Source organism: Chelatococcus composti, from assembly GCF_014201415.1.
In the GTDB taxonomy this organism is placed as follows: domain Bacteria; phylum Pseudomonadota; class Alphaproteobacteria; order Rhizobiales; family Beijerinckiaceae; genus Chelatococcus_A; species Chelatococcus_A composti.
In genome coordinates this window covers 111,469-164,262 of sequence record NZ_JACHEH010000002.1, presented here as the reverse complement: position 1 = coordinate 164,262, position 52,794 = coordinate 111,469, and the positions used below count along the sequence as shown (strand labels likewise).

60 protein-coding genes, 1 pseudogene and 1 riboswitch (2 of these 62 cut by a window edge) are annotated in these 52,794 nt (G+C 68.4%); of the genes and pseudogenes, 32 read left to right on the top strand and 29 right to left on the bottom strand.

Annotation, left to right across the window (positions count from 1 at the left end; genetic code table 11):
- The 5 genes from deoA to HNQ73_RS04030 all read right to left on the bottom strand — a co-directional run.
- Positions 1-577 carry the 5' end (the start) of a thymidine phosphorylase gene (gene deoA, locus HNQ73_RS04050; RefSeq protein ID WP_244649867.1) on the bottom strand. It extends 749 nt beyond the left edge of the window, so 577 of the gene's 1,326 nt are visible here — the first part of the coding sequence; the start codon lies at positions 575-577; its stop codon lies off the left edge, out of view.
- A 91-nt stretch (positions 578-668) separates the two neighbouring features.
- The gene (gene dapE / locus HNQ73_RS04045) at positions 669-1,832 is read right to left on the bottom strand and encodes a succinyl-diaminopimelate desuccinylase (RefSeq protein WP_183332531.1); all 1,164 of its coding nucleotides are present in this window, start codon (positions 1,830-1,832) and stop codon (positions 669-671) included.
- Positions 1,833-1,949: 117 nt separating this feature from the next.
- Complete coding sequence (gene dapD / locus HNQ73_RS04040; protein ID WP_183332529.1) at positions 1,950-2,792, bottom strand: 2,3,4,5-tetrahydropyridine-2,6-dicarboxylate N-succinyltransferase; 843 nt, start codon at positions 2,790-2,792, stop codon at positions 1,950-1,952.
- A 108-nt stretch (positions 2,793-2,900) separates the two neighbouring features.
- Positions 2,901-4,727 carry a phosphomethylpyrimidine synthase ThiC gene (gene thiC, locus HNQ73_RS04035; protein WP_183332527.1) on the bottom strand — a complete coding sequence of 609 codons (1,827 nt, stop codon included), beginning with the start codon at positions 4,725-4,727 and terminating at the stop codon, positions 2,901-2,903.
- A 61-nt stretch (positions 4,728-4,788) separates the two neighbouring features.
- Positions 4,789-4,920, bottom strand: a riboswitch (TPP riboswitch).
- Between the two features lie 113 nt (positions 4,921-5,033).
- Positions 5,034-6,266 carry an argininosuccinate synthase gene (locus tag HNQ73_RS04030; protein WP_183332525.1) on the bottom strand — a complete coding sequence of 411 codons (1,233 nt, stop codon included), beginning with the start codon at positions 6,264-6,266 and terminating at the stop codon, positions 5,034-5,036.
- 206 nt (positions 6,267-6,472) lie between these two features.
- Between HNQ73_RS04030 and HNQ73_RS04025 the strand changes: the two genes are divergently transcribed.
- From HNQ73_RS04025 to pnp, 9 genes are all read left to right on the top strand, one after another.
- Positions 6,473-7,096: a 2-hydroxychromene-2-carboxylate isomerase gene (locus HNQ73_RS04025; protein ID WP_183332523.1), complete on the top strand. Its 624-nt coding sequence runs from the start codon at positions 6,473-6,475 to the stop codon at positions 7,094-7,096.
- Positions 7,097-7,297: 201 nt separating this feature from the next.
- The gene (rimP, locus tag HNQ73_RS04020; protein WP_183332521.1) at positions 7,298-7,894 is read left to right on the top strand and encodes a ribosome maturation factor RimP; all 597 of its coding nucleotides are present in this window, start codon (positions 7,298-7,300) and stop codon (positions 7,892-7,894) included.
- An 84-nt stretch (positions 7,895-7,978) separates the two neighbouring features.
- Positions 7,979-9,583 (top strand): transcription termination factor NusA, encoded by a 1,605-nt coding sequence (gene nusA / locus HNQ73_RS04015; protein ID WP_183333302.1) that lies wholly within the window; start codon positions 7,979-7,981, stop codon positions 9,581-9,583.
- Between the two features lie 39 nt (positions 9,584-9,622).
- Positions 9,623-10,321 (top strand): RNA-binding protein, encoded by a 699-nt coding sequence (locus tag HNQ73_RS04010; protein ID WP_183332520.1) that lies wholly within the window; start codon positions 9,623-9,625, stop codon positions 10,319-10,321.
- Positions 10,314-12,989, top strand: coding sequence for a translation initiation factor IF-2 (gene infB, locus HNQ73_RS04005; RefSeq protein WP_183332518.1), 2,676 nt, complete (start codon positions 10,314-10,316; stop codon positions 12,987-12,989). Before HNQ73_RS04010 ends, infB begins: the two co-directional genes overlap by 8 nt.
- A gap of 149 nt (positions 12,990-13,138) precedes the next feature.
- Positions 13,139-13,567, top strand: a complete 429-nt coding sequence (rbfA, locus tag HNQ73_RS04000; protein WP_183332516.1) for a 30S ribosome-binding factor RbfA — start codon at positions 13,139-13,141, stop codon at positions 13,565-13,567.
- A 20-nt stretch (positions 13,568-13,587) separates the two neighbouring features.
- A complete protein-coding gene (gene truB, locus HNQ73_RS03995; RefSeq protein ID WP_183332514.1) occupies positions 13,588-14,604 on the top strand; it encodes a tRNA pseudouridine(55) synthase TruB in 1,017 nt (338 codons plus the stop codon).
- A 177-nt stretch (positions 14,605-14,781) separates the two neighbouring features.
- Positions 14,782-15,051: a 30S ribosomal protein S15 gene (rpsO, locus tag HNQ73_RS03990; protein WP_183332512.1), complete on the top strand. Its 270-nt coding sequence runs from the start codon at positions 14,782-14,784 to the stop codon at positions 15,049-15,051.
- Between the two features lie 310 nt (positions 15,052-15,361).
- A complete protein-coding gene (gene pnp, locus HNQ73_RS03985; protein ID WP_183332509.1) occupies positions 15,362-17,518 on the top strand; it encodes a polyribonucleotide nucleotidyltransferase in 2,157 nt (718 codons plus the stop codon).
- Positions 17,519-17,607: 89 nt separating this feature from the next.
- Here the strand turns inward: pnp and HNQ73_RS03980 are convergent, their stop codons facing one another.
- Positions 17,608-18,237, bottom strand: coding sequence for a S24 family peptidase (locus HNQ73_RS03980; RefSeq protein ID WP_183332507.1), 630 nt, complete (start codon positions 18,235-18,237; stop codon positions 17,608-17,610).
- A 200-nt stretch (positions 18,238-18,437) separates the two neighbouring features.
- On the opposite strand from HNQ73_RS03980, the gene HNQ73_RS03975 reads away from it, so the two are divergent.
- Both HNQ73_RS03975 and HNQ73_RS03970 read left to right on the top strand, forming a co-directional pair.
- Positions 18,438-18,779, top strand: coding sequence for a DUF952 domain-containing protein (locus HNQ73_RS03975; RefSeq protein WP_183332505.1), 342 nt, complete (start codon positions 18,438-18,440; stop codon positions 18,777-18,779).
- Positions 18,779-19,864, top strand: coding sequence for a quinone-dependent dihydroorotate dehydrogenase (locus tag HNQ73_RS03970; RefSeq protein WP_183332503.1), 1,086 nt, complete (start codon positions 18,779-18,781; stop codon positions 19,862-19,864). Before HNQ73_RS03975 ends, HNQ73_RS03970 begins: the two co-directional genes overlap by 1 nt.
- A 4-nt stretch (positions 19,865-19,868) precedes the next feature.
- On the opposite strand, the gene HNQ73_RS03965 is transcribed toward HNQ73_RS03970, so the two are convergent.
- Positions 19,869-21,221, bottom strand: a complete 1,353-nt coding sequence (locus HNQ73_RS03965) for an MATE family efflux transporter (RefSeq protein ID WP_183332501.1) — start codon at positions 21,219-21,221, stop codon at positions 19,869-19,871.
- A gap of 5 nt (positions 21,222-21,226) precedes the next feature.
- Positions 21,227-21,493 (bottom strand): DUF6460 domain-containing protein, encoded by a 267-nt coding sequence (locus HNQ73_RS03960; RefSeq protein ID WP_183332499.1) that lies wholly within the window; start codon positions 21,491-21,493, stop codon positions 21,227-21,229.
- Positions 21,494-21,650: 157 nt separating this feature from the next.
- Here HNQ73_RS03960 and HNQ73_RS03955 point away from each other — a divergent pair, with 157 nt between their 5' ends.
- A complete protein-coding gene (locus tag HNQ73_RS03955; RefSeq protein WP_183333300.1) occupies positions 21,651-22,592 on the top strand; it encodes an alpha/beta hydrolase in 942 nt (313 codons plus the stop codon).
- Between the two features lie 4 nt (positions 22,593-22,596).
- Here HNQ73_RS03955 and HNQ73_RS03950 read toward each other — a convergent pair whose 3' ends face one another.
- A complete protein-coding gene (locus HNQ73_RS03950; RefSeq protein WP_183333298.1) occupies positions 22,597-23,277 on the bottom strand; it encodes a response regulator in 681 nt (226 codons plus the stop codon).
- A gap of 190 nt (positions 23,278-23,467) precedes the next feature.
- Here HNQ73_RS03950 and HNQ73_RS03945 point away from each other — a divergent pair, with 190 nt between their 5' ends.
- Positions 23,468-24,979, top strand: coding sequence for a hypothetical protein (locus HNQ73_RS03945; protein ID WP_183332497.1), 1,512 nt, complete (start codon positions 23,468-23,470; stop codon positions 24,977-24,979).
- Here HNQ73_RS03945 and HNQ73_RS03940 read toward each other — a convergent pair.
- The 3 genes from HNQ73_RS03940 to HNQ73_RS03930 are packed head-to-tail and all read right to left on the bottom strand — an operon-like array spanning position 24,958 to position 28,177.
- On the bottom strand, positions 24,958-25,446 hold the full coding sequence (locus HNQ73_RS03940; RefSeq protein WP_183332495.1) for a secondary thiamine-phosphate synthase enzyme YjbQ: 489 nt from the start codon (positions 25,444-25,446) through the stop codon (positions 24,958-24,960). The genes HNQ73_RS03945 and HNQ73_RS03940 overlap by 22 nt on opposite strands.
- Complete coding sequence (locus HNQ73_RS03935; RefSeq protein ID WP_183332493.1) at positions 25,443-27,131, bottom strand: cisplatin damage response ATP-dependent DNA ligase; 1,689 nt, start codon at positions 27,129-27,131, stop codon at positions 25,443-25,445. The genes HNQ73_RS03940 and HNQ73_RS03935 overlap by 4 nt, the downstream gene beginning before the upstream one ends.
- Positions 27,128-28,177 carry a ligase-associated DNA damage response exonuclease gene (locus tag HNQ73_RS03930; RefSeq protein WP_183332491.1) on the bottom strand — a complete coding sequence of 350 codons (1,050 nt, stop codon included), beginning with the start codon at positions 28,175-28,177 and terminating at the stop codon, positions 27,128-27,130. The genes HNQ73_RS03935 and HNQ73_RS03930 overlap by 4 nt, the downstream gene beginning before the upstream one ends.
- Positions 28,178-28,305: 128 nt before the next feature.
- Between HNQ73_RS03930 and HNQ73_RS03925 the strand changes: the two genes are divergently transcribed.
- The 3 genes from HNQ73_RS03925 to pdeM are packed head-to-tail and all read left to right on the top strand — an operon-like array spanning position 28,306 to position 32,501.
- Positions 28,306-29,253 (top strand): class I SAM-dependent DNA methyltransferase, encoded by a 948-nt coding sequence (locus tag HNQ73_RS03925; protein ID WP_183332489.1) that lies wholly within the window; start codon positions 28,306-28,308, stop codon positions 29,251-29,253.
- A gap of 60 nt (positions 29,254-29,313) precedes the next feature.
- Positions 29,314-31,797 carry a ligase-associated DNA damage response DEXH box helicase gene (locus HNQ73_RS03920; RefSeq protein ID WP_183332487.1) on the top strand — a complete coding sequence of 828 codons (2,484 nt, stop codon included), beginning with the start codon at positions 29,314-29,316 and terminating at the stop codon, positions 31,795-31,797.
- 5 nt (positions 31,798-31,802) lie between these two features.
- On the top strand, positions 31,803-32,501 hold the full coding sequence (pdeM, locus tag HNQ73_RS03915; protein WP_183332485.1) for a ligase-associated DNA damage response endonuclease PdeM: 699 nt from the start codon (positions 31,803-31,805) through the stop codon (positions 32,499-32,501).
- 3 nt (positions 32,502-32,504) lie between these two features.
- Here pdeM and HNQ73_RS03910 read toward each other — a convergent pair whose 3' ends face one another.
- From HNQ73_RS03910 to HNQ73_RS03850, 13 genes are all read right to left on the bottom strand, one after another.
- Positions 32,505-33,305, bottom strand: coding sequence for a TIGR02186 family protein (locus HNQ73_RS03910; RefSeq protein ID WP_183332483.1), 801 nt, complete (start codon positions 33,303-33,305; stop codon positions 32,505-32,507).
- The gene (locus tag HNQ73_RS03905; protein ID WP_183332481.1) at positions 33,302-34,228 is read right to left on the bottom strand and encodes a sulfite exporter TauE/SafE family protein; all 927 of its coding nucleotides are present in this window, start codon (positions 34,226-34,228) and stop codon (positions 33,302-33,304) included. Before HNQ73_RS03905 ends, HNQ73_RS03910 begins: the two co-directional genes overlap by 4 nt.
- A 160-nt stretch (positions 34,229-34,388) precedes the next feature.
- A complete protein-coding gene (locus tag HNQ73_RS03900) occupies positions 34,389-37,448 on the bottom strand; it encodes a tetratricopeptide repeat protein (RefSeq protein WP_183332479.1) in 3,060 nt (1,019 codons plus the stop codon).
- Positions 37,449-37,602: 154 nt separating this feature from the next.
- On the bottom strand, positions 37,603-38,838 hold the full coding sequence (locus HNQ73_RS03895; RefSeq protein ID WP_183332477.1) for a tyrosine-type recombinase/integrase: 1,236 nt from the start codon (positions 38,836-38,838) through the stop codon (positions 37,603-37,605).
- Entirely contained in the window at positions 38,793-39,101 is a 309-nt protein-coding gene (locus tag HNQ73_RS03890) for a hypothetical protein (protein ID WP_183332475.1), read from the bottom strand. The genes HNQ73_RS03895 and HNQ73_RS03890 overlap by 46 nt, the downstream gene beginning before the upstream one ends.
- Complete coding sequence (locus tag HNQ73_RS03885) at positions 39,073-39,384, bottom strand: hypothetical protein (RefSeq protein ID WP_183332473.1); 312 nt, start codon at positions 39,382-39,384, stop codon at positions 39,073-39,075. The genes HNQ73_RS03890 and HNQ73_RS03885 overlap by 29 nt, the downstream gene beginning before the upstream one ends.
- Positions 39,385-39,417: 33 nt before the next feature.
- Entirely contained in the window at positions 39,418-39,885 is a 468-nt protein-coding gene (locus HNQ73_RS03880) for a thermonuclease family protein (RefSeq protein ID WP_183332471.1), read from the bottom strand.
- Positions 39,886-39,984: 99 nt separating this feature from the next.
- Positions 39,985-40,986 carry an AAA family ATPase gene (locus tag HNQ73_RS03875; protein WP_183332469.1) on the bottom strand — a complete coding sequence of 334 codons (1,002 nt, stop codon included), beginning with the start codon at positions 40,984-40,986 and terminating at the stop codon, positions 39,985-39,987.
- Positions 40,986-41,957 carry a PD-(D/E)XK nuclease-like domain-containing protein gene (locus tag HNQ73_RS03870; protein WP_183332467.1) on the bottom strand — a complete coding sequence of 324 codons (972 nt, stop codon included), beginning with the start codon at positions 41,955-41,957 and terminating at the stop codon, positions 40,986-40,988. Before HNQ73_RS03870 ends, HNQ73_RS03875 begins: the two co-directional genes overlap by 1 nt.
- 1 nt (position 41,958) lies before the next feature.
- A complete protein-coding gene (locus HNQ73_RS03865; RefSeq protein WP_183332465.1) occupies positions 41,959-42,201 on the bottom strand; it encodes a hypothetical protein in 243 nt (80 codons plus the stop codon).
- 2 nt (positions 42,202-42,203) lie between these two features.
- Positions 42,204-42,428: a hypothetical protein gene (locus tag HNQ73_RS03860; RefSeq protein WP_183332463.1), complete on the bottom strand. Its 225-nt coding sequence runs from the start codon at positions 42,426-42,428 to the stop codon at positions 42,204-42,206.
- Positions 42,425-42,841, bottom strand: coding sequence for a hypothetical protein (locus tag HNQ73_RS03855; RefSeq protein WP_183332461.1), 417 nt, complete (start codon positions 42,839-42,841; stop codon positions 42,425-42,427). Before HNQ73_RS03855 ends, HNQ73_RS03860 begins: the two co-directional genes overlap by 4 nt.
- The gene (locus HNQ73_RS03850; protein WP_183332459.1) at positions 42,838-43,263 is read right to left on the bottom strand and encodes a hypothetical protein; all 426 of its coding nucleotides are present in this window, start codon (positions 43,261-43,263) and stop codon (positions 42,838-42,840) included. Before HNQ73_RS03850 ends, HNQ73_RS03855 begins: the two co-directional genes overlap by 4 nt.
- Positions 43,264-43,377: 114 nt before the next feature.
- Between HNQ73_RS03850 and HNQ73_RS03845 the strand changes: the two genes are divergently transcribed.
- A complete protein-coding gene (locus HNQ73_RS03845) occupies positions 43,378-43,770 on the top strand; it encodes a hypothetical protein (protein WP_183332457.1) in 393 nt (130 codons plus the stop codon).
- Here the strand turns inward: HNQ73_RS03845 and HNQ73_RS03840 are convergent.
- Entirely contained in the window at positions 43,767-44,432 is a 666-nt protein-coding gene (locus HNQ73_RS03840; RefSeq protein ID WP_244649863.1) for an XRE family transcriptional regulator, read from the bottom strand. The genes HNQ73_RS03845 and HNQ73_RS03840 overlap by 4 nt on opposite strands.
- On the opposite strand from HNQ73_RS03840, the gene HNQ73_RS03835 reads away from it, so the two are divergent.
- Genes HNQ73_RS03835 through HNQ73_RS03825 form a run of 3 tightly spaced genes read left to right on the top strand, consistent with a single transcriptional unit; the run spans position 44,431 to position 45,089 of the window.
- Entirely contained in the window at positions 44,431-44,646 is a 216-nt protein-coding gene (locus HNQ73_RS03835; RefSeq protein ID WP_183332455.1) for a helix-turn-helix domain-containing protein, read from the top strand. The two genes, HNQ73_RS03840 and HNQ73_RS03835, sit on opposite strands and share 2 nt — an antisense overlap.
- Before the next feature lie 11 nt (positions 44,647-44,657).
- Positions 44,658-44,918, top strand: a complete 261-nt coding sequence (locus HNQ73_RS03830) for a hypothetical protein (RefSeq protein ID WP_183332453.1) — start codon at positions 44,658-44,660, stop codon at positions 44,916-44,918.
- 15 nt (positions 44,919-44,933) lie between these two features.
- Entirely contained in the window at positions 44,934-45,089 is a 156-nt protein-coding gene (locus tag HNQ73_RS03825) for a hypothetical protein (protein WP_183332451.1), read from the top strand.
- 89 nt (positions 45,090-45,178) lie between these two features.
- On the opposite strand, the gene HNQ73_RS03820 is transcribed toward HNQ73_RS03825, so the two are convergent.
- Complete coding sequence (locus HNQ73_RS03820) at positions 45,179-45,418, bottom strand: hypothetical protein (protein WP_183332449.1); 240 nt, start codon at positions 45,416-45,418, stop codon at positions 45,179-45,181.
- Between the two features lie 62 nt (positions 45,419-45,480).
- Between HNQ73_RS03820 and HNQ73_RS17885 the strand changes: the two genes are divergently transcribed.
- The 8 genes and pseudogenes from HNQ73_RS17885 (at position 45,481) to HNQ73_RS03780 (ending at position 49,608) form a co-directional block, all read left to right on the top strand.
- The gene (locus tag HNQ73_RS17885) at positions 45,481-45,846 is read left to right on the top strand and encodes a hypothetical protein (protein ID WP_244649861.1); all 366 of its coding nucleotides are present in this window, start codon (positions 45,481-45,483) and stop codon (positions 45,844-45,846) included.
- 96 nt (positions 45,847-45,942) lie between these two features.
- Positions 45,943-46,206: pseudogene (locus tag HNQ73_RS17880) on the top strand (DUF2312 domain-containing protein); the annotation flags it as partial.
- Positions 46,207-46,514: 308 nt separating this feature from the next.
- A complete protein-coding gene (locus tag HNQ73_RS03805; protein ID WP_183332445.1) occupies positions 46,515-46,928 on the top strand; it encodes a RusA family crossover junction endodeoxyribonuclease in 414 nt (137 codons plus the stop codon).
- On the top strand, positions 46,925-47,245 hold the full coding sequence (locus HNQ73_RS03800) for a hypothetical protein (RefSeq protein WP_183332443.1): 321 nt from the start codon (positions 46,925-46,927) through the stop codon (positions 47,243-47,245). The genes HNQ73_RS03805 and HNQ73_RS03800 overlap by 4 nt, the downstream gene beginning before the upstream one ends.
- A 303-nt stretch (positions 47,246-47,548) precedes the next feature.
- A complete protein-coding gene (locus HNQ73_RS03795; protein ID WP_183332441.1) occupies positions 47,549-47,800 on the top strand; it encodes a hypothetical protein in 252 nt (83 codons plus the stop codon).
- On the top strand, positions 47,797-48,534 hold the full coding sequence (locus HNQ73_RS03790; RefSeq protein WP_183332438.1) for a hypothetical protein: 738 nt from the start codon (positions 47,797-47,799) through the stop codon (positions 48,532-48,534). The genes HNQ73_RS03795 and HNQ73_RS03790 overlap by 4 nt, the downstream gene beginning before the upstream one ends.
- Before the next feature lie 70 nt (positions 48,535-48,604).
- Positions 48,605-49,099 carry a hypothetical protein gene (locus HNQ73_RS03785; protein ID WP_183332436.1) on the top strand — a complete coding sequence of 165 codons (495 nt, stop codon included), beginning with the start codon at positions 48,605-48,607 and terminating at the stop codon, positions 49,097-49,099.
- Positions 49,096-49,608 (top strand): helix-turn-helix domain-containing protein, encoded by a 513-nt coding sequence (locus HNQ73_RS03780; RefSeq protein ID WP_183332435.1) that lies wholly within the window; start codon positions 49,096-49,098, stop codon positions 49,606-49,608. The genes HNQ73_RS03785 and HNQ73_RS03780 overlap by 4 nt, the downstream gene beginning before the upstream one ends.
- 105 nt (positions 49,609-49,713) lie before the next feature.
- Here HNQ73_RS03780 and HNQ73_RS03775 read toward each other — a convergent pair whose 3' ends face one another.
- A complete protein-coding gene (locus HNQ73_RS03775) occupies positions 49,714-49,956 on the bottom strand; it encodes a hypothetical protein (RefSeq protein ID WP_183332433.1) in 243 nt (80 codons plus the stop codon).
- Between HNQ73_RS03775 and HNQ73_RS03770 the strand changes: the two genes are divergently transcribed.
- The gene (locus HNQ73_RS03770; protein ID WP_183332431.1) at positions 49,955-50,611 is read left to right on the top strand and encodes an SOS response-associated peptidase; all 657 of its coding nucleotides are present in this window, start codon (positions 49,955-49,957) and stop codon (positions 50,609-50,611) included. The two genes, HNQ73_RS03775 and HNQ73_RS03770, sit on opposite strands and share 2 nt — an antisense overlap.
- Here the strand turns inward: HNQ73_RS03770 and HNQ73_RS03765 are convergent.
- On the bottom strand, positions 50,608-51,582 hold the full coding sequence (locus tag HNQ73_RS03765; protein WP_183332429.1) for a LamG domain-containing protein: 975 nt from the start codon (positions 51,580-51,582) through the stop codon (positions 50,608-50,610). The two genes, HNQ73_RS03770 and HNQ73_RS03765, sit on opposite strands and share 4 nt — an antisense overlap.
- A 399-nt stretch (positions 51,583-51,981) precedes the next feature.
- Between HNQ73_RS03765 and HNQ73_RS03760 the strand changes: the two genes are divergently transcribed.
- The 3 genes in view from HNQ73_RS03760 to HNQ73_RS18220 are tightly spaced (at most 28 nt apart) and all read left to right on the top strand, a layout consistent with a single transcriptional unit that may run on beyond the window.
- A complete protein-coding gene (locus HNQ73_RS03760) occupies positions 51,982-52,203 on the top strand; it encodes a hypothetical protein (RefSeq protein WP_183332427.1) in 222 nt (73 codons plus the stop codon).
- The gene (locus HNQ73_RS03755) at positions 52,187-52,516 is read left to right on the top strand and encodes a hypothetical protein (RefSeq protein WP_183332425.1); all 330 of its coding nucleotides are present in this window, start codon (positions 52,187-52,189) and stop codon (positions 52,514-52,516) included. Before HNQ73_RS03760 ends, HNQ73_RS03755 begins: the two co-directional genes overlap by 17 nt.
- A 28-nt stretch (positions 52,517-52,544) precedes the next feature.
- Positions 52,545-52,794: the 5' end (the start) of an SH3 domain-containing protein gene (locus HNQ73_RS18220; RefSeq protein ID WP_373284849.1), read on the top strand. It continues 410 nt past the right edge of the window; 250 of the gene's 660 nt are visible here — the first part of the coding sequence; it begins with the start codon at positions 52,545-52,547; its stop codon lies off the right edge, out of view.

Genomic DNA, 52,794 nt, shown 5'->3' with positions numbered 1-52,794 from the left:
CGGCGGCGAGCTTCTTCGACAGGATCGAGGCCGTGATGAGCGGGATCGATTCCACTGTTCCGGTGATGTCGCGGATGGCGTAGAGCCGCCTGTCGGCGGGCGCGAGGTCGCCTGTCTGGCCGATGATGGCACAGCCGACGTTGCGCGTGACGGCGCGGAAGGTGTCCGCATCGGGCTGGGACACGTAGCCGGGGATGGAGTCGAGCTTGTCGAGCGTGCCGCCGGTGTGGCCGAGGCCGCGGCCGGAGATCATCGGCACGAAGCCGCCGCAGGCCGCGACAGCGGGCGCAAGCGCGAGGCTCACCGTGTCGCCGACGCCGCCCGTCGAATGCTTGTCGAGCACCGGGCCGGGCAGCTCCCACCGCAGCACGTCGCCGGAGCGCGTCATGGCCTCGGTCAGCGCCACGCGCTCGTCGAGGTTCATGCCGCGGAAGAAGACGGCCATGGCGAAGGCCGCCGCCTGGCCCTCGGTGACGCGCCCTTCCGTCAGGCCCTCGATGAGGAAGAAGATCTCCTCCTCGGTGAGCGCCGCACCGTCGCGCTTCTTGCGGATGATTTCCTGCGGCAGCAAGGCCATGCGCGCCTCGTGGGAATGCGCCAGCCGGCGCTGAATCATGAAGGGGCAGGGTGCCCGCGCCGCACCGGCTTGTCCATGTCGGCTCCGGCCATCACGCCGGCATGAAGTAACGCGCGAGCACCGTCTCGTAGATGGCCGTGAGTGCCTCGAGGTCGCTGACCCGGACGCATTCGTCGACCTGGTGCATGGTCTCGCCCACGAGGCCGTATTCGATCACCGGGCAGTAGTCCTTGATGAAGCGCGCGTCGGACGTGCCGCCCGTGGTCGAGAGCGCCGGCCGCCGGCCGGTATGGGCCTCCACCGCATCCTGCACCAGGGTGACGAAGTCGCCCGGCTCCGTCACGAAGGCGGTCGCGTTGGTCGGCGCGAAGACGACGTCGTAGCGGATGGCGTCGCCGGCCGCCGCGGCAAGGCGGCGTCTGATCTCGGCCGCGAGTGTCTCGGGCTGCCAGGTGTCGTTGAAGCGGATGTTGAACGTCGCCCGCGCCTCGGCCGGGATGACATTGGACGCCGGGTTGCCCACGTCGAGCGTTGTCATCTCGAGGTTCGACGGCGCGAAATGGGCCGTGCCGGCGTCGAGCGGCTCGGCGAGCAGCGCCGAGACGAGGCGCACCATGCCATGGACCGGGTTGTCGGCGAGGTGCGGATAGGCGACGTGCCCCTGCCGGCCGTGCACTGTCAGGTGGCCGGTCAGCGAGCCTCGCCGGCCAATCTTGATCATGTCGCCGAGGTGCTTGGGGTTCGTCGGCTCCCCGAGGATGCAGTGGTCGAAGCGCTCGCCCCGCGCCCTCGCCCATTCGAGCAGCCTGACGGTGCCGTTGACAGCCGGCCCCTCCTCGTCGCCGGTCAGCAGGAAGCCGATGGAGCCGGAGAAGCCGGGATTGGCGCGGACGAAGCGGATCGCCGCCGCGAGCATGGCGGCGACGCCGCCCTTCATGTCGCAGGCGCCCCGCCCGTAGAGGACACCGTTCTCGACGGTGCCGGAGAAGGGGGGATGCCGCCAGCGGCTCTCGTCGCCCGGCGGCACGACGTCGGTGTGGCCGGCGAAGAGGAGGAAGGGCGCCCCCGTGCCGTAGCGCGCATAGAGGTTCTCGACGTCCGGCGTACCGGGTGCCGAGAAGGTGACGCGCTCGGTGGAGAAGCCCGCCTCGGCAAGCACGGCCTCGCAAAAGGCGAGCGCCCCGGCCTCGGCGGGCGTGACCGACGGGCAGCGGATCAGCGTCTGGGCGAGCGCAACAGGGTCGGCGTGGGTCATGGAAGCCTCGCGGGATGGCGCCCGGTGCCGGCCGGGCGGAGCCGGCCTGCCCGCCAGGGACGCGGGATGTCTTGCGCCTGTCCTGCGGCCTTGGCCGGCAGGGCCGCCGGGGCAGCCTCAGTCGCGCAGGAGCTCGTTGATGCTCGTCTTCGCCCTCGTCTGGGCATCGACGCGCTTGACGATGACGGCGCAGTAGAGCGAGGGGCCGGGCGTGCCGTCGGGCAGCGGCTTGCCGGGCAGGGTGCCGGGCACGACGACGGAGTAGGGCGGCACGCGGCCGACGAAGACCTCGCCCGTGGTGCGGTCGATGATCTTGGTCGAGGCACCGATGAAGACGCCCATGGAGAGGACCGAGCCCTCGCCGACGATGACGCCCTCCACCACCTCGGAGCGGGCGCCGATGAAGCAGTTGTCCTCGATGACGACCGGGCCGGCCTGCAGGGGCTCCAGCACGCCGCCGATGCCGGCACCGCCGGACAGGTGCACGTTCTTGCCGATCTGCGCGCAGGAGCCGACCGTCGCCCAGGTGTCGACCATGGTGCCCTCGTCGACATAGGCGCCGAGGTTGACGAAGGAGGGCATCAGCACGACGCCGGGGGCGATGTAGGCGCCGCGGCGCACGGTGCAGTTGGGCACGGCGCGGAAGCCGGCCGCCTTGAACTCGGCCTCACCCCAGCCGTCGAACTTGGAGGGCACCTTGTCCCACCACGTGGCCTTGCCCGGCCCGCCCGGGATGACGGACATGTCGTTGAGGCGGAAGGAGAGGAGCACCGCCTTCTTGAGCCACTGGTTGACCTGCCAGGTGCCGTCCACCTTCTCGGCGACGCGCGCCTTGCCGGAATCGAGCAGGGCAAGCGCCGTCTCCACCGCCTCGCGCACGGGGCCGCGCGTCGCAGGCGAGATGCCGGCCCGCTCCTCCCAGGCGCTGTCGATGGTGGTGGCGAGATCGGCGTGCGTCATGGCTGTTCCTCGGCTCTTTCCTCGGCGGAATTCGTCGAGGGCTTTGTGGCAGCGGCGCTGCCGGTGTCAAGTCGCGGGGCAGCATCGCCGCCCCGCGTTTCGCTCGGGCTATTCGGCCGGGATGTAGATCTCGGCGCCCTTTTCCCGGAATTCCTGCGCCTTCTGCTCGAGGCCCACCATGCGTTCGGCCTCGGCCCGCAGGTCCTGCGTGATTTTCATTGAGCAGAACTTGGGGCCGCACATGGAGCAGAAGTGCGCCACCTTGTGCGCGTCCTTGGGCAGGGTCTCGTCGTGGAAGGCGCGCGCCGTATCCGGGTCGAGCGAGAGGTTGAACTGGTCCTCCCAGCGGAAGTCGAAGCGCGCCCGCGACAGGGCGTCGTCGCGCAGCCTGGCGGACGGGTGGCCCTTGGCGAGATCGGCCGCGTGCGCCGCAATGCGGTAGGTGATCACGCCGGCCTTCACGTCGTCGCGGTTGGGCAGGCCCAGGTGCTCCTTGGGCGTGACGTAGCAGAGCATGGCCGTGCCGAACCAGCCGATCATCGCCGCGCCGATGGCGGAGGTGATGTGGTCGTAGCCGGGGGCGATGTCCGTCGTGAGCGGGCCGAGGGTGTAGAATGGCGCCTCGCCGCAGTGGGCGAGCTGCTTGTCCATGTTGACCTTGATCTTGTGCATCGGCACGTGGCCGGGGCCCTCGATCATCACCTGGCAGCCCTTGTCCCAGGCGACCTTGGTGAGCTCGCCGAGCGTCTCCAGCTCCGCGAACTGGGCCTCGTCGTTGGCGTCGGCGATGCTGCCGGGGCGCAGGCCGTCGCCAAGCGAGAACGAGACATCATAACGACGCATGATGTCGCAGATCTCGTCGAAGCGCTCGTAGAGGAAGCTCTCCTTGTGGTGCGCGAGGCACCAGCGCGCCATGATGGAGCCGCCGCGCGAGACGATGCCGGTGACGCGCCTGGCCGTCAGCGGCACGTAGGCGAGGCGCACGCCCGCGTGGATGGTGAAGTAGTCGACACCCTGCTCGGCCTGCTCGATGAGCGTGTCCTTGAACACTTCCCAGTCGAGCTTCTCGGGCTCGCCGTTCACCTTCTCGAGCGCCTGGTAGATCGGCACCGTGCCGATCGGCACCGGCGCGTTGCGCATGATCCAGGAGCGGATGTTGTGGATGTTGCGGCCGGTGGAAAGGTCCATCACCGTGTCGGCGCCCCAGCGGATGGCCCAGACGAGCTTCTCCACCTCTTCCGCCGCCGAGGAGGTGACGGCCGAGTTGCCGATGTTGGCGTTGATCTTCACCAGGAAGTTGCGGCCGATGATGGTCGGCTCCAGCTCCGGGTGGTTGATGTTGGCCGGGATGATGGCGCGCCCGCGGGCGATCTCCTGGCGGACGAACTCGGGCGTGACGAAGGGCGGGATCTCGGCACCGAAATCCTCGCCGTCGGCCCGGCGCTCCTCGGCGCCGGCGAGCATGGCGGCGCGGCCGAGGTTCTCGCGGTGGGCGACGTAGATCATCTCCTCGGTGATGATGCCGGCGCGAGCGAACTCGAGCTGCGTCACGAGCTGGCCGGGCTTGCCGGCGAGCACGTCGCGCCGGGCCGGGCAGGGCGGCACCAGCTTGTCGGCCGAGACGTTGCCGTTGTCCTCCGGCTTCACGGGGCGCGCCTCGACCTTCGCGAAGCCGCGCCTGGCGATCCACTCGCCGCGCACGGAGGGAAGGCCGGCGGCAAGGTCGATCACCGCCTCGGGATCAGTGTAGGGGCCGGAGGTGTCGTAAATGCGGAACGGCTCCTCGCCCGATGAGGGTGAGAGCGCGATCTCGCGGAAGGGCACGCGGATGTCCGGGCGGCCCTCAGGGCTCGTGTAGACCTTGCGCGAGCCGGCGATGGGGCCGGTCGTGACGGCTGCCGGAGTGGCGGTCTTGGGCTTGGTATGCACTGTCATGTGGATCTCCTCCTCGGTCGACAAGGAGATCCGGGCATCAGCGATTTGTATGGGATTGGCGTCGATCGCGCATTTCCGTCCCTTCGCCGGCATGACCCGGATCAGGTCCTAAGGGTCACCGCGTTGCCTGGGCGCTCATGCGTCCGCGCCGGCGGTATCTCAGCCCCCTAGCGGGGCCCCCCTCGGAACGGGCGCGAGACTCGGCCTTTTGCCCCCCGTTGTCAACGAAAGCCCATGGTGCAGTGCAGCGCCCACGAAAAAGGCCGGGGCATGCCCGGCCTTTTCGTCACGTTTGGGGGGAGGGGCTCAGAGGCCGAGCTTGCGCTTGCGCTGGGCCAGCGTGCGCAGGCGCAGGGCGTTGAGCTTGATGAAGCCGGCGGCGTCGCGGTGGTCGTAGGCCACGGCGCCTTCCTCAAAGGTCACGAGCTCCTGGTCGTAGAGCGAGTAGGGGCTCTCGCGGCCGACGAGGTGCACGCCGCCCTTGTAGAGCTTGAGGCGCACCTGGCCGGTGACGAACTCCTGGCTCTTGTCGATGAGCGCCTGCAGCATCTCGCGCTCGGGCGAGAACCAGAAGCCATTGTAGATGAGCTCGGCATATTTCGGCATCAGCTCGTCCTTGAGGTGCGCCGCACCGCGGTCGAGCGTGATCGACTCGATGCCGCGGTGCGCGACGAGCAGGATCGTGCCGCCGGGCGTCTCGTACATGCCGCGGCTCTTCATGCCGACGAAGCGGTTCTCGACGAGGTCGAGGCGGCCGATGCCGTTGGCGCGGCCGAGCTCGTTGAGCTTGGCAAGCAGCGTTGCCGGCGACATCCTGACGCCGTCGATGGCAACCGGGTCACCCTTCTCGAAGTCGATGGTGATGTAGGTGGGCTTGTCGGGCGCCGCCTCGGGGTCGATGGTGCGCGAATAGACGTAGTCAGGCACCTCCTGCGCCGGGTCCTCGAGCACCTTGCCTTCGGACGAGGAGTGCAGGAGGTTGGCGTCCACGGAGAAGGGCGCCTCGCCGCGCTTGTCCTTGGCGATGGGGATCTGGTTCTGCTCGGCGAACTCGAGCAGCTTGGTACGCGAGGTCAGGTCCCATTCGCGCCAGGGGGCAATGACAGTCACGTCCGGCTTCAGCGCGTAGTAGCTGAGCTCGAAGCGCACCTGGTCGTTGCCCTTGCCCGTGGCGCCGTGGGCCACGGCATCGGCGCCGACCTTCTCGGCAATCTCGATCTGCTTCTTGGCGATGAGCGGGCGGGCGATGGAGGTGCCGAGGAGATACCAGCCCTCGTACTGGGCGTTGGCGCGGAACATCGGGAAGACGTAGTCGCGCACGAATTCCTCGCGCAGGTCCTCGATGAAGATGTTCTCCGGCTTGATGCCGAGGAGCAGGGCCTTCTGGCGCGCGGGCTCCAGCTCTTCCCCCTGGCCAAGATCGGCGGTGAAGGTGACGACCTCGCAGCCATAGGTCGTCTGCAGCCACTTGAGGATGATGGAGGTGTCGAGGCCGCCGGAATAGGCGAGGACGACCTTCTTCACGCGCTTGTCGGACATGATCGGGGACTCGTGAGGCTCGTGGGAGCGGCCGCTGCCGCCATGAAGCAGTGAAAGCGGCCGGACTATAGTGAGGCTGCGGCCGGGTGCAAGCCGTGGATAGTGGGGACTGTCGGATGAGCCGCGCCCCTGCCACGCGAAAGCCGCGATTGTGGGCGAGGGGAAGGCCGCTTTCCGCTTCCCCCCTCCAGCGTTTCGAGTTGTCCGTGCCCCAGCGTCCTGTTCTCGACTTCTGGTACGATTTTGCCTCGCCCTATTCCTATCTCGCCGCCATGCGCATCGAGCCGCTGGCCGAGGCGGCGGGCGTGGAGATCCGGTGGCGGCCCTTCCTGCTCGGGCCCATCTTCGCCGGGCAGGGCTGGGCATCCTCGCCCTTCAACCTCTTTCCGAGCAAGGGGCGCTACATGTGGCGGGACGTGACGCGCGAGGCGGCGCGGCTCGCGCTTCCCCTGAAGCGGCCCGACCCCTTCCCGCAGAACAGCCTCACGGCGGCGCGGCTCGCGCTCGCGCTGCGGGAGAAGGGGCTGGCATCCGCCTTCACGCGCGCTGTCTTCGCGGCCGAGTTCGGCGAGGGGCGCTCGATCTCGGACATCACCGTCATCAGCGACATCCTGCGCGAGCTTGGCGTCGACGTGGCGTCCACCGTGTCCTCGGCGCAGGCTGCTGCGGTGAAGTCCCGCCTGCGGGCCGAGACGGAGGAGGCGCGCACGCGCGGCATCTTCGGCGCGCCGACCTTCCTGTGCGCCGACGGCGAGATGTTCTGGGGCAACGACCGGCTGGAGCAGGCGCTCGCCTGGGCCACGGGTGAGCGGCCGGCGGGCCTGCTCTAGGGGCGGCGGCCTTTTCAGCCGGCGGGACTTGCGCCGGCGCGGCAGCGCGATTATGTTGCGGCCATCCTGACATCCAGAATGGTTCGATGGAACCGTGACGGAGTGGGCCCCGCCGGGTCCGCTCTTTTTCGTTCTGGGCGTCGGCATCATTTGCTGCGCGGCCCCTTACAGGGCGGCGCCATCGGCTGGAGGAGCCGCACCATGGAGCAGGACGAGGCCCGGATCATCGAGGAGACGGGCGTTGCCGCGCGCGTCGCCGCGATCGTCTCGCCCGTGCTCGCGGACCTCGGCTACCGGCTCGTGCGCGTCAAGGTGACGGGGCAGAACGGCTGCACCGTGCAGATCATGGCCGAGCGGCCGGACGGCACGATGACGGTTGACGATTGCGAGATCGTGAGCCGCGGCGTCTCGCCGGTGCTCGACCTCGAGGATCCGATCCAGGGTGCCTACCACCTCGAGATTTCCTCGCCCGGCATCGACCGGCCGCTGGTGCGCGCCTCCGATTTCGAGCGCTGGAGCGGCCACGAGGCCAAGATCGAGACGAGCCTGCCGGTCTGCGGCCGCAAGCGTTTTCGTGGTATCCTTCTGGGGTTGGCCGACGGCAGCGTCAGGCTGAAGCGCGGTGACGCCAAGCCGGATGAAGAGGCTGAGGTGGCGATCGCGCTCGCTGACATCGCCGAGGCACGGCTCGTCCTCACAGACGCCCTGATCACCGAGGCGCTGCGTCGTGCCAAGGCCGCCCGGGTGGGCGAGGATGCCGGCGAGGTGGAAGACGATACCGGGGACGCAATCAACTAGCCGCGGCTGTGCTGCGGCAACGCATTTCATCCTGCTGGCCGGTGCATGCCGGGCGGCGGGGCATCAGGAGGAGGAGTGACGGACATGGCCGTCAGCGCCAACAGGCTCGAGCTTTTGCAGATCGCGGATGCGGTTGCACGCGAAAAGGTGATTGACCGTTCCATCGTGCTTGCGGCGATGGAGGATGCGATCGCCAAGGCGGCGCGCTCGCGCTATGGGGCCGAGACGGACATCCACGCCGAGATCAATCCGCGCACGGGTGAGCTCAGGCTGGCGCGCCACCTCCAGGTGGTTGAGAACGTCGAGGACATGGCGACGCAGATCAGCCTCGAGGATGCCCGTCGTCACAACCCGGCCGCGCAGATCGGCGACGTCATCGCCGACACCCTGCCGCCCTTCGACTTCGGCCGCATCGCCGCCCAGTCGGCCAAGCAGGTCATCGTGCAGAAGGTGCGCGAGGCCGAGCGCGACCGGCAGTACGAGGAGTACAAGGACCGCATCGGCGAGATCGTCAATGGCACGGTCAAGCGCGTCGAATACGGCAACGTCATCGTTGATCTCGGGCGCGGCGAGGCGATCGTGCGCCGTGACGAGCTGATCCCGCGCGAGACGTTCCGCCCCGGCGACCGCATCCGCGCCTATCTCTACGACGTGCGCCGCGAGACGCGCGGCCCGCAGATCTTCCTGTCGCGCACGCACCCGCAGTTCATGGCGAAGCTCTTCGCCCAGGAGGTGCCGGAGATCTACGACGGCATCGTCGAGGTGAAGGCGGTGGCCCGCGATCCGGGCTCGCGTGCCAAGATCGCGGTGATCTCGCGCGACAGTTCCATCGACCCTGTCGGCGCCTGCGTCGGCATGCGCGGCTCGCGCGTCCAGGCCGTGGTGCAGGAGCTGCAGGGCGAGAAGATCGACATCATTCCCTGGTCGCCTGACGCAGCCACCTTCATCGTCAACGCGCTGCAGCCGGCCGAGGTGGTCAAGGTGGTGCTCGACGAGGATTCCGAGCGCATCGAGGTGGTGGTGCCCGACGAGCAGCTGTCGCTTGCCATCGGCCGCCGCGGCCAGAACGTGCGCCTCGCCTCACAGCTCACCGGCTGGGATATCGACATCCTCACCGAGGCCGAGGAGTCGGAGCGCCGTCAGAAGGAGTTTGCCGAGCGCACCAAGCTGTTCATGGAGGCGCTCGACGTCGACGAAGTCGTCGGCCAGCTGCTTGCTTCCGAGGGCTTCAGCTCGGTTGAGGAGATCGCCTACGTCGACCTACCGGAGCTGTCGACCATCGAGGGCTTCGACGAGGAGACGGCGCAGGAGCTCCAGACCCGCGCCCAGGAATATCTCGCCAAGCGCGAGGCCGAGCTTGACGCCCGGCGCCGGCAGCTCGGCGTCTCGGACGAGCTGCGCGAGATCGACGGCGTGACGACGGCGATGCTCGTCGCCTTCGGCGAGAACGGCATCAAGACGATCGAGGATCTGGCCGGCTGCGCGACGGACGAGCTCGCCGGCTGGACCGAGCGCAACGGCTCCGAGACGACGCGCCACAAGGGCATCCTCGACGAGTTCGAGGTCTCGCGCCAGCAGGCCGAGGACATGATCATGTCCGCGCGCGTCAAGGCGGGCTGGATCGAGCCGCAGGACGAGGACGAGGACGAGGACGAAGTTGAGGCTGACGCGCCGGCGCAGGAAGGCTGACGCCGGGCAGGTGCGGGCCGGTCGCTCGAGGAGTGGGACGTGCCGCGTAGGAGGGACGAAGGGCCGCACCGGCGCTGCATCGTGACGCGGGCCGAGCGCGACCCGGACGAGATGATCCGCTTCGTCGCGGCGCCGGACGGCACGATCGTGCCCGATTTGCGCCGTAAGCTGCCCGGGCGTGGCGTTTGGGTCGGCGCCAGCCGTGCACTGGTGGCCGAGGCCGTCCGCCGCAAGGCTTTCGCCCGGGGGCTCAAGGCGCAGGTCACGGTACCCGCGACCCTGGCCGATGACGTGGAGGAGCTTCTGCGGCGCGACAGCGTGCAGGCGCTTGCCCTCGCCAACAAGGCGGGCCTCGTGGTGACCGGCTTCGGCAAGGTGGAAGAGGCGGCGGCAGCCGGGCGCGTCAGGGCCGTCATCCACGCCGCGGAGGCCGCGGCTGACGGGCGGCGCAAGATCGCGCAGGCGCTTTTCCGCGGGTTCGGCGAGCGCGCCGCGGAGGTCGACGTGGTCGAAGTTTTTGCGGGCCACGATTTGGATTTGGCATTGGGGCGCTCACATGTGATACATGCTGCCCTGATCGCCGGGCCGGGCAGCGAGGGATTTCTTGCGCGGTGGCGCCGGCTGGCGCGCTACCGCAATGGAGAAGGCGGCACACCGCCGGGGGACGAGGCCCCGGGCGTGCCGCACGAGCGAGATTTGGACAAACACGTAGGCGCAGGATTCGAGCCGAATGAGTGACACGAAAAACCCGACCGACAAGACGCTGAGCGTGACGCCGTCGAAGACGCTCACGCTGAAGCGCCCCGTCGAACAGGGCGTGGTGCGCCAGAGCTTCTCCCACGGCCGTTCGAAGGCCGTGGTGGTCGAGAAGGTGAAGCGTCGCGTCATCGGGCCCGGTGGCGAGCAGCCGGCTCCGGCGCAGCCGCAGGCCGCGGCGCCCGCCGCGCCGGCTCAGCGGCCGGCTGCGCCCGCGCCGCAGGGTGGCCGTCCGGCGCAGGGCCGTGGGCAGTCTGCGCCGCGTCCGTCCGGCGTCGTCCTGCGCTCGCTCACCGAGGAAGAGCGCGATGCGCGCCTGCAGGCCCTGCAGGATGCAAAGCGCCGCGAGATCGAGGAGCGCAAGCGCGCCGAGGAAGAGGCGCGCCGCCGCGCCGAGCGTGAGGAGCAGGAACGCCGCGAGCGCGAGGCTGCCGAAGCCCGCAAGCGCGAGGAAGAGGAGCGTCGCCGCCTCGACGAGGAGCGCAAGCGCAAGGCCGAGGAAGAGGCGGCTCGCCGCCTGGGGACGGAGGAGCGTCCGGCTGCCGCCGAGGCGTCGGGTGCCGCCGCCGCTGCGCCGCGCGGCGAGATGCGTCCCGCGACCCCGGCCGAGGCGCGCCGTCCCGCCGGTGGGCCGGCGGGCCGTGCCGTTGCGGACGACGACGACGGCCGCGCGCCGCGCCGCTCCCCCGGGGCTGCGCCGCGTCCGGCCGCTGCGCCGGCTCCCAAGCCGAGCCGTGGCGGAGGCGAGGAGCGTCGCCGCGGGCGCCTGACGGTGACTGCTGCCCTGACGGCCGGAGACGAGGAGCGCACCCATTCGGCCGCTGCCTTCCGCCGCCGCCTGCAGCGCATGAAGGGCCACAGCCACAACGAGCCGAAGGAGAAGATCAGCCGCGAGGTCATCCTCCCGGAGACGATCACCATCCAGGAGCTCGCCAACCGCATGTCGGAGCGGGCCGTGGACGTCATCCGCCTGCTGATGAAGCAGGGGCAGATGATGAAGATCACGGATGTGATCGACGCCGATACGGCGCAGCTCATCGCCGAGGAGATGGGCCACACCGTCAAGCGTGTTTCCGAGGCGGACGTCGAGGAGGGGCTGTTCGACGAGCCGGATCCGGAGGGCACGCTCGAGCCGCGCCCGCCGGTCGTGACCATCATGGGTCACGTCGACCACGGCAAGACCTCGCTGCTCGACGCCATCCGCAAGACCAACGTCGTCTCCGGCGAGGCTGGCGGCATCACGCAGCACATCGGTGCCTACCAGGTGACCTCGCCGCTCGGCGGCAAGATCACCTTCATCGACACGCCCGGCCACGCCGCTTTCACGGCCATGCGTGCCCGCGGCGCCAAGGTGACGGACATCGTCGTGCTCGTCGTGGCGGCCGATGACGGCGTCATGCCGCAGACGATCGAGGCCATTAACCACGCCAAGGCCGCCGGCGTGCCGATGATCGTGGCGATCAACAAGATCGATAAGCCCGAGGCCAATCCCCAGCGCGTGCGAACGGAGCTGCTCCAGCACGAGGTGGTGGTGGAATCGATGGGCGGCGAGACGCTCGAGGTTGAGGTGTCGGCCAAGACGGGCGCCAATCTCGACAAGCTGCTCGAGAGCCTGCAGCTCCAGGCCGAGATCCTCGAGCTCAAGGCCAACCCCAACCGCGCCGCCGAAGGCACCGTCATCGAGGCGAAGCTCGACCGCGGCCGTGGTCCGGTCGCCACCGTGCTCGTGCAGCGCGGCACGCTGCGCGTCGGCGACATCGTCGTTGCCGGCTCCGAATGGGGCAAGGTGCGCGCGCTCGTGGCCGACAACGGCGGGCAGCTCAAGGAGGCCGGCCCGTCGGTGCCGGTCGAGGTGCTCGGCTTCAACGGCACGCCCGAGGCGGGCGACCGCGTCGCGGTGGTCGACTCCGAGGCCCGCGCCCGCGAGATCACCGGCTACCGCGAGCGCGTGAAGCGCGATCGTCTGGCGGCCCGCGGCGCCAGCCAGGCCCGCTCGCTCGCCGACATGATGCGCGATCTCAAGGAGGGTGCCGGCCGCAAGGAGTTCCCGCTTGTCGTCAAGGCCGACGTGCAGGGCTCGGTCGAGGCCATCGTCGGTGCGCTCGAGAAGATCGGCAACGACGAGGTGCAGGCGCGTGTCATCCACGCGGGTGTCGGCGGCATTACCGAGAGCGACGTGACGCTGGCGGAAGCCTCCGGCGCGGCCGTGATCGGCTTCAACGTCCGTGCCCACAAGGAGGCGCGCGAGGCCTCCGAGCGACTCGGCATCGAGATCCGCTACTACAACATCATCTACGACCTCGTGGATGACGTGAAGCAGGCGATGTCGGGCATGCTGGCGCCCACGCTGCGCGAGCACATGCTGGGCAATGCGCAGATCCTCGAGATCTTCAACATCACGAAGGTCGGCAAGATCGCGGGCTGCCGCGTCACGGATGGTGTCGTCCAGCGCGGGGCCAACGTGCGCCTCATCCGCGACAACGTCGTCATTCACGAGGGCAAGCTCAGCCAGCTCAAGCGCTTCAAGGACGACGTGAAGGAGGTTGTCGCCGGTCAGGAATGCGGCATGGCCTTCGAGAACTACCAGGACATGCGCGTCGGCGACATCATCGAGTGCTACCGCGTCGAGGAAGTGAAGCGCACGCTCTGAGGGCTGCGTAGGAGGCATGTTTGCAGGCCGGGCCCGTCCCGGCCGGCGCATGCCGGCGCACGCCCCGCGGCCTTCCCGGTCGCGGTGCGGGCGTGTCGTTGCAATCGGCCGCAAGGCCGCAGGACCCGGTCCGATCCCGGGAAGAAGACATGGCCAAATCACGTTTCGACAAGGGCGCCGGGCCGTCCCAGCGCCAGTTGCGTGTCGGCGAGGCGGTGCGTCACGCCCTTGCCGACATCCTCGCCCGCGGCGAGGTGATGGACGAGGTGCTGACCTCGCACGTCATCACCGTGCCGGAAGTGCGCATGAGCCCCGACCTCAGGCTAGCGACGATCTTCGTGATGCCGCTGGGCGGGCAGGACGCCAAGGAGGTGCTGGCCGCGCTCGACCGCAACCGGCGCTTCCTGCGCGGGGAGCTGGCGCGCCGCGTCAACCTCAAGTTCGCGCCCGACGTGCGCTTTCGTCTCGACGAGAGCTTCGACGAGGCGCAGCGGATCGACACGCTCCTGCAGAGCGAGAAGGTCCGCAGGGACCTCGCCCGTCCCGAAGGTGCGGGCGACAATGACGAAGAAGCCTGACGGCAACGGATCACCTCTCGATGAGCCAGGACAAGGAACAGCGTGGCGTCGGCACGGCGCAGGGCGCAGGGGAAGGCAGCCTACAGGCGCGCGAGGGCCAGCGGGGGCCGCGGCCGCCGCGCCCGAAGAAGCGCGACGTTCACGGATGGGTGGTGCTCGACAAGCCCGTCGGCATGACCTCGACCCATGCCGTCGCCGTCATCAAGCGCATCTTCAACGCCAAGAAGGCGGGCCACGCCGGCACGCTCGACCCGCTCGCCTCGGGCATCCTGCCCGTGGCATTGGGCGAGGCGACGAAGACCGTCCCTTTCGTCATGGACGGGCGCAAGGCCTATTCGTTCACCGTGAGCTGGGGTGCCGAGACCGACACCGACGACGCCGAGGGCAACGTGGTGGCCACCAGCGATGTGCGGCCCGACCGGGCGGCCATCGAGGCGCTGCTGCCGCGCTTCACGGGCACCATCATGCAGGTGCCGCCGCGCTTCTCGGCCATCAAGATCGACGGCGAGCGCGCCTATGACCTCGCTCGCGACGGCGAGGTGGTGGAGCTGCAGGCGCGCCCTGTGCAGATCGACCGCCTGAGCCTCGTGTCCCACGACGGTCAGACCAGCGTCTTCGCCGCCGAGTGCGGCAAGGGCACCTATGTTCGGGCCATCGTGCGCGACCTCGGCCGGGCGCTCGGCTGCCTCGGTCATGTGGCGACGCTGCGGCGCACGCGCGTCGGTCCCTTCGAGGAGGCGGACGGTATTTCCATCGAGGCGCTGCGCGAGCTCGAGGAGCTCGACGAGGTGACGCGGGCGCAGAAGGGACTGAAGCCCGTGGCAGTCGGCCTCGCCGCGCTGCCGCAGGTCGCCGTCTCACGCTCGGACGCCGGACGGCTTGTGCGCGGCCAGTCCGTGCTGCTGCGCGGCCGCGATGCGCCGCTCGACGAGGGCTGCGTGGCGGTGTTCGCCCACGGCACGCTCGTGGCGCTCGGAGACATCGAACATGGCGAGCTGCATCCGCGCCGCATCTTCAACCTGCCGCAGGCGCGCTGACGGCCGCTCTGGTGTTGGCGTGACAATCGGTATATAGAGACCGCTTCGCGTGGGGCATGCCCCGCGCGCAGCATGCCGACCCGACCGCGCTGGACGACATCCCGGCCCGGCCGGCGGCAAGCCGCCTCCCGCGTGAGCGGCGGTGGTATCGATAACCTCAAGCGAAAGGACGAACCGATGTCGATCACGGCCGAGCGCAAGCAGGCGCTCCTCAAGGAATATGCCCGCGAACCGAACGATACGGGCTCTCCGGAAGTGCAGATTGCGATCCTCACGGAGCGCATCGTCAACCTGACCGAGCACTTCAAGGTCCACACCAAGGACAACCATTCCCGGCGTGGCCTTCTCAAGCTCGTTTCGCAGCGCCGTTCGCTGCTCGACTACCTGAAGAGGAAGGACGAGGCCCGCTACCGCGCTCTCATCGAGCGTCTCGGCCTTCGTCGCTGAAGGCTCTGCCCGGAGCGTCCGCGCTCCGGGCATTTTGCCGCCGCGTCCTGGGCGACGCGGCCCAAGACCGGTGCGGCGCCCCCGGGGCGCGGCACCTCGAGCCGGGAGGACAGCTGCATGTCGATGCATTCCCCCGGCTCTGCGTCAGGCCCTTCCACGGGGAGGGGCCGCGAACCGGCCAGGCTGACGACCATGGCAGGATCGCCAGACGCTTCCCGCCGTTCGCGCCCCCCAGGGCCGGCGGGCCGGGTAGCTTCTCGCCGTCTTGCTCATGGCGTCGACCACATGGCCCGACCATGAGAGAAAAGACATGTTTGACATCCAACGCGTGGAACTGGACTGGGCCGGCAGGAAGCTCACCCTCGAGACCGGTCGCATCGCCCGCCAGGCGGACGGCGCCGTGCTCGCGACCTATGGCGAGACGACCGTGCTCGCCACCGTGGTGGCGGCGAAGGAGCCGAAGCCCGGCGTCGACTTCATGCCGCTGACCGTGAACTATCAGGAGAAGGCCTACGCGGCCGGCCGCATCCCGGGTGGCTATTTCAAGCGCGAGGGCCGGCCGAGCGAGCGCGAGACGTTGGTCTCCCGCCTCATCGACCGCCCGATCCGCCCGCTGTTCGTCGAGGGTTGGCGTTGCGACACCCAGGTCATTGTCACGGTGGTGAGCCATGACCTCGAGAATGATCCTGACATCGTCTCGATGGTGGCGGCCTCGGCGGCCCTGACCCTGTCGGGTGTGCCCTTCACCGGCCCCATCGGCGCGGCGCGGGTCGGCTACATCGGCGGCGAGTACAAGATCAATCCGACGCTCGCCGAGATGGAGAGCTCGGACCTTGACCTCGTCGTCGCCGGCACGGCCGATGCGGTGCTGATGGTGGAATCGGAGGCCAAGGAGCTGCCGGAAGACGTGATGCTCGGCGCCGTGATGTACGGCCACAAGCACTTCCAGCCGGTCATTGACGCCATCATCAGCCTGGCCGAGAAGGCGGCGAAGGAGCCGCGCCAGCTCGAGATCGCGGACCTTTCCGAGGTGGAGAAGGCGGTCCTCGAGATCGCCGAGGCGGACCTGCGCGACGCCTACAAGATCGTCGAGAAGCAGGAGCGCTATGCCGCGGTGGACGCCGCCAAGGCCAAGGTGCTGGCAGCGCTCTGCCCGGAGGAGGGCGAGGCCCGCTTCGACGCCGAGCAGGTCAAGGCCGTCTTCAAGGACGTCCAGGCCAAGATCGTGCGCTGGAACATCCTCGACACCGGCACGCGCATCGACGGGCGCGACGTCAAGACCGTGCGTCCCATCCAGGCGGAAGTGGGCTTCCTGCCGCGCACGCACGGCTCGGCGCTCTTCACCCGCGGCGAGACGCAGGCGCTGGTCGTCGCGACGCTCGGCACGGGTGACGACGAGCAGTTCGTCGACTCGCTGGAAGGCACCTACAAGGAAACCTTCCTGCTGCACTACAACTTCCCGCCGTATTCGGTGGGCGAGACAGGCCGCATGGGTTCGCCCGGCCGCCGCGAGATCGGCCACGGCAAGCTCGCCTGGCGCGCCATCCACCCGATGCTGCCGCCCCATCACGAGTTCCCCTACACGATCCGCGTGGTTTCCGAGATCACCGAGTCGAACGGTTCCTCGTCGATGGCGACGGTGTGCGGCGCCTCCCTGTCGCTGATGGACGCGGGCGTGCCGCTGCGCCGCCCGGTGGCCGGCATCGCCATGGGCCTCATCCTCGAGGGTGACCGCTATGCGGTGCTGACGGACATCCTCGGCGACGAGGACCATCTTGGCGACATGGACTTCAAGGTCGCGGGCACCGACCAGGGCGTGACCGCGCTGCAGATGGACATCAAGATCGCCGGCATCACCGAGGAGATCATGCGTGTCGCCCTCGAGCAGGCGAAGGCCGGGCGCATGCACATCCTCGGCGAGATGTCGAAGGCCCTCTCCGGCGCCCGCGCCGAGCTCGGCCAGTACGCGCCGCGCATCGAGACCATCAAGATCCCGCAGGACAAGATCCGCGAGGTCATCGGCTCGGGCGGCAAGGTCATCCGCGAGATCGTGGAGAAGACCGGCGCCAAGATCGACATCTCCGACGACGGCACGGTCAAGGTGGCCTCGTCCGACCTCAAGTCGATCACGGCGGCGATCAACTGGATCAAGAGCATCGCGGCCGAGCCGGAAGTCGGCGTGATCTACGAGGGCACGGTGGTGAAGACCACGGACTTCGGCGCCTTCGTCAACTTCTTCGGCTCGCGCGACGGCCTCGTCCACATCTCGCAGCTCGCGGCCCAGCGGGTGCAGAAGGTGACGGATGTCGTCAAGGAAGGCCAGAAGGTCAAGGTCAAGCTGCTCGGCTTCGACGAGCGCGGCAAGGTGCGCCTGTCGATGAAGGCCGTCGACCAGGAGACCGGCGAGGACCTCGAGGCCAAGGCCAAGGCGGACTCGAATTCGGACGCCGAGAAGGTGGCCGAGTAAGGCTGGCCGAAAAACCGGCCGGGTGCTGCCCGGCTGGTCGGACGACAGGGGCCGCCGGAGCAATCCGGCGGCTTTCGCTTGCGTGGTCCCTACTGGCTCGCCCAGATGATGCGCGCCATCCAGGCGATGTCGCTGACGGGGAGGAAGCGGTCCTCGTGCTCGGGGTTGAGCGAGCGCAGCTCCACCGTGCGGGCCGTCCGGCGCTTCAGCTCCTTGGCCATGAACTCGCCGTCAGTGGTCTTGACCACGACCCGGTCCCCGCGCCGCACGCTTGATGTCGGCGAGACGATGATGATGTCGCCGTCGCGATAGAGCGGCATCATCGAGTCGCCGGAGATCTCGAGTGCATAGACCTTCTCGTCGATGCCGTCGGGGAAGGACACCTCGTCCCAGCCTGTGCCGACCGGAAAGCCGCCGTCATCGAAGAAGCCGCCGCGCCCGGCCTGGGCAAAACCGATGAGCGGTATCGTCCGGTGAGGCACCTGCTCCTGCTGGCGGACCACCGACAGGAAGTCGTCGATCGTTGCGCCGGTGGCATCGAGCACCTTGGCGATGGACTCGGTCGAGGGCCAGCGCGGGCGCCCGTCCGCACCAATGCGCTTGGAGCGGTTGAAGGCTGTCGGATCGAGGCCGGCCTTGCGCGCCAGCCCCGAGGCGCTGAGACCATAACGGGACGCCAGAGCGTCGATCGCGTTCCAGATCGATTCGTGCGACAGCATGCCCACCTCCCACTTCGCGGAAATGGTGCATCGCGCAGCGGGGCACTCCGCCGCGTTAGGATGACAGTCTAACTATAGGACTTATTGCCCTCATTGTCTCGTGCGAAATCTTGCCGCAACAACCTTTGAATACCGTTTTGTGCAGATTGATCTTCGCCGCGCGAGCCCCTACAGCGAGACGTGCGCGCAGGAGTTTTGTAGTGGCGTTGGTGTACAAGATTTGTCCGCGGCAGATGTGGGCCGAGGCGGAGGCTGCCGGCGTGTTCGCCGGCGCCCCGGTCGATGTCGCGGATGGCTTCATTCATTTCTCGACGGCCGAGCAGGTCCGCGAGACGGCGGAGAAGCATTTCACCGGCCAGGACGACCTTGTCCTCGTGGCCGTCGAGGCTGCCGCCCTGGGTGAGGCGCTGCGCTGGGAGCCGTCGCGTGGCGGAGCGCTCTTTCCGCACCTTTACGGTCCCCTCGCCCTTTCGGCGGTTCGTTCGGTCGTGCCGCTGCCGCTGGGCGCGGACGGACGCCATCAGTTTCCGGACGGCCTGTGATGTTGTCGTTTCTCGCAACCGTCGCGCGGCCCGCGCTGTTCGCCCTCGATCCCGAAACCAGCCACCGCCTCGCCGTTCGTGTTCTTTCGATGATGCCCGTCGCGGCGCCGGAGACGGATGCGCCCGTCCTCGCCGTCAGGGCCTTCGGCCTCGACTTTCCCAACCCCATCGGCCTTGCTGCGGGTTTCGACAAGAATGCCGAGGCCGTCGACGGGGCTTTCGGCCTCGGTTTCGGTTTCGTCGAGGTGGGGACGATGACGCCGCGCCCGCAGCCCGGAAACCGCCGGCCGCGGCTCTTCCGCCTCGTGCGCGATGAGGCGGTGATCAACCGTTTCGGTTTCAACAACGAGGGGCATGCGGCCGGGGTTGCGCGGCTCGCCCGCCGTGGCAATCGTCCCGGCCTCGTCGGCGTCAACATCGGCGCCAACAAGGATACGAAGGACCGGGTGGCGGACTATGTGGCCGGCATCCGCGCCTTTGCGCCCTATGCCGCCTATTTCACCGTCAACGTTTCCTCGCCCAACACGCCCGGCCTGCGCGACCTGCAGCATGCTGCCGCGCTTGATGAGCTTCTGGCCCGCGTCATCGAGATGCGCGACAGCGTGGCCGAGGCGCACGGGCGCCGGCCGGTGCTCCTCAAGATCGCGCCGGACCTGACGCTGCCGGAGCTCGATGCGCTGGTGGCGGTGACGCGCCGGCGCGGCATCGACGGGCTGATCGTGTCGAACACGACGGTGACGCGCCCGCCCGGTCTCGTGGAGACGGATGTCGGCCAGGAGGCCGGCGGCCTCTCCGGCAAGCCGCTCTTCCCCCTTGCCACGGCGATGCTCGCGGCCACCTACCAGCGGGTGGAGGGCGCCTTCCCGCTCATCGGCGGCGGAGGCATCGATTCGGCCGAGGCGGCCTGGACCAAGATCACCGCCGGGGCCACGCTGCTACAGCTCTACACGGGCCTCGTCTACAAGGGGCCGAACCTGGTGCATGACATCAAGGCGGGGCTGTGCGAGCGGCTCGCGCGCGAGGGGCTCGACAGCCTGCTGCCAGTCGTCGGCCGCAACGCGGCGGACCTTGCCCTCAAGGCCTGAGCCTTCAGCCGGCCGCGGGGGTGAAGGCCGCACGGGCGAGGCGCGGGAAGAAGAGGCCCTGGCCGATGCCGCGCACGGCGAGGAACACGAGGAGCGCCGTCCACAGGCCGGCGTTGCCGAGCGGCAGCAGGGCAAGAAAGGTCGCGAGGAAGATCGCAAACGCGGCGATCATCAGGTTGCGCATCGCCCGCCCCCATGTTGCGCCGATATAGACACCGTCGAAGGTGAAGGCCGCCGCCCCGGCGACGGGCGTGAGGGCGGCGAAGGCGAGGAAATCGCGCGCCATGGCGCGGACCTCGGCATTCGTTGAGACGAAGTCGATGAAGCTGTGGCCGAAGGCGAAGAAGGCGAGCGAGCTGCCGGCGCCGAAAACGAGGCACCAGAACAGGGCGAGCCCTGTCGCCCGCCGGAAGCCGTGCGCGTCTCGGCTGCCGAGCGCCTGGCCGCACAGCTGTTCGGCGGCGGTGGCGAAGCCGTCGAGGAAATAGCCGCCGATCAGGAACATGTTGTAGAGCACGGCGTTCGCCGCCAGCGTCACGTCGCCCTGGCGGGCGCCGTAGGCCGAGAAGATGCCGAAGGCGAGCAGCAGGGCGACGGTGCGCACCACGATGTCGGCGTTGAGGCCGAGCATCGCGAGCAGTTTGTCCCGCTCAAGGAGGTCTGCCCGCGACACCGCGAAGGGGCGGGAGCCGAGCCGCGCCAGCAGCAGGAGGCCAAGTCCTGCTCCCGCCGCCTCAGCCAGCAGCGTCCCGAGGGCAGCGCCCGTGACGCCGAGGCCGAGCCCGACGAAGATGAGCGTGAGGACGATGTTGAGGAGGTTTATGGTCACCTGCAGCAGCAGGCCGAGGTCGGTGCGGCCGCGGCCGATGACGCTGCCGAGGATGCTGAAGTTGGCGAAGGCGAAGGGCGCCGACCAGATACGCACATCATAGTAGGCCCAGGCGGCCTGGGTCACGGCGTCACTCGCCCCCACCAGCGCGAAGGCGGCAAGGCCGATCGGCCATTTGAGGAGCACGAGGATGGCGCCCGCCACGGCCGCGATAGCCAGGGCGCGGGCGAGCACGCGATCGAGCTCCCGGTCGTCGCCCCGTCCATAGGCCTGGGCCGTGAGGCCGGCCGTGCCCATGCGCAGTGCGGCGAAGCTCCAGAACAGGAAATCGAAGATGACGCCGCCGATGGCAACGGCGCCGAGCAGGTGCGCCTCGCCCAGCCGTCCGATCACCGTCGCATCGACGAGGCCGAGCAGCGGCGTCGTCACATGCGACAGCGTCATCGGCAGCGCCAGCAGGACGATGCGCCGATGGGTCGCCTCGATGCGGCGTGGGGCGCCTGCCGGATCGGCGATGGCAGTGGCCATGGCGGCTACCGGCGGCCGAACAGGCGCACGATCAGCCAGACGGGCACGACGATGACGGCACCGTAAAGCAGCCATTGGCCGACCTCGCGCACGGCCTCGAAGCCGCGTCCGATGACGCGACGGATGAAATCGACGATGCCGTCGACGAGGCCGAGCGGTGTGATGCCGAGGAAGGCCATGATGGCGCCGACAAGAATCGACAGGAAGATCAGCTTGACGAGGACGGACAGGGGCGAGCCGCCGAGAAAGCGCTGAAGCGAGCCGTTCGCCATGGTCCGATCCTTCGTCTGCCGTGGCCGTCCTTCGCTCTGGACCAGGCCGGCCTCGCGTGGTTTCCTCGCACCGGCACCTGCCGGCGTTGTGCGTGTGCGGTCATGCCGCCGCGCCTTTCACCACATGGACGATCCCTTCCTCGCGCGCAAGATCCCGATGCTCGATCCTCGCCTCTTCCATCCCGATGCCGTCGACCCAGAGACGGCGGCCCTCAACGCCGACATTCTCGCCCGGCTCACTGGCGCGCCCGACCAGTGGAGCGCCCCACCCGCCGTGGTGCGCGAGAACCGCGCCAAGGGGCTCGGCCCCTTTCCGCCGGCGCCGAAGAGCCCGCGGGCCCGGACCATCACCATCGAGGGGCCGGGCGGGCCGCTCGCCCTGCGCATCATCGCGCCCGAGGAGCCGCGCGGCGTCTTCCTCCACATCCACGGCGGCGGCTGGATGCTGGGCGCTCCCGACGAGCAGGACCCCTTCCTCGAGTTCTTTGCCGAGCGGCTCGGCTTCGCCGCCGTGTCGGTCGATTACCGCCTGGCGCCGGAGCATCCCTATCCGGCCGGACCGGACGACTGCGAGGCGGCGGCGCTGTGGCTGGTGCGCGAGGGGCGCGAGCGTTTCGGCACCGGGCGCTTCATCATCGGCGGCGATTCGGCCGGGGCGCATCTATCGGTGGTGACGCTGCTGCGCCTCAGGGGCCGGCATGGCCTGCTGCCCTTCGCCGGCGCCAATCTCATCGCGGGTGTCTACGATCTTGCGCTGACGCCGAGCGTCCGGCGCTGGGGCGATGAGAAGCTCATCCTCAACACGCGGGACATCTTCCTGTTCGTGCAGGGCTTCCTGCGCCGGGAGGGCGACGTGCGCTCGCCCGACGTCTCGCCGATCCATGCCGATCTCGCGGGCCTGCCGCCGGCGCTGTTCACCATCGGCACGCGCGACCCGCTCCTCGATGATTCGCTCTTCATGGCGGCGCGCTGGGCGGCCGCGGGCAACCGCAGCGAGCTCGCGGTCTGGCCGGGCGGCTGCCACGTCTTCACGCGTTTCGACATCGGCCTGACGCAGCAGGCGCTGGCGCGCATGGAGGCGTTCGTCGCCTCGCTCTAGGCTGTCAGGCGGCGCTCGGCGTGGGCACCTGCCCCGCCGCGACGATCCTCGCGGCGGCGATCACGGCCTGCGTGCGGCTCTCGACGCCGAGCTTCTGCAGGATGGCCGAGACGTGGGCCTTCACGGTGGCCTCGGAGACGGACAGCTCGTAGGCGATCTGCTTGTTGAGCAAGCCCTCGGACAGCATCATCAGCACGCGCACCTGCTGCGGCGTGAGACTGGCAAGCCGCTTGACGAGTTCGCTCGTCTCCCGGTCCACGGGCGCGGAGAGGTCGATGTCGGCCGGTGTCCAGTGGTCGCCGGCGAGCACGGTGCGGATCGCGGTGCGCATCTCCTCGGCGTCGAGCGCCTTGGGAATGAAGCCGGCGGCGCCGAAATCGATGCAGCGGCGGATCACGGACGGGTCGTCGTTGGCAGAGACGATGACGACCGGAATGTCGGGATGCTGGGCGCGCAGGTACATCAGGCCTGAGAAACCCTGCACGCCGGGGATGGCAAGGTCGAGCAGCACGAGGTCGGCAGAGACTGCGCCGAGGGCGGCGCACATTTCATCGAATGAGCCGGCTTCGACGATGGTCGCGCCGGCAACGACACCCGCCAGAGCCTGGCGCAAGGCGCCGCGGAACAGCGGATGGTCGTCTGCTATGATGATGCGTGCTGCGGAATCGCTCACGGCCCACCCCATGCTTTGCCGGGCCATTTTTCGCCGGGAAACGACGGGTCGGCAAGTCCTGCCTTCGTCGGTTCCGCACCTGCTGAGGCAATCCGTGCAGTCGCCGCGCCTCGTGACACGGAGTTACACGGAAGTTTGCCATGGGTCTTGGGTCGTGTCACACGAAGATGCAGCAGACGAGGGCTGAAGCGGGAGGCGCGGCATGACGGCAGGCGGCAGACCGGACGGTCAGGCACAGCGCCTCTTGCTGGCGGCGGCGGTGGCCTCCCTCGTCGGCCTCATGTGGCTGCTCGAGCGGGTCGGCGTGCCTGGTGCGCTGCTGACGCCCGTGCTGCTCTGCCTGCCGCTCGTGCTGTCCCTTCTCGTCGGGCTCTCGGCGCGCACGATGAGCCTCGCCACCTTCGATGCCGCCGACCGCAGCCTGCCGGCGGCCGTGGCCACGCTCGCGCTGCCGGTCGTGGTGCTGGCACTCGTCGTGCTGGCCGGCAATGCGCCCGCCCTGCGCTGGGGGGCTGTCGCGGGGCTTGTGCTGCATGCGGCCCTCGCGCCCTTTCTCCATCGCACCGCGGCACCGACGCCTGCCGGCACCCTTGCCGGGCGTTTCGGCTGGCCGGCGCGTGCTGCCGCCGTCGTCGTCCTCGTGCCCGTCCTCTTCGTCGCGCTCGTCCTGATGCTGCAGGACGCGGCCTTCGTGCTCGCCCAGTCGCTCGGCCTTGGCTATCCCGCCGCGCTGCGCCTCGTCCTGGCGCTCTGCGCCCTGGTAGCCATGGTGGGCGGGTTGCGGGCGGTCGCGGCGGTGCTGGCCGTGCAGGGCGGCTTTCTCGCCGGCCTCGCCGGACTTCTGGCCGCGACGCTCCTTGCCACCTGGTGGCACGCTTTCGTCGAGAGCGTCCGCTCGGGGGGGGACACGGTGCTGCCCGTTGCAGCGGCGGGCGCGGCACGGTTCGCCTGGCTCGCCGGCGGACCGGCGCAGGAGAGCGGCGTGACGGCCTTCCTCGTCGTCATGTTCGGCGTCGCCGCCCTGCCTCTCGTGACGGGCCTGTCCGCCGCTGTGCCGGGCAGGGGCCTCGCCGGCCGTGTGTCGCTGCGGGCGGCTGTGGTGCTCGCCGCAGTTGTCCTCGTCGCCGATACCGCCGAGGTCTATCTGCCGCAGTCCCTGCTCGGGGGCTCGTGGCTGCTGCGGCAGATGTCGTCGGTCGCGCATCTGGCGACGATGCTGGCGGGAGTCGCCGCGCTCGGCCTCAATCTCGGTCTCGTCCTGTCGCGCGATGTCTACCGGGTCGTCGCACCGCGCGCCTCCACGGCGCGCAAGACCATCATCGCGCGGCTCGCTGTCCTCGCCGCCCTGGGGGGCGCCGCGGCCGCCATTCCGCTGGCGGGGGGCATCGCCCCGGCCGTGGCCGTAAACCTGCTTCTCGGCGTCTCGGCGGCGGCCCTTCTGCCGGGGCTTGCCTTTGCGCTGCTGCCCGGCGGGCGGGGATGGACGGCCGCGCTCGCCATCCTCGGCGCGGCGGCGATCGTGGCCGTGGCTGAGTTGCCTGCGCTGTTGCCCTCGCTCGTTGCGGGTTCGCCGGCGCTCGCCCGCGCTGTAGGGGCGCTGGGCGATACGGCACCCCTGTGGGCGGCGGCGTGGGCGGTTGTGGTGATGGCGCTCGGCCTCGCGCTGTCGCGCGCGCGGGGTGCCGCCGCCGGTCAGGCGCTCGCGTCGTCCTGAGCCGCGCCGGACGCCGTGACGATCACCTCCCGCGCATGCGGCCGGTCGCGGTGCTCGATGAGATAGATGCCCTGCCACGTGCCGAGCGCGAGCCGCCCGGCGACGATGGGCACGGCAAGCGCGGTGTCGGTCAGCATGGTGCGGATATGGGCGGGCATGTCATCCGGCCCCTCGATGGCATGCACGTAGCTTTCCCCGCGCGGTGCGAGGCGCTCGAGCGCTGCCGCAAGATCGGTGCGCACGTCCGGGTCGGCGTTCTCCTGGATGGTCAGCGAGGCGGAGGTGTGGCGGCAGAAGACGGTGAGGAGGCCGTCCGCGATCCCGCTCGTGGCCAGCCAGCGCCGGATCGCCTGGGTGATGTCGGTGAAGCCGGGCCCGCGCGTGCGCACCAGAAGGCGCGCGCTGGCGTGGCGCGTCACGGGGCCGGCGAAGAGGGGCGTCGTTTCAATGGCTTCGCGTTGCGTCATGTCTTCCCTGCCTTCGTCGTCGCCCGTTCCCCGCGCGGCAGGAGGCGGGCGAGAGTGTCGAGACGATCGGCCTCGCGCGGCGGTTTGTCCCAGCGGATGCGGTTGATGCGGGGAAAACGCATGGCGATGCCGGATTTATGGCGCGTTGACTGCTGCACCCCCTCGAAGGCGACCTCGAGCACCAGGCCACGCTCGCCCGTGTGGATCACCTCCCGCACCGGGCCGAAGCGGTTGACCGTCTCGCGCCGCACGAAGCGGTCGAGCTCCTTCAGCTCCTCGTCGGTGAAGCCGAAATAAGCCTTGCCGACGGGCACCAGCTCGTCCCCTTCGGGCCCGCTGCGCCACAGGCCGAAGGTGTAGTCGGAATAGTAGGAGGAGCGCCTGCCGTGGCCGCGCTGGGCATACATCAGCACCGCGTCGACGAGGTGCGGATCGTGCTTCCACTTGTACCACAGGCCCTTTGGCCGGCCCGGAACATAGGGGCTGTCGCGGCGCTTGAGCATGACACCCTCGACGGCCTCGGCGTCGATGCCGGCGCCCGCCTCGCCCGGACGGGCGCGCGCCATGGCCAGCTCCTCCCAGCTTGCGAAGGGCACCAGCGGTGAGAGGTCCACGCGTCGGCCGGCGAGGCGGGCGACGAGCGCCTCGAGCCGCCGGCGCCGCTCGACGAAGGGCAGGGGGCGCAGATCCTCCCCGCCTTCGGCAAGCAGGTCGTAGGCGCGGATATGCGCCGGAAATTCCTGCATCAGGCGCGGGGTGATCGCCTTGCGGTTCAGGCGCTGCTGCAGGACGTTGAAGCTCTCGACGCGCCCGGCGCGCAGGACGAGGAGCTCCCCGTCGATGGTGCCGACGAAGGCCTCCTGCGCCAGGAGGTCCTCGCACAGGTCGGGGAATGAAGCGGTGATGTCCTCGCCGGTGCGGGAATAGAGGCGCACCACGCGCCGCCCGTCGGCCGTCAGCTCGCGCACGGCCTGGATGCGGATGCCGTCCCATTTCCACTCCGCGCAGAAATCGGCCGGGTCGAGGCGGGAGAATTCCTCCTCGTCGAGCGGGTGTGACAGCATCGGCGGGCGAAAGGGCGCGACGACGAGGCTTTCCGGTCGTTCCGCCCGGCCTTCGAGCCAGGCGAAGAGCGGTTCGTAGGGCGGGGAGAGCCCGTGCCACAGCTCTTCCACCGCGTTGGGATCGACGCCGCCAAGGGCCGCGACGGCTGTCTTGGCCAGGCGGGCCGAGACCCCGATGCGCAGCGAGCCCGTGATGAGCTTGAGCAGCGCCCATCGCCCGGTTTCGTCGAGCGCGTCAAGCCAGCGCGCCATGAGGCCGGGCAGCTCCGTCTTCGCCGTCTGGGACAGGCCCTCGACCACGTCAGAGAGGCGCGGCGGCGCAGCGTTGTGCCCGGCGCCGCCGGGTGCGGGCGCGGGCCACATGAGGGCGACGGTCTCCGACAGGTCGCCGACATAGTCATAGGAAAGGGCGAAGAGCACCGGGTCGGTCCGCTCTGCGATGAGCGCGCGCACTAGGCCGGGCTTGGCGTTGCGGAAGGACAGGCCGCCGGTGAGGGCGGCGAGAGCATAGCCGCGCTCCGGGTCCGGCGTGGTATGGAAGAAGTCCTCCATCAGCCGCAGCTTGGCGTTGCGGCGTGGCTCGAAGGCAAGCCGGTCGAGCAGCTCGGCGAAGTGGTTCATGCCGCAGGCTCCGCGCCGGCCGTCTCCGCGACGGCTTCCGCCTCTGCCTCGTCGTCGCCGTAGCCGAGCATGTGGAGGGGCCGTGCCGCGAGCCCCTCCCGCGTGCACCAGTGCACCAGCGCCTCCTCCGCCCCGTGCGTCACCCAGACCTCGGATGCGCCGGTCTCGCGGATCGTGCTGCACAGTTCATCCCAGCCGGCGTGGTCCGAGACGACGAGCGGCAGTTCGACGCCGCGCTGGCGGGCGCGGGCGCGCACGCGCATCCAGCCCGAAGCGAAGGCGGTAACGGGGTCGGGGAAGCGCCGCGCCCACAGGTCCTGCAGCGCGCCCGGCGGGCACAGCACGACCGCGCCAGCGAGGCTCTCGCGGCTGCCGGGCTCGACCCGCCGCAGGTCGCCGAGAGGGATGCCAAAGGCTTCGTAGAGCTGCATCAGCCGCTCCATGGCCCCGTGCAGATAAACCGGCCGGTCGTAGCCGCGCTGGCGCATGAGGGCGACGAGCCGCTGCGCCTTGCCGAGCGGGTAGGCGCCGAGGAGATGCGCCCGTTCGGGAAAGAGCGCGAGCGAGCGCAGCAGCTTGTCGATCTCGCCGCCGGCGTCTGGATGGCGGAAGACGGGCAGGCCGAAGGTCGCCTCGGTGATGAAGACGTCGCAGCGCACGGGCTCGAAAGGGGGGCAGGTCGGATCGCCGGCGCGCTTGTAGTCGCCCGAGACGACGACGCGCAGGCCGCCCGCCTCGAGAAGGATCTGCGCCGACCCGAGCACGTGGCCCGCCGGCAGGAAGGTGACGCCCACCGGGCCGAGCGTCACCCGTTCGCCATAGCGTACCGCCTGCGCCGAGCCGCAGAAGCTTTCGCCGTAGCGCGCGGCCATGATGGCGAGCGTCTCGGCCGTCGCCAGCACGGCGCCGTGTCCGGCACGGGCATGGTCGGAATGTCCGTGCGTGATCAGCGCGCGCGGCACCGGGCGCAGCGGGTCGATGTGGACATCCGCGAGAGGACAATAGAGCCCGGCCGGGGTCAGTGAGAGGATGTCGCGCGCCTGCATGAAACGAAGATAGTCGCTCGCCGCGCGCTCTTTAAGCCGGCGGCTCCCGAGGCCCTCACTTTCCCCTTGACGGAAGCCGGGCGCAGGCTTTTTTTCCCGCGCCTTCCTCATCACGTTTCTCGCCATCCATGCAGCTAACGAAGCTGACCACTTCCGGCGATCTCATCGTCGACAGACGCTATACCTTTGCCAAGACGCTGATGGAGGAGAAGGACTGGCAGGCCGCGGCCGATCTCCTTGCCGACACGGTTCGCCAGGTGCCGGAGTGGGCGCCGGCCTGGGTCGGCTTCGGCGACGCGCTCGCTGCGCTTGGCCGCACCGACGAGGCGCGTGAGGCCTTCGCGACGGCCCTGAAGCTTTCTCCCGACGACGAGCTGGGGGCGGGGCTTCGTCTCGCCCGCCTCGGGGCCCTGCCGGCGGAAAACGCCATGTCCGTCGGTTATGTGCGGGCGCTGTTCGACGAATATGCCGGGCAGTTCGACGCCCACCTGCGCGAGAAGCTGGCCTACCGTGGGCCGGAGCTTCTCCGCGAGACGCTCCTCGACCTGTGCCGCGAGCGCGGCCGCGAGCCGCGCTTCCGCCACGGGCTCGACCTCGGCTGCGGCACGGGGCTGATGGGCGAGGTGGTGCGTCCTCACGTCGACGTTCTCGCCGGCTGCGACCTTTCTCCGCGCATGGTGGACCGGGCACGCCGGCGCGGCTGCTACGACCGGCTCGCGGTGGCCGAGCTCACCGCATTTCTGGAGGCGGAGGCGCCGGGCAGCGCCGATCTGGTGCTTGCGGCCGACGTCGTGATCTACATCGGCGACCTCGCCCCCGTGATCGCCGCCACGGCCCGGGTGCTCGCTCCCGGTGGCCTTTTCCTCTTCACCACCCAGGCCGCCGCCGATGGGTCGTTGGATTGTGTGCTCGGCGAGGACATGCGCTTCGCGCACGGCACCCGGCACCTGCAGGGGCTGCTCGCCGATGCCGGCCTCGAGACCGTCCGGTGCCAGCCCGCCGTCTTGCGGCACGACGCCGGCAAGCCAGTCGAGGGTGTGGTCCTCGCCGCAGCGAAGCCCGGCGAAGGCGCCTGATGGCGAGGTGACGGATCGCCCGCGACTCGCTACCTCTTGGGCGTGACCGAGCCTGCTGCTGTGCCCACTGCGGCTGCCCTGCCGCCTGCCTTCACCGCCTGGTTCGCCGGGCGTGGCTGGCACGTGCGCCGGCACCAGCTCGACCTGCTGGCGAGCGCACGGGCGGGCCGCTCTGCCCTGCTCGTGGCGCCGACCGGCGCCGGCAAGACGCTCGCGGGCTTCCTGCCGAGCCTCGTCGAGCTGGCGCAGGCGCCGGACCGGGCCGGCCTCCACACGCTCTATATCTCGCCGCTCAAGGCGCTCGCCGTCGACATCGCGCGCAACCTCGAGGCGCCGGTGACGGAGATGGGGCTGCCGGTGAAGATCGAGACGCGCACTGGCGACACGCCGGCCCACAAGCGCGCACGGCAGATTGCCCGCCCGCCCCACATCCTCCTGACGACGCCCGAGCAGCTCGCGCTGCTCCTGGCCCATCGGGAGGCCGAGACGTTCTTCGCCAGCCTGCGACGGGTGGTGCTGGACGAGCTGCATGCGCTCGTCACCTCCAAGCGCGGCGACCTGCTGTCGCTCGGCCTCATGCGGCTGTTCGCGCTCGCGCCGCAGGTGACGACGGTCGGCCTCTCGGCCACGGTGCGGGAGCCGGAGGTGCTGGCGCGCTATCTCGTCCCGCAGCGCGCGGGCGTTGCCGCGCCGGACATCATTACCGTGAAGGAGGGCGCGCGTCCGCACATCGGCATCCTCGAGAGTCGTCTCGCCCCGCCGCTCGCCGGCCACACGGCGCTGCACGCGATGGAAGAGATCTACCGGGCGATCCGCGACCATCGCCTGTCGCTCGTCTTCGTCAACACGCGCATGCAGGCCGAGTTCGTCTTCCAGGAGCTGTGGCGGCTGAACGACGACGGCCTCGCCATCGCGCTGCACCACGGCTCACTCGATGCGGGCCAGCGGCGGCGCGTCGAGGCAGCGATGGCCGAGGGGCGGCTCAAGGCCGTCGTCTGCACGTCCACGCTGGACCTCGGCATCGACTGGGGCGACGTGGATCTCGTCATCAATGTTGGTGCGCCCAAGGGGGCGAGCCGGCTGATGCAGCGCATCGGCCGCGCCAACCACCGTCTCGACGAGCCGTCGAAGGCCTTCCTCGTTCCGGCCAATCGCTTCGAGGTGCTGGAATGCCGGGCGGCGCTCGATGCCGTCGCCGAGGCGGCACAGGACACGCCGGATGCGCGCACCGGCGCCCTCGAGGTGCTCGCCCAGCACGTGTTGGGCCGGGCCTGCGCCGGGCCGTTCGACGCCGATGCGTTCTACGAGGAGGTACGCGGCGCAGCGCCCTATGCCGGCCTGTCGCGGCGGGATTTCGACGACGTCGTGGCCTTCGTCGCCACCGGCGGCTACGCGTTGAGGAGCTACGAGCGTTTCGCGCGGATCGTGCGGGGCAAGGATGGGCTGTGGCGCGTCGCCAACCCGCGCGTCGCCCAGCAGTACCGGCTCAACGTGGGCACCATCGTCGAGGAGCCGATGCTGCGCGTGCGCCTCGCCCGCCCGCGCCGGGCGGGCGGCATGACCGTGGTGCGCGGCGGGCGCGTGCTGGGCGAGGTCGAGGAATATTTCGCGGAGGGGCTGACGCCGGGCGATACCTTTGTCTTCGCCGGCGAGGTGCTGCGCTTCGAGGGCATCCACGAGAACGAGGTTATCGCCTCGCGCACGGCGGCGGGCACGGACCCGAAGGTTCCCTCCTATGCCGGCGGCAAGTTTCCCCTGTCGAGCTTCCTGGCCAGCCGCGTGCGCCACATGATCGCCAACCCCGACGACTGGCACCGTCTGCCGAAGCCTGTGGCCAACTGGCTGATGGCGCAGAAGATGAAGTCGCGCCTGCCGCGACCGGGGGAGCTGCTGGTCGAGACCTTTCCGCGCGGCGGGCGCTACTATCTCGTCACCTATCCCTTCGAGGGGCGGCTCGCGCACCAGACACTCGGCATGCTGCTGACGCGCCGCCTGGAGCGGGCGCGGCTGAGGCCACTCGGCTTCGTTGCCAACGACTATGGCCTCGCCGCCTGGGGCACCGCGGACATCGGCCTCGCCGTCACCCAGGGGCGGCTGTCGCTCGCCGATCTCTTCGCCCCCGACATGCTCGGCGACGACCTGGAGGACTGGCTGGCGGAATCGGCGCTGATGAAGCGCACCTTCCGCCATTGCGCCATCATCGCGGGCATGATCGAGCGGCGCTTTCCGGGGCAGGAGAAGACCGGCCGGCAGGTCACCATGTCGACCGATCTCGTCTACGACGTGCTGCGCCGGCACGAGCCCGACCACGTCCTCCTGCGTGCGGCGCGCGCCGATGCCGCAACGGGGCTGCTCGACGTGCGGAGGCTCGGCGATATGCTGGTGCGCGTGGCCGGGCGAATCGTGCATGCGCCGCTCGATCACCTCTCGCCGCTGTCGGTGGCGGTGATGCTGGAGATTGGCCGCGAGATGGTCTACGGCGAGGCGGCCGAGCATATGCTGGCCGAGGCCGAGGCGGCGATGATGGAAGAGGCGATGCGGTGAACGCGATGGGTGGCGAGGCTATCCCGGCGGGCGAGGCGCAGGTGCTGCGCCTCGGGCGCCTCGATCTCGTCGCCGACCCTGCCGGCGCGCTCTTCATCCCGGACGAGGGGATGCTCGTCGTCGCCGACCTGCACCTGGAGAAGGCCTCCTCCTTTGCGGGGCGTGGCGTTTTCCTGCCGCCATACGACACGCGCGCCACGCTTGCCGTCGTGGCGCGCCTCGTCGCCCGCTACGCGCCGCGCGCCGTCGTCGCGCTCGGCGACAGCTTCCACGATGCCGGTGCCCATGCCCGCCTCGAGGTGCGCGATCGCGAGGCGCTTGCGGCGCTGCAGAGCGGGCGCGACTGGCTGTGGGTGACGGGCAACCACGACCCCGAGGTGCCGCGCGCCGCCGGCGGGGAGCGTGCGGCGGAGCTGCGCCTTGCCGACGTGGTGCTGCGGCACGCGCCCGGGGACAACGGCACGGCGGAGATCGTCGGCCACCTGCATCCGGCTGCCAGGGTCCGGCTCACTGGCCGCTCCGTGCGCCGGCGCTGCTTCGCTGCCGGGGCGCGTCGCATCGTCATGCCGGCGCTTGGCGCGCTGACGGGCGGGCTCAACCTGCGTGACGCGGCCTTCCGGCCGCTCTTTCCCGACGGCGTGACGGCGCTTGTGCTGGGCCAGCGGCTCTACGCCATCGGCTGGCCCCTGCTGCTGCCGGACTGAGCGTCAGTCCCGGCGGAAAATGACTGTCGCCAGCCAGCCGAAGACGACGGCCATGATGACGACGCCGAGGCCGTAGAGGATGGCGTGGTCGTGGGCGAGCGTGACCGTTGCCTGCTCGAAACCCGTCTTCACCACCTCGAAGTTGGTGGTCTGGCGGGCGAGCTGCGCGCCGTCCACGAACAGCGCCACCTCGACGTCGTAGTTGCCCGTGGGGGCGACGGCGGGCAGCGTGATGGGCGCACGAAAGATCGTTGGCGTGAGAAAGGTGACGCCGCGCGGATCCTCGGCGAATAGCCGCTGCTCCTTCTTGAGCCTGAGCAGCGCGTCGCGGAACGGCTCCTCGCTCACGATCTGTTCCATGCCCGGCGCCGTGATCTGCATGGCGAGGCCCAGGCGGTAGCGCGTGAGGAAGGGCCCGCCGGCGATCTCGCCGATGGGCCGCGAGGAGAGGACGGCGAGATAGGTCGGCAGGTCCACGAAGCGCCGCTGCGACGTGTTGAGCCAGAGGGGCCCCACCTTCTCCTTCTCGCGCACGATCGTGGTGCGGCGCGGCCCGCGCACGGTGATGACGATGTCGTAGGGCGCCGCCCGCGCAACCGTGCGCTCGTCCCGCTCGATGGCGCCGAAGACGACGATGGACGAGCCCGTATAGGTGGAGGTGATGGCGACACGGTGCGTCGAGAGGGACAGGATGAGCGTCTCCGCCGCAGCCGGGGCGAGCGAGGCGAGGAGCCCCGCGAGCGCGGCGGCCGCGCCGACAAGCAGCCAGGACGATGCCATCTGCGGGAGCCGCATCGCCGTCATGGCCGTGCTCCCACGGTGACGAGCGAGAAGGGATCCTGCGGTTCCACCACGATGTCGATGGCGAAGCGGATGCCGACGCCGAGGACGAGGATGGCGAGCAGCAGGCGGAACGATTCGCCCTTGAGGTTCTGCCCCGCCCGGGCGCCGAACTGCGCGCCCATGACGCCGCCGATGATGAGCAGCATCGCCAGCACCACGTCGACCGACTGGTTGGTGATGGCGTGCAGCAGCGTCGCCGCCATCATCGTGAAGAGGATCTGGAACAGTGACGTGCCGACCACCACGGCGGCGGGGATGCGGAAGAGATAGATGAGCGCCGGAACGAGGATGAAGCCGCCGCCGATGCCGAGCACCGCACCCGCGAAGCCGATGAGCATCGCGAGCGTGACGATGGGAATGACGCTGCCGTAGAGCTGCGAGCGGTGAAACCGCATCTTCCACGGCAGGCCGAGATACCAGGGATGTTCGCCCGAGCGGCGCGAGCGCGGTACAACGCCACGGCGCGTGGCCCAGATGGCCTTGAGGCTCTCGGCCAGCATCAGCGAGCCGATGATGCCGAAGAGCGTCACGTAGCTGATGACGATGATGAACTCGAGCTGCCCGAGGCGGCTCATGACATTGAAGAACCACACGCCGAGCAGGGTGCCGACGAAGCCGCCCGCCACCAGCACGCCGCCCAGCTTGAAGTCGAGCGCCTTGCGCCGCCAGTAGCCGAGGGCGCCGGTGACGGAGGAGGCTGTGATCTGTGCCGTCTGCGTGGCGACCGCGATCGCCGGCGGAATGCCGAGAAAGATCAGGAGCGGCGTCATCAGGAACCCGCCGCCGACGCCGAACATGCCCGAGATGAAGCCTACCGCCGCCCCCATGGCGAGGAGGGTGAACATGTTGACCGACATTTCGGCGATGGGCAGGTAGATGTGCACGGCACGGGACTCGGCGCTCGTCGAATGCGACAGCGGCCGCGGGCCGTCGGCACGCGGCTGCTGCGTCAGTCTAGGGGAGCGTCCCTTAACGTGGGGTCAAAACCAAGGCATGACAGGGGCGCCGTTGTGCCGTGCGCCGCGCCGCTGCCGCGCGGCGCCCTCACAGGCGCGAGACCTTGCCGGACGGCTGTTGCGGTGCCGGCGCGGGCGCGCTGGCGCTTTCTTCCCAGCCGCCCGTGGGCACCTCGTTGGCGGCCGGGTCCTGCATCTTGGGCTTCCAGCGGGCGACCGCCTCCTTGCCGACGGCCAGTTCGCTCGCCGTCAGGCTGCGGGCCATCTCGTCGCGTTTGGCGGCCGCATCCTTGTCGCCGTCGCGGGCGAGCACCGACAGCCAGGTATAGGTGGCAACGAGGTCACGCTCGGTGCCGAGGCCGCGCGCCAGCAGCACGGCGAGGTTGAACTGGCTGTCGCGCACGCCGAGCTCGGCTGCCTTGCGGAACCACTTTATGGCCGTCTCGTAGTCCGGCTTGCCGGTGATGCCCTCGGCATAGAGGACACCGAGGTTATGCATGGCCTTGGCATTGCCGGCTTCGGCGGCCTTCTCGTACCACATGCGCGCCGTAGCAACGTCGCGGGTGACGCCGATGCCCTTCTCGTAGTGGCTGGCGATGCGGTACTGCGCCGGCACGAGGCCGCCCGTCGCTGCCGCCTCGAACAGGCGTGCAGCCCTGGCCATGTCGCGGGGCACGCCACGGGCTTCGGCGAGGCGACTCGCGACCTCGTAGACGGCGGCAGCATCGCCGGCAGCGGCGGCCTTGCGCAGCGGTGCGGGCAGACCCTCCGCCGGCAGGTCGGCGACGTAGGTCGGCGGGATGAATAGGGGGGTGTGCAGGCTTTCCTTAACCTGCGAATCCCGTTCCGGCTCGGGGGCCGCCGGGGGACTGTCCGGAACCGCCGGGGCCGGCGGTGAGGACGGGATCGAGCCGGTCGTCGGCGGATCATTGTCGAGCGGGAGGGGGGTAGCGGCGAAGGGATTGAACAGGTCCGCCGTTTCGGCTGCGGCCTCGGCGGGTGGGGCCGAAGGCGCTGCCGCTTCCTCCCGCGTCGCGGGGGCGACGGTGTCGTGGGCAGCCGGCTCGGTCTCCCCCGTGGAAGGCGACTTGCCGGCGAGGCCGCTCAGCACCTGCGCGGCGCCGACGGCGATGACGATGGCTGCCAGGCCGATCAGCAGCGACTTGCGCCGGGCGGCAACGCCGTCCCTCAGCCGTGCCACCGGCGAGGCGCCGGCCTTGCGTCGGGTCGCCGCCGTCGGCCGCGGCTCGGCCCTCAGTGCGCGGACCGGGTCCTCGGCGGTCTTGGCCGGGGCTTCGCCCGCCGTGGGCTGTGCGGCCGCGTCCGGCAGGGTGGCGGCCGTCTCGGCCGCTGCCGCCTGCGCCGCTCGCCGGGCGGCAGCGATGAAGCTCGCCTTGACCGTCGCGGCGGGAGCCTCCTCGAAGGCCGGCGCGGCCGGCTTCGCCTCGCCCTCGGCGGGCGGCACGGGCTCGGCCGCTTGCCGGACGACGGGCGCGGGCGCGTCGGCCTCCGCGGGGCGTGCCGGCGGGACGGCCTCGTCGATGCGGCTGCGAGAGGGCTCGTTGGCCCTGAGCAGGGCATCGAGGCTGGCGCGTAGGTCCTCGAAGGCGGCCGACTCCTCCGGCTCGTCCTCGGATGGCGCTGCGGCGGCGGGGGCGGGGCGCCCCTCGAGCATGTCCTCCTCGAGCTGGGCGAGCCGGTCCACGATCCGCTCCAGCGTCTCATGCACGGCTTCCAGCGTGTCCTGGGTCCGCAGGTCGCTGGTGGCCTGGGTCGTTCTCAGCTCGGCGAGATCACGCTTGAGCTGGCCGATCTCGGCCGGCACTGCCTCGTAGGCCTCGGGCAGGGCGTTGCGGGCCGCCTCGGCCGCACGCTGGGCCGCCTGCTCGATGGCCGCAGCCGTGCCGTCCTGCAGCTCGCGCATCTCCTCGCGCAGCTGGCGGCGCATGTCGGCGAGGAGGTCGGCCATCGTCCGCTCGAGCGAGGCCATGCCCTGCTCGATCTGCTCTCGGTCGGCCGCAGCCGGCGTGGCCTGGGCCGCATCGATCCGGGCCGCGAGCTGGCCGATCTGCCGTTCCAGGGCATCGAGCCCGGTGGTGTCCATCTCGGCGGTGCGTATCTCCTCGATGCGCGCCGTCAGTGCATGGATCATGCTTTCGATGCGCGCGAGATCCGGCGCGGGGCGCTCCAGACGCTCGTCGAGGCGATCGAGACGGGCGAGGACGTCGCCGATCGGCATTTCCGCCACTGGGCGCAGCGCCTCGTCGATCTTGCGCGACAGGGTCTCCAGACGCGCGACGATGGCCTCGTCGGCGCCCGACCGGGCGGGTGCCGTCCCGCGCGTCGCGGGCGCGGGGCTGCGACGCGGGCGCTCCTCGAGCCGGCGGCTCATGGCGGCGAAGCGCTCGCCGAGCGACGGACCGTCGTCGAGTTCGCGCTGGCGGCGGCGGATCTCGGCAATGGCCACCTCGAGCCGACGGCGGGCGGCCTGCTCCTCCGAGACGAGCGTGCCGAAGGATGCCGGCTCACCGGCCGTCTGTCCGGCCCTGGCCACGGCCTCGAGCCGCTCCCCGACATCGTCGAGCGCATTGCGCAGCGCGTCCGCGTCCTCGTGCCAGCGCGAGACGGCGGCGGGAGCCTTGTCGGTGGAGAGGTGCCGCTCGATCTCGTCGAGCCGCCGGCCGATGGCGAGCAGCGCCTTGCCGATGGCGACGGCGGTCTCGTCCTGCCGCTCGGCCATCGCGCGCGTGCTCTGCTCCATCTGGGATTCAGTGCGCTCCATCCAGCGGGCGACGGCATCGAGCGCGCTTGCCGTGCGGGCCGCGGCGGCGCGTGTCTCGGCGAGGCTGCGCTCGCTGACGCGCGCGACGATCTCGTCGAGGCTCGGCATGTCGTCGGCGCTGTTGTGGCGCGGCGGGATGGCGGTCTGCGTGTGCTCGCGGGCAAACCGTTCGAGGCGCGCGCTGACTTCGGCGAGCGAATCACGCTCCGGCGCGGCCGGGGCCGTGTGGCCCTCCGCTGCCTGGTCGGCGATGACGTTGCTGAGCCATGCGCCGAGCGTCATTCCCGCCTTGCGCGCCGCCTCCTTGGCTGCATCCCGCGCCTGCGGGTCGATGCCCTTCACACTCCAGGGGGCGGTCTGTGCCATGGTGATCCCACTGCGCTGCCGCAGGCACGTCCTGCGCAATCCTGCCGGTGGGTCAAATTCTGCTGATTATGGTAAACATCCCGTTAACATTAACGGATCATGTACCGCTGAAATTCCAAGCGGTCCAGCGGGAAGGCGTTCCCCACGTTCCCCATTACGTTCCTGACTTGTGCCGCCCGGTGAGACGGGCCTCTTGGAACCGTCTGGCGGCCTCCAGTCTGGCGCGGTCATAGACCTTTGCCGTTGTGCGCTTCGTCGAGTGGCCGGCGACCTTCGCGGCGTCGTCGAGGTTGCTGCCGGCTCTGGTCGCCTCCGTGACGGCCGAAGCCCGAAGGTCGCGGCTCCAGACATCGGGGCCTATGCCTGTGCCCTTCCGGTCCTTGCGCCAGCCATACCAGAATTCGCTCTGGGTGTAGGGCAGTCGTGTGCGCTCGTAAACGACGACGGGCCCGACGCGCTTCTCGGGCGGCACTCTGGCGATCTCCTCGAGCACCATGGGACACAGCTTGAGGTCGATGACCACCTCGGCCCCGGTGGTGGCGTCTGTTTTGCTCGGCCGGAACCGCAGGATCATGTGCTCGTCGATGTTCGACCAGCGCAGGCCGTGCCACTTGCCTCGCGGCCCGATCACATCGGACGTGATGGGGTAGTCGAGTGGATACCATTGCCCGATGACATCCCACTGGCGCAGGGCGGTCTCGAACTGGAAGGCATAGGCGAGCGCGCGGGACGGGTTGCCGTTGGCATGGGCCGCCGCGCGAACCGCTTCGACGTGCTCTGCCGTCATCACCTTGTCGCGTGGCGCGGGCTTGGGAAATGACAGCTCGCGCAGGATGAACAGCAGATCACGGCATGGCTCATACCGGCACAGGGCTCCGAACTTCATCGCTTCCTTCAAGACGGCGACGGCGAATGAGCCGGCGGCGAGCTTCCGGCCTCCGTCCGTCCACACCTTCCACCAGCGCATCACGTCCGGCCCGGAGGTCATGGCGACGCTCGCCTCGCCGATGTGGCTACGGAGCCTCCTGAGGTAGACCGAATACGGGTGTCGTGAACCAGGTTTGAGCTTGTGGAACGGGCTATCGGGGTGCCGCTCGTATAGGTCGAGCGCTGATCCGATTGTGCCGTCGAATGCCAGGCTGTTGAGGCGGTCGCCGGCGAGCCAGTGAAGCATCGTCGTCTGGAGCTGCTTGCAGCGGGAGGCGATGACGATGGCGCTGGCCTCGGTGCCGTCCCAGAGGCTGTCAAGACTGACGGTGCCGCTGGGATAGCCGCGCTTGACAGCATCGTCGCGGGGCACCCAGTAAGGCACCCAGCGACCGGAGCGGGCGCGCCAGCGCCATTTCAGGCCGGGCGCATCTTTGATCTTGGGGCGCGGGGGGCGTTCCATCCTGCGGGGTTCTCCTGACCTGCCGGACGCGTCAGCGTAGCCGGGGAAAGGCCGCTGCGCACGTCGTAGAAAGCTTTGACGGCCGGAACGTAGCGGCCGCCGTGGGCTGGGTCGTGCGGCGGGAAGCCGGGCAGTTTCTCGAGCAGCTTGATCGAAAGCAGGTACTGCTTCGCCCGCTCTGGTCCGACGACGGCCTCGGCGATCTCGCGATCCGTCGCGAAGAGCGGCAGCTCATCAAGGGTTCTGATTTTGCGTCTGGTCATCCCTTCTCCTCGCGAAAAGATCCGGTGCCCGTTTCGGTCGCCTGCCGCGCCGCTGTTTTTCCTTCTTCGGTGGCGGCCTGCCGAACGTCCAAGGCGCGGCGGGGATGGGCGCAGCCGGGCTCGACAGCATGTCGAGGAGAGCACTGCCCTGCCGATGGAGCTCGCTGTCGCCTGGGGCGTCGGCGAAGCCGACCATGTCGAGCAGTGCGGCCGCCGCCTGTCGCGCGCTCGCCAGCCGTTCATCAGCGTCCGGCCATAGGGGGAGCGAATCCTGGGCGGTCATCGTTCTGCCTCCGATGCTCCTGCGCACTGGTGTTTACGAGCACCAATCGATGCGCCTCGGGCACCGCCCGCCGGGGCAGTGGTAAGGCACGGCGTGCCCCGCCTCGATCATCAGTCGAGCCACGTCGCGGCCGTCCACGTAGACGTGTGCCAGCGTGCGGCCATAGCGATCACGCCCCTGTCGGCGGAGGGTGACGGCGCCGGATGCCAGAAGGCTCCGCAGATGGGCCGTGGCGCGGTGCCCGCGTAGCCGCTCGCTCTCGCAGCGGGCCTGGTACGTTTCCGGTGCGTCCATGCCGATGATGCGCACCTTCTCCTCGCCGACGTAGATCGTATCGCCGTCGACGGCGACAATCGGTCCCTCGGTTGCGTGGGCGACGGTCAGGGCCGCGTAGATGACGAGAGAGAGAAAGAACATGCCGCCGAGAAGCCAGGCGGCACGCCGGCGGAAGCGTTGCGGTCCTGTGGGCGGCAGGTGGTAGCTTGGTGTGCGCATCAACATGGGCCGGGTTCCTTGTTACCGGGATCACCAGCAGGCTAGGGTCTATCCACGCAACTCGTCGATCTCCTCACCGGCCGGTCGGCTTAGTGAGCGGCCGCGTCATGCGCCGCCGGTCTGGTCGGCGTAGGCGGCGGCCTCCTTGAGCTTCTGGACGTGCGGCTCGAGCAGCTTCCGGCGGCGCTCGTCGAGCGCCTTCCAGAAGGCCCGGAGCTGCACCGTGCCGGACATCGCGACCTGCCGTGCTTCCTCCAGCAGCTTGTCGACCTCGGTGGCCGGTTGGTCTCCGGGAAAGTCCGCGCCCGTGCCGCCCTCGGGGGGCGGTGAGGACGACACGGGCGCGTCAGTTACCGCCGCGTGGGAGGAACGGGAGGCCGCGGCGGTGGGGGGAACATCGGCGCCGCGCGCCCATTCGGCGAGCATGCGGCCGGCTTCCTCGGAAATGGGCTTGCCCGCCGGGAACATGTGGCGGTGCTGGTCCTGCAGCTTGTGGGGCAGGTCGAATTGCGGGATGCCGGGGCGCTCGGGCGTCAGCGTGAAGCTCGCCGTCATCTCGTACATGAACCGCTTCTCGCAGATCGGCACCCAGCCGAGCGGGCGCACAAGCGTCCTGCCGTTCTCGCCGCGCACGATCTCGATCTTCTCGTCGGCGCGCAGGCAGAAGATGAGCGACGCGCGGCACTGGAGGAGCGCGTTCATCATCTTCTTGTGGGCCAGCTTCGGCTCCTTCCAGTTGCCGGGCGACTTCACGCCCTTCTCTGCGAGTTCGTCGGCCCAGTCCATGATGCCGCCCTCGCCGTCGTACTCGTGCGAGGCGCTGTCGATGATGACGACCTCGGCACCGGCCGCCTCGGCCGCCCGGATGCCCTCGATGAACCGCTCCGGCCGGAACGGCGGCCGCATGTCGGCGTGCAGGAACTGGAACCGGTCGGCATAGTGGAGGCCGCGCCGGGCCTCCGTGTCGATGAAGGCGATCTTGCCCTCGGGCGACATGCCGCGGGCGAGCCGCAAGGCGCTGAAGGTCTTGCCGCTGCCGCTGGCGCCAGCCAGGGCGATGAGCAGGCCGACTTGCTCGCGACGGGCGGGGGCGAACGTGAATGTCATCAGACAGCTCCGACAAGCTTCTTCGGCGCCGGTTCAGGGCGCCATGGAGCGCGAACGAGGAACGGGTCGATGCCCATCTCGCGCAGGCTCTCGTCTTCCATTTCGCGGGTGGTCCAGGCCGTCTCGGCAAATGCGGGGTATTCCGCCAAGACGACGCGGGCCGGATATCCAGGCCAGTTTCCGGTGGCGAGGCAGCGGTTCCAGAGTGAGATCGCGGCGGCGACCTTCTTGCGCCCGACCTCGAGCCCGATGTTGTCCAGCTCGGCCACCGTGCAGAGGTGCGGCGGGTCGTTCTCGACGAACGCCCACCGGAACCTGATGCGGCCGGCGAGCTCGGGCCGGAGGCGGACGACGACACGCTCATAGAGCGCGGCCTGAATTTCGTAGCCCATGTTGGCGATGCGCCGGCCGATGCCCTGGGGCGCGGCTGACTGGTCGCCGGTCTTGACGTCCCAGATGATCGCCTCGTCGCCGCGGTCCTCCCACATGTCAATCATGACTCGCAGCCAGGCGCCGGTGGGATCATGCGCGATGGCGACGAGCTCCGGCGTCCCGTTGGCGAAGCCCTCGCAATCCTCGATGCCGACGATTGCGGCGCGGGCCGCTTGGGCGATGGCCTCGGCCGCCTCAAGGTCGGGCCGCAGGATGGGAGCGAGCCCGGATGCATAGGCGTCGGCCCGCTGCTGGCGCGCATCCTTGGACGTGTAGGCGTCGGCCTCGATCACGCGGACGTCGCGCCCACGGCCGAGGATGAGTTTGTGGGCGACGGTGCCGATCTCCATCGGCCGCGTGGGGCTGGTGTCCGGCTTGTAATCCGGGTTGAGGCGCGGGTGCTGGTGCCAGGCGTGCCGGGGCGACTGCTCGAGCAGCACGCGGGCGATGGTCGACGACAGCGACGGCGCCTCGCATGGGTCGGCGTGGTAAACCTCGGCGGGGATGTCTGCGTGGAATCCGGCGGGGAGGTGCTGCATGTCAGACTCTCGTTTTGCCACCGCGATAGCGCCCGGTCTTGGCGATGGTGTCGACGCCATGTCTGGCGAGCGTGGCAGCCGTGATGGCGCGGTCCTGCACCACGGACAGCAGGTGCTCGACGCCAGCCGTGGAGCCGGCGCGGATCGCCTTCTCGGCGGCTTCCATGGCGCGGCGAGCCTCGGTCAGATGCTCGACCATCGAGCGGACGGCGAGGCTGAGGGCGGGGATCGGCGAAGGCTTCATCGTCACCTCCTGCCCCGCAGAATGAAATGCGCCACGGCCACCATGCAGACTGTCCAGCCGATGACGATGGTGGCAGCGACCGCCAGCCTTGTGATGATGGCGAGAAGACATACCGTCTCTTGCCCCGTTGCGGTCGCGGCGCTTGCTGGCGTCGCGATCCACAGGCCGTAGAAGAATGCGAACAGGATCGCGAAGCCGATGGCATCGGTGATGCTGTCGCGGGTCATGCCTGCTCTCGCTTCGTGGAGGCGAGGGCGGCGCGGTCTTCCCTCGCCTCCGCCCTGCGGATCACATCGTCGAGGCGGCTGCACGTGAGCCGCATCAGCCGCGCGCCCTCGTCGTTACCGGCTGCCGCGTCGCGGCGGGCGAGGAACTCGGCGATGCCCCGGTAGTCGTGGACGAGCGCCAGCAGCTCATCGCGCTCGGCCAGCAATCCGCGGATGGTGTCCGGGTCGCAGGCGGCGATATACGCAGCACGCGCCCCATGACCGTACAGCTCATATGGATGATGGTGAACGGTGCACACCGGGTATCCCTGAGCGTTTTCAATCGTATCAGTACGGCCATCCTTAAGCTCCCACGGCCCCGGCGTCGGCCCCATAGCCAGCGCGGCGCGGATAGATTGGAAGCGGTCGCTCATGCCTGCTCCCCCTTCGCTGAGATGATGGCGGCCATCTCGTCCTGCGCGTCCTTCGCCTTGGCGATGGTGTCGTCGATCAGACCGGCCCGGCGCTCCGCCATCGCGCTCATGAGCGCGTGATGCTGCCGGCGCGTCGCGATCTCGGCCGCCCGGAGATTGATCTTGAGGGTGTTGACGAGGCCGCCGCTTCGCGCGGGCGCCACAGCTTCGATCCGCTGGAGCGTGAGGATACGGCGCAGCCGGTCGGCCGGGTCGCGAGCCGACAGGCCCGGCTCGATCAGGTCGAGCTGCCACGGCTCGCGGGTGTAGTCATCGGCCCGTTCGTTCAGGATGCGCTCGGCCGTCTGGCGGGCGCTCTCGGCCACTGCCCGGCAGGCCTTCTCAAGGGCCTCTCGCGCCGCTGCGAGTGAGTGCGGGTGCATCGCGTCCCTCCGTTGTTGGAGGGACATTACCCAATATGGGGAATATCCGTCAACCCCAAAATGGGTAATGCAAGCAAAGCTGAACGGCGCCCATACTCATCAAGGGACGAGGAGATGGATTACATTCAAATTGCTACTGACTTCATGGTTTTCTTGGTCCGGAACGAAGAGGCTTTCGGGTCGGCGTTGGTCTTTTTGAATCAGGCGGCGGATGAGGGAATGGACTTGGTTGGTGCGCGAGGCGCTTTCGATGAATTTCTTGCCTCAGGAAAGCGTGACGATGTAGCAACCGTCGCCGTTGCGATGCGCTCCAAGGCCGAGACCCTTTATCAGTCAGATGAAGAAATAAGCACTATGCTCGCGTGCGGGGCAGCTGCAATTATCGCGGTCGTATCCTTTGGGTCGCTTGGCGTATACGAGCCGGGAAGTGTGGGGGACAAGGCGTTTCGTGCTGCCGCTAGATTCTATGGGTTCGCTCAAGCATTACGCGAAAAACTCTGGAATTAGCGAGGCACCATCTGTTTCACTAGGGCTGCCCAGACAACTTCCACGTCGTACATCGGTGGCTCGAACTGCGACAGCAGCGTGTAGCGGCCGGGGATCGAGCCGCGCATGAGCTTCTTTATGAGCTGGCGCCCGTCAGCGAGCATGACGACGCAAAGGCGGCCGATCATGTTCGGCGTCGGCGGATCATGCACATCGTCATAGAAAACCAGCCATTGATCGAAAAAGGTGCCAAGCGAGTCCCCGCGAATCTCGACCGCCACCGTGTCTTCCGTTGCTCCTTCTGGTGCGTCGACCTCATCGAACGGTCCTTGCCCCTCGCCGAAGATGTAGGTCAATGCTCCAGCGCCCACGTAGCCGACGAGCGGCACAGTCTTCCTGGTTGAGATGATGTCGGCCTCTGAAACGCCGAACGCTCTCGCCGCCGAGCTGATGTAGTCGCTCGTCAGCCGACGCTCACCGCGCTCCAGCTTGATGTACTGGCTGCGGGAGACCCCCATGGCCTCGGCAGCTCGATCGAGCGTCCAATTCAGGCTTGTCCGGATCTTTTTGAGATTGTTCCCCATGTTGGGGACAATGCCCACTTTGCGTTGCATTTGTCGTTTCCCAAGTTGGGGAATTTTCGCTTGACGATGTTTCCCATTTTGGGGAATATGCGGCGCCATGAAGCTCTCCGAATTCATGTCGGCCGCCGGCCTTGATGATGAGCAGATGGCCGCCTTGCTCGGCGGTTGTACGGCGCATGCCGTGAAGAAGTGGCGGTACGGCGAACGCTTGCCGCGTCCCGAGCAGCTTCGTCGCATCGCGGAAGTCACCGGCGGCCAAGTGACGCCCAACGATTTCGTTCTCGAGGTTCCCGAGCCCGCGGAGGAATCCTGATGGACGGGCCAATGAAGAAATCAGTTTCTCCCTCCGCCGTTGGCGAGGCCCATCCGTATCAGTTCATCGCGGAAGCGCTGCAGGACCTCTCCAGTACGCTGATCCGCCTGCAGCAGGGCGGATCCGATGCGGTTCAGGTCGCCGATGAAGGCCGTGAAGTCGTCCATCTCGACAACGCCTCGACGCCGCAAGGTGTCGAGCAGCGTGATCAGAAGGACAGCAACGGCTGTCGCGGTGGGGTCGCGGGTGTTCCCGCACGGTTTTTCTCCTGATGGTGGCTCTGACAAATGATCACGCTCAATTGTTCAGCCGCAACGGCACGGGCGCTTGGCGCCGAACCCTACAAGCCGGGTCAGAAGGTGCCTGGCACGCACATCGTGATCACGACCGACGACGGCTCTGTGTGGCTCTGGCGCATCCAGGCTGGCGCGTTTCAGACGTGAGCAGCGTCATGGCTGATCCACTCCTCGACGTCTTAACCCAGCTTTGTGTCGAGCGCGGCATCCGCCCAGCGGGAGCCGAGGGGCCACTGTCAGCGGCCTTCGGTCGCCATGAGCATGCTCGCACAGATACTGAGCGACTTCGCAGCGGGGGAGCTGTTGTCACCGTGCTGCTGCATCTTGGCGACGAGCCCGTGGAGTTCGTTGGCGAGATCGAGCAGCACCTCGTCGGGCGTCTGGTTGTGCGGGGACATCATGGCGGCCGTGAACGAAAGCGCGAAAGCTGTGAGCGTGGCTCCCAAGTCCTCGGCCGTGATCGGTGTCGTGGGCACGCGGCTTCTCCCTTCTACCCTGGTCTCAGCAAGGCGCTTCGTGAGCGCCGGGAGTGCTTTTGATGCCTCGAACGTACGCGAAATCGACCGAGACATCCTTCGGCTTTGATACGGGAATTCCCCCCGTCGTGGAGATCGTCGCGCGTGTCGCGCGTCGCCTGTGGCCGGTCAAGACGGCTCGCAACCTCGCGATGCGGACCGGCAAGAACCACAGGTCCGCCGAGGATTGGTTGGCGCTTCGTACTGGCATGTCGGCGGACGCGCTGGCGGAGCTGCTGCGCAGCGATGTCGGGTGGGACGTGCTCGACGCGATCATGGAAGGCTCCGGCGCATCGTGGTGGCCCAAAGCGCGGCGAGATCTGAAAGCCGCGCAGATCGAGCGGCGGATTGATGCCCTCAAGGAGGAGCTGCGTCGTGAGCTTGATTGACGTCCTCGAGCGCGTCGCCGTGTGGCGCATGGAGCGTCTGACCAAGGCGGCGGAGTGGTGGCGTGACGTGAGGCGTTGGGCAAGGAGCAAGAGGCGATGACGATAGGCCACAATGGCATTGCCGGCGACGAGCTGCGCCAGTTCATCGAGCGCATTGAGCGGCTCGAGGAGGAGAAGCGTTCCCTCGGCGAGGACATCAAGGAGGTCTACGCCGAGGCGAAGGGCCGCGGCTACGACACGAAGACGATCCGCAAGATCGTGGCGCTTCGCCGCAAGAGCGAGCAGGAGCGCGCCGAGGAGGCGGCGACGCTCGATCTCTACATGCACGCGCTTGGTATGCTGGCGGACACGCCGCTCGGCCGGGCGGCAATCCGTCGTGACTTTAGCGCGGAGCTCGGCGCGCACTTCAAAGAGGCGGCCGAGAGCGGCAGGCTGACGGGCATCTCGCGCCTGGAGGTCTGTGGGGAAGTCGTTTACGAGCGCGATCCGCGCCAGATCGATCTCGAAGAGGCCATTGCCGCTGCCGATGATGTGCCGGCCGGTGATGGTGATGACGGCGACGGAGCCGCTACCGTTGAGGCGCAGGCGCCGTCCTACGAATTCCCGGAGCTGCCGCCGGTGCTCGACCGGCGCGCCTCGCGGTCCATGGCGGGCGCGGAGGCGTGAGCATGGAGCCGGCCATCGTCATTCGTCTGGCCGGCGTTCCCGTGGGCAAGGGGCGGCCGCGCTTCGTGCGATCGACCGGCCGCGCCTTCACCCCGGCGGCGACGCGCTCCTACGAGAGCGCACTACGCCTCGCCGCCCAGGAGGCCATGGGCGACCGCGCGCCCCTTGATGGCGCGCTGCATGTCCATGTCGCCGCGCATTTCCCCGTCCCGGCGAGCTGGCCGAAGAAACGCCGGCGTGCGGCCCTCGAAGGTGAGTTGCTGCCGGCGACGAAGCCCGATGTCGACAACCTGCTCAAGGTGCTCGACGCCCTCAACGAGGTCGTGTGGCGCGACGACAAGCAGATCGTCTCCGCCGTCATCTGGAAGCGCTACTCGGACGCGCCCGGCCTCTTCATCAAGGTGGAGCCGCTGTGATGAGCGCGAACCCTATTCTCGCGATCAGACGACATATCACCCTGAGCGTGCCGCAGGTCGTCTTCGACCGCCTCGGTGAGATGGCCAAGGCGGTCGGAATGTCGCGGGCTGATTATGCCCAGATGCTTTTTGATGCGGCCTACGCGACGCGCTGCAAGGACACTGGCGACGTTGAGCTCGAGGCCGCGTGCTCGGCCGCCGTCCTGCTCTGGGGCAACGGCTTCGACACGCACAAGATCGCCCTCGCGCTCAAGCTCGATGAGCCGGTTGTTCAGCGGATGCTGGACTGCTTCCGCCGCGTGAGGGACGCGGCATGATCCGCGGGCTGCGCCTCATCCCGTCCGAGCATCGCGTCGAGCGTGATGGCCTGTCGGCCATCCTGGTGAGCACGCATTTTCGTGCGCTCGAGCTGATGGTGGAGGCGCACCCGGCGCCCGTGCATCGGGACGACATTCTGGACCGTGTGGCGGGCAAGAGCCGCGCCCGCCTGTTCTCCGACGAGCGCTACACGAGCCGCCTCATTTCAGGTGCCCGGCAGGCCATGCGGCTGCTCGGCTGCGATGTCGTGCTGTCCGGCCGCAGCGCGTGGCGCGTCGTCGACCTCTCCGAAGAGGATCCCAATGGCGCATCGCTACGAGCCGATGAAGGACCCGCGACGGGCCGGCAAGCACATCTGCGCGGCCATCGACTTCCTGTCCGAGCTGGGGCTTGGGCAGGTCGAGGTCGTGAAGCGCAAGCACCTGCATCTGTCATGGGCCTGGGGCGCGCGGCGTCTGTCCATCGTCCTCCCCTGCACGCCCAAGAACATGGACGACGCGACCACGCTGGCGCGTCAGCGCATCCGTAAGGCCATCCGGGAGGCGTGCGCGTGACCAATCCGACCACCGTTGACCTGATCCGGCGCCTCGTCGAGGCGGGCACGCCGGCCGACATCATCGCCGATGTCGCCGCTGAGCTGGCCCGTGGCGAGGCCGCGCGCGCGGCCCTTGAGGAACGCCGCGCCGCTGACAGGCAGCGCAAGGCGAGAAGCCGTCACGTGATGTCACGTGACGTCACGGGAAAGGACGTGACGGACGTGACACCCCCCGGTTCTTCCTCCCCCACACCCCCTCTAACTCCTACCCCCCAGCACTCACCCCCTTCGGGGGTTCGTGCCGCGCGCACGCATGCGCGCGAGACGACGCCGCGGGAGGAGCTGGAGGCTGTGCTGGACTCCGAGCGAGCGCAGGCGGTCCTCGAGCATCGGCAGCGCATCCGCAAGCCGCTGACGGCCCGCGCTGCCCGCCTGCTGGCGCAGAAGCTCGCCAAGGCGCCCGATCCCAACGGGGCCGCCGACGAGATGGTCGCCAACGGGTGGCAGGGCTTCGAGGTCGATTGGCTGGACCGCCGCAACCGCTCGCCGCCGGCCCGGCGTGGTGGATGGCTCGAAAGCGGCTTCTCGATGGTGAACTCCCATGAACAGCCTGACTTCACAGACCCTTTCGCGGCCGCCCTCGGCGTCGAGCCAGGCACTCGATCTGGCCATCCGTCGGCTGTCGAGCGCCCTGGAGCGCGAGGGGATCAACCGGTTCTCGATCTCGAGCCGGTGCGCACCGACCGACGATGAGCGGCGGGCGCTGCGCCAGCGGCAGGCGGAGATTGCGGCCAGCCTGCGGCCGGCCTCGGCCGAAACGATCGTGCGCTTGGTGAGCGTCATGCGCACGGGCTTCCCGAGCCAGTCGGGCAGCGACATCGAGCGCAAGGGGGCGCTGCAGGTCTATGCCTCGGCACTGGGGCGGTTCCCGGAGTGGGTGATCGAACGGGCCTGCCGAGATGCCATCGAGGGGCGGATCGGCAAGGGGCAATTCGCGCCCTCGGCGGCGGAAATGGCGACGCATTGCGAGGGCATCGTGCGCCAGGCGCGGGAGGAGATGGGCGCCATCGAGCGCATTCTGTCGGCCCGCGTCTACCACGAGCCGACGGATGAGGAGCGGCGCAAGGTGGTCGACGGATTTGAGCGGCTGTCGCGTGATCTCGCCGCGGCGCTGGAGATGGAGGAGGCGGGCAAGCCGCGGCTGGAGCCGATGACGCTCGAGCAGGTGACGGAGCGCGCTGGGACGCTCGCCGCGGGCCTGCGCCTGAGCGAGGAGACGCGGCGCCGGCTGGGGCTGATGGAGCAGGAGGGCGCATGACGCAGCATCGGGACGACGCCAAGCCGATCAAGGTGCTAGCGGCATTTGCCGACTATGAGGGGCTCGTCCGGGCGATCCGTGAGCGTCGCTCTGCCCTCGGCCTGTCACAGCTAGCGCTCGACGACCTGGCCGGCCTGCCGAGCGGCTACACGGCCAAGATCGAGGCCATGCTGACGAACCCGCAGGCCGCCAATGCGAGAGCCATCGGGCGCGAAAGCCTGCCCCTCCTTCTGGGGGCCCTCGGCCTCCAAATGGGGCTTATGCCGGGCGGTGCCCGGCATCGGCATCAACCTCAAGAGGACAAGGGCGTTGAGGCGATGCTGGAGATAAAAAAATCGTTGTCGGAACGCGGCCGCAAGGGTTGGCTCCGGCAGCGGTCGCGCATGACCGAGAAGCAGTATCGGAAGCACCAGCAGAAGGCGGCCAGGGCGCGGTGGGCGAAGCACCGCCGGGCGAAGCGGCAGCGGACGGTTAAGCCGGATGCAGAGCCTGATAGTGCTTCAATCTGAAACTGGTCGGCTGTCGACGGCTAAGCCCATGCTCCTTTATGCTTTGTGAACGGCATAGGAGCAGATGCAATGTCTAGGGTCCCCCGGCAGCAGGGTGACGCCAGATTAGGCCGAGACGGCACGGTCAAGCTGGACGGCGTAGTTGTTGGCGTTTGGTGGAAGGATGAGAACGATCTTTATTGTTTCTCTCCAAGCGGGCGGGATGGCCACAGCATCGCCTGTCTGATGCGACATCAGCTTATGTCTGCTGTGCCAGCCTTCTTGAAGGAGTTGGAAGCGGATGGCGACCGGACTTAAGGTACAAAAGCGCTCCGGTTTACCGCCGAACTGGTAGGAGCCGCCGCCCATGTGCAACCTCTACAACGTTCGGTCTAACCGCGAGGCGATCCTGGACCTTTCGCGGGGCATGGTGGATCGCAGCAGCTGGAACGAGCCGTCGCGCGACATCTACCCCGGCACGCTCGCGCCGATCGTCCGCGTCGGCGCCGACGGCCAGCGTGAGATGGTAATGGCGACTTGGGGCATGCCGACGCCTCCGGAGCGCATCCGGGGCAACTATGATCCCGGCGTCACGAATATCCGAAACCCGGATTTCAAGCACTGGCGGCCTTGGCTCGGGCCGGAAAGTCGATGCGTGGTGCCCTTCAACAGCTTCGCCGAGCCGAACCCGGCCGCCAAGGTCGAGGGCGAGCGGACGCCAAACGCGTGGTTCGCCCGGAACGCTGAGCGCCCCCTGATGTTCTTTGCGGGTATCTGGACGGCCTGGCACGGCGTGAAGAAGGTGCGCGACGGCGCACGCGACTTCGAATTGTTCGGCTTCCTCACATGTGGGCCGAACAACGTTGTCAAGCCGATCCATGAAAAGGCGATGCCCGTCATCCTGACCGAGGCAGAAGAGGTCGAGACGTGGATGACAGCGCCGTGGGAGATAGCCCGAGAGCTGCAGCGGTCGCTGCCAGACGACATGCTGGTGATCGTGCCGCCTCCTACGAAGATCGACTAGGGGGACGATTGACGGGAAAGCGCCTGGCAAACAGCACTGTTAATCCTATTCATCAACCGATCACGTTCCTCAAATAGTTTCTTGAGCTCTTCTAGATTTGTAAAATCTCTTGAACGCCCATCCCTACGCACAACTAGTAGCTTAGCCTTGTGAAGTACACTGTTTCTCGCATCCCTGATCCAGCAAAAACTCTCAGTAAAGTCGCTTCCCCAATGGCTGCCGTTCATAAATGACTTTCCCAATAGTTCAGTCGACCAGCGCTCACCCAACGATGCCAACGTTGCAGACGATACGTCAGCTTCAAGTTGCGGATTGCCGCGCATAGCCGCGATCCTTAGGAGGTGGTCGGCCAAACCAGTTTCAAAACTGATAACTAGATTCGCCAACGCCATACGCGGGTCTCTCTGTTCTAGCCAGCGTTGTGCTTCAATATAAATATCATCGGCCACCGAAACAGTCTTTGCTCCCGACAATATTCGTCCGAATTCTGAATCTTTTGTCAACTTATCAGGACTGGTCTGAATTGTTATACCGCCCGAGAGTGCCAACCCAATGCCCAGCGAGTGCCCATTTTCATTTATCAAGACGTTTATCGGCTCCAGCTGTTTTGGATGATATACGTAGTATAAATAATGCTTCCCCAATGCATGACGAGCGCCAGAGATCAGCGCGTTCGCTATCGCAATCGCTGCGTTGCGTAATTCTAGGCTCGCTTTATAATCAGTCCAATCGCGAGATTTCGCCGGTCGATATTCTGCAGAAACCTTTGTATATGCTATTTGGTCCGAATCGTCGTTAATGATTGCGACATTCTCAACATGCTCGGCGAAGCGTAACTGTGGATTTTTTTTGAATATTGTCTCTAATGTTACGGAAAATCTCTCTTCCATTGCTTTTATGTCGAATGAGCCATTCACATGCAAAGAAAATGGCAAACTGAAGTCTAGTTTGACATGGATTCCGCTCGCCATCCTGCCCCCTCGGCTGCTATCTCAGTTGATGCGGATATCGCGCCACCGTCCATGGTAGCCAGACCCTACTTTACCCAGTAACATATTACGAATACGGGCGCTACGTATGGGCTGCGGCCCTAGATGCGAGATCTGTATTGATGCCTCTAGGAAGGCTACTACCGGCCTGCGGAAACCCGTTGGGACGTTGACCTGCGGGGCCGTCCCTGCGCTGACCATTGGATATTCTGACCCCAAACAACTCTGATCTCGTTACGCGCGCGCAATAGCCTTCATCGCACGCTGAGAAGCGAGGAGCCCGGGTCGACAGGAGCCGTGACGCGATAGCCTGCAATCTCAAACCGGTTGACTCCGATAGGCCAAGTTGTTCCTCTTTTGTTCTCAATCGAGGACGAAGAGATGACCGCCAAAGAAGCCCCTTCCTCGCCGCCAGCCTTCCCGACGGAAGACGACATCGACGCCGTGATCGACGAGTTCGATGGCGACATGCGGGAGGCGATCCGGGCCTTGCTGAGTGATCTCGCCGTGCTTGCGGAGGATGCAAATGCACGCGTTTCGCACGGCTACGTGCGGGGCCAGTTGATCGTCCTTCGGAGGCCAGGTGATGCGCCGCAAGGGTGAGCTATCGCGGGCCGCAATCGACCATGGGTGGCCGTTCCAGGTGGCGCTCCCGACAGAAGACGAGCGCGGCGAGCGTCTGCGGTTCGACAGGGACGCCGAGCGGTTCTGCCGGGGGCTGCATCTGTCGCTCGCTCCGAGACAGCACCACGTCTGCCGAGATGACAAGTGGTGGACGATCTACTGCTTTGCTGAGGCGGAGCACGCTGAACGATTTCGCAAGGCGTTCGATGGGGTTCCGTTCGATCCGCGCGAGCGCGGTAAGGGAAGGAGCTGGATGAAGTGGGAGGCCTCTCCGAAGCATCGTGGGCCGTAGGCTGAAGGGAGCCGCAAATGTAGGGAAAATGGCTGACTCGACGAGCCCAATCCGTCCTGCTTTGATCGCGACGGGATGGGCTGCGATGGCACGCAAAGAAGGCAACGGATGTCTTGTTTGGATGGTGCTGATCGCCGGCGTCCTGGCCTGGTGCAAGCCGCGAGACAAGACGCCCGCTCCAGCGTCCGACCCGCCACTAATTGAACAGAGATCGTCGGTTTCGGTGCTGACGCCTTCTCCAATCCGGGCGGCGCCACCACGTAGTCCCCCGCGACAGG

Excerpts from the sequence above, each read along its gene's own strand:
- dapE (WP_183332531.1), bottom strand. The coding sequence starts at position 1,832 with ATGACCCACGCCGACCCTGTTGCGCTCGCCCAGACGCTGATCCGCTGC.
- dapD (WP_183332529.1), bottom strand. The coding sequence starts at position 2,792 with ATGACGCACGCCGATCTCGCCACCACCATCGACAGCGCCTGGGAGGAG.
- thiC (WP_183332527.1), bottom strand. The coding sequence starts at position 4,727 with ATGACAGTGCATACCAAGCCCAAGACCGCCACTCCGGCAGCCGTCACG.
- HNQ73_RS04030 (WP_183332525.1), bottom strand. The coding sequence starts at position 6,266 with ATGTCCGACAAGCGCGTGAAGAAGGTCGTCCTCGCCTATTCCGGCGGC.
- rimP (WP_183332521.1), top strand. The coding sequence starts at position 7,298 with ATGGAGCAGGACGAGGCCCGGATCATCGAGGAGACGGGCGTTGCCGCG.
- nusA (WP_183333302.1), top strand. The coding sequence starts at position 7,979 with ATGGCCGTCAGCGCCAACAGGCTCGAGCTTTTGCAGATCGCGGATGCG.
- infB (WP_183332518.1), top strand. The coding sequence starts at position 10,314 with ATGAGTGACACGAAAAACCCGACCGACAAGACGCTGAGCGTGACGCCG.
- rbfA (WP_183332516.1), top strand. The coding sequence starts at position 13,139 with ATGGCCAAATCACGTTTCGACAAGGGCGCCGGGCCGTCCCAGCGCCAG.
- truB (WP_183332514.1), top strand. The coding sequence starts at position 13,588 with ATGAGCCAGGACAAGGAACAGCGTGGCGTCGGCACGGCGCAGGGCGCA.
- rpsO (WP_183332512.1), top strand. The coding sequence starts at position 14,782 with ATGTCGATCACGGCCGAGCGCAAGCAGGCGCTCCTCAAGGAATATGCC.
- pnp (WP_183332509.1), top strand. The coding sequence starts at position 15,362 with ATGTTTGACATCCAACGCGTGGAACTGGACTGGGCCGGCAGGAAGCTC.
- HNQ73_RS03980 (WP_183332507.1), bottom strand. The coding sequence starts at position 18,237 with ATGCTGTCGCACGAATCGATCTGGAACGCGATCGACGCTCTGGCGTCC.
- HNQ73_RS03970 (WP_183332503.1), top strand. The coding sequence starts at position 18,779 with ATGTTGTCGTTTCTCGCAACCGTCGCGCGGCCCGCGCTGTTCGCCCTC.
- HNQ73_RS03965 (WP_183332501.1), bottom strand. The coding sequence starts at position 21,221 with ATGGCCACTGCCATCGCCGATCCGGCAGGCGCCCCACGCCGCATCGAG.
- HNQ73_RS03960 (WP_183332499.1), bottom strand. The coding sequence starts at position 21,493 with ATGGCGAACGGCTCGCTTCAGCGCTTTCTCGGCGGCTCGCCCCTGTCC.
- HNQ73_RS03955 (WP_183333300.1), top strand. The coding sequence starts at position 21,651 with ATGCTCGATCCTCGCCTCTTCCATCCCGATGCCGTCGACCCAGAGACG.
- HNQ73_RS03950 (WP_183333298.1), bottom strand. The coding sequence starts at position 23,277 with ATGGGGTGGGCCGTGAGCGATTCCGCAGCACGCATCATCATAGCAGAC.
- HNQ73_RS03945 (WP_183332497.1), top strand. The coding sequence starts at position 23,468 with ATGACGGCAGGCGGCAGACCGGACGGTCAGGCACAGCGCCTCTTGCTG.
- HNQ73_RS03940 (WP_183332495.1), bottom strand. The coding sequence starts at position 25,446 with ATGACGCAACGCGAAGCCATTGAAACGACGCCCCTCTTCGCCGGCCCC.
- HNQ73_RS03935 (WP_183332493.1), bottom strand. The coding sequence starts at position 27,131 with ATGAACCACTTCGCCGAGCTGCTCGACCGGCTTGCCTTCGAGCCACGC.
- HNQ73_RS03930 (WP_183332491.1), bottom strand. The coding sequence starts at position 28,177 with ATGCAGGCGCGCGACATCCTCTCACTGACCCCGGCCGGGCTCTATTGT.
- HNQ73_RS03925 (WP_183332489.1), top strand. The coding sequence starts at position 28,306 with ATGCAGCTAACGAAGCTGACCACTTCCGGCGATCTCATCGTCGACAGA.
- pdeM (WP_183332485.1), top strand. The coding sequence starts at position 31,803 with ATGGGTGGCGAGGCTATCCCGGCGGGCGAGGCGCAGGTGCTGCGCCTC.
- HNQ73_RS03910 (WP_183332483.1), bottom strand. The coding sequence starts at position 33,305 with ATGACGGCGATGCGGCTCCCGCAGATGGCATCGTCCTGGCTGCTTGTC.
- HNQ73_RS03900 (WP_183332479.1), bottom strand. The coding sequence starts at position 37,448 with ATGGCACAGACCGCCCCCTGGAGTGTGAAGGGCATCGACCCGCAGGCG.
- HNQ73_RS03895 (WP_183332477.1), bottom strand. The coding sequence starts at position 38,838 with ATGGAACGCCCCCCGCGCCCCAAGATCAAAGATGCGCCCGGCCTGAAA.
- HNQ73_RS03890 (WP_183332475.1), bottom strand. The coding sequence starts at position 39,101 with ATGACCAGACGCAAAATCAGAACCCTTGATGAGCTGCCGCTCTTCGCG.
- HNQ73_RS03885 (WP_183332473.1), bottom strand. The coding sequence starts at position 39,384 with ATGACCGCCCAGGATTCGCTCCCCCTATGGCCGGACGCTGATGAACGG.
- HNQ73_RS03880 (WP_183332471.1), bottom strand. The coding sequence starts at position 39,885 with ATGTTGATGCGCACACCAAGCTACCACCTGCCGCCCACAGGACCGCAA.
- HNQ73_RS03875 (WP_183332469.1), bottom strand. The coding sequence starts at position 40,986 with ATGACATTCACGTTCGCCCCCGCCCGTCGCGAGCAAGTCGGCCTGCTC.
- HNQ73_RS03870 (WP_183332467.1), bottom strand. The coding sequence starts at position 41,957 with ATGCAGCACCTCCCCGCCGGATTCCACGCAGACATCCCCGCCGAGGTT.
- HNQ73_RS03865 (WP_183332465.1), bottom strand. The coding sequence starts at position 42,201 with ATGAAGCCTTCGCCGATCCCCGCCCTCAGCCTCGCCGTCCGCTCGATG.
- HNQ73_RS03860 (WP_183332463.1), bottom strand. The coding sequence starts at position 42,428 with ATGACCCGCGACAGCATCACCGATGCCATCGGCTTCGCGATCCTGTTC.
- HNQ73_RS03855 (WP_183332461.1), bottom strand. The coding sequence starts at position 42,841 with ATGAGCGACCGCTTCCAATCTATCCGCGCCGCGCTGGCTATGGGGCCG.
- HNQ73_RS03850 (WP_183332459.1), bottom strand. The coding sequence starts at position 43,263 with ATGCACCCGCACTCACTCGCAGCGGCGCGAGAGGCCCTTGAGAAGGCC.
- HNQ73_RS03845 (WP_183332457.1), top strand. The coding sequence starts at position 43,378 with ATGGATTACATTCAAATTGCTACTGACTTCATGGTTTTCTTGGTCCGG.
- HNQ73_RS03835 (WP_183332455.1), top strand. The coding sequence starts at position 44,431 with ATGAAGCTCTCCGAATTCATGTCGGCCGCCGGCCTTGATGATGAGCAG.
- HNQ73_RS03840 (WP_244649863.1), bottom strand. The coding sequence starts at position 44,432 with ATGGCGCCGCATATTCCCCAAAATGGGAAACATCGTCAAGCGAAAATT.
- HNQ73_RS03830 (WP_183332453.1), top strand. The coding sequence starts at position 44,658 with ATGAAGAAATCAGTTTCTCCCTCCGCCGTTGGCGAGGCCCATCCGTAT.
- HNQ73_RS03825 (WP_183332451.1), top strand. The coding sequence starts at position 44,934 with ATGATCACGCTCAATTGTTCAGCCGCAACGGCACGGGCGCTTGGCGCC.
- HNQ73_RS17885 (WP_244649861.1), top strand. The coding sequence starts at position 45,481 with ATGCCTCGAACGTACGCGAAATCGACCGAGACATCCTTCGGCTTTGAT.
- HNQ73_RS03805 (WP_183332445.1), top strand. The coding sequence starts at position 46,515 with ATGGAGCCGGCCATCGTCATTCGTCTGGCCGGCGTTCCCGTGGGCAAG.
- HNQ73_RS03795 (WP_183332441.1), top strand. The coding sequence starts at position 47,549 with ATGGCGCATCGCTACGAGCCGATGAAGGACCCGCGACGGGCCGGCAAG.
- HNQ73_RS03780 (WP_183332435.1), top strand. The coding sequence starts at position 49,096 with ATGACGCAGCATCGGGACGACGCCAAGCCGATCAAGGTGCTAGCGGCA.
- HNQ73_RS03770 (WP_183332431.1), top strand. The coding sequence starts at position 49,955 with ATGTGCAACCTCTACAACGTTCGGTCTAACCGCGAGGCGATCCTGGAC.
- HNQ73_RS03775 (WP_183332433.1), bottom strand. The coding sequence starts at position 49,956 with ATGGGCGGCGGCTCCTACCAGTTCGGCGGTAAACCGGAGCGCTTTTGT.
- HNQ73_RS03765 (WP_183332429.1), bottom strand. The coding sequence starts at position 51,582 with ATGGCGAGCGGAATCCATGTCAAACTAGACTTCAGTTTGCCATTTTCT.
- HNQ73_RS03760 (WP_183332427.1), top strand. The coding sequence starts at position 51,982 with ATGACCGCCAAAGAAGCCCCTTCCTCGCCGCCAGCCTTCCCGACGGAA.
- HNQ73_RS03755 (WP_183332425.1), top strand. The coding sequence starts at position 52,187 with ATGCGCCGCAAGGGTGAGCTATCGCGGGCCGCAATCGACCATGGGTGG.